At 70.4% G+C, this 52,508-nt stretch carries 66 protein-coding genes (2 of these 66 cut by a window edge); 14 read left to right on the top strand and 52 right to left on the bottom strand.

The features are described 5' to 3' along the window. A protein-coding gene (locus ACF3NH_RS08750; RefSeq protein WP_422922540.1) for a hypothetical protein crosses the window boundary here: on the bottom strand, positions 1-1,284 show its 5' portion. 327 nt of this gene lie to the left of the window's left edge; the window shows 1,284 of its 1,611 coding nt (coding positions 1-1,284); its start codon is at positions 1,282-1,284; the stop codon falls past the left edge of the window. Positions 1,285-1,500: 216 nt separating this feature from the next. Here ACF3NH_RS08750 and ACF3NH_RS08745 point away from each other — a divergent pair, with 216 nt between their 5' ends. From ACF3NH_RS08745 to ACF3NH_RS08715, 7 genes are all read left to right on the top strand, one after another. Beyond that, a complete protein-coding gene (locus ACF3NH_RS08745) occupies positions 1,501-1,857 on the top strand; it encodes an NADH:ubiquinone oxidoreductase subunit NDUFA12 (RefSeq protein ID WP_198365260.1) in 357 nt (118 codons plus the stop codon). Further along, positions 1,850-2,425: an outer membrane lipid asymmetry maintenance protein MlaD gene (gene mlaD / locus ACF3NH_RS08740; protein WP_422922539.1), complete on the top strand. Its 576-nt coding sequence runs from the start codon at positions 1,850-1,852 to the stop codon at positions 2,423-2,425. The genes ACF3NH_RS08745 and mlaD overlap by 8 nt, the downstream gene beginning before the upstream one ends. Further along, the gene (locus ACF3NH_RS08735; protein ID WP_198365259.1) at positions 2,422-2,658 is read left to right on the top strand and encodes a hypothetical protein; all 237 of its coding nucleotides are present in this window, start codon (positions 2,422-2,424) and stop codon (positions 2,656-2,658) included. Before mlaD ends, ACF3NH_RS08735 begins: the two co-directional genes overlap by 4 nt. Next, positions 2,658-3,050, top strand: coding sequence for a DUF2155 domain-containing protein (locus ACF3NH_RS08730; RefSeq protein WP_422922538.1), 393 nt, complete (start codon positions 2,658-2,660; stop codon positions 3,048-3,050). The genes ACF3NH_RS08735 and ACF3NH_RS08730 overlap by 1 nt, the downstream gene beginning before the upstream one ends. Before the next feature lie 122 nt (positions 3,051-3,172). Beyond that, complete coding sequence (gene otsB / locus ACF3NH_RS08725; protein WP_198365258.1) at positions 3,173-3,982, top strand: trehalose-phosphatase; 810 nt, start codon at positions 3,173-3,175, stop codon at positions 3,980-3,982. After that, complete coding sequence (locus ACF3NH_RS08720) at positions 3,979-5,775, top strand: glycoside hydrolase family 15 protein (protein WP_198365257.1); 1,797 nt, start codon at positions 3,979-3,981, stop codon at positions 5,773-5,775. The genes otsB and ACF3NH_RS08720 overlap by 4 nt, the downstream gene beginning before the upstream one ends. After that, positions 5,763-7,190 carry an alpha,alpha-trehalose-phosphate synthase (UDP-forming) gene (locus ACF3NH_RS08715; RefSeq protein WP_422922537.1) on the top strand — a complete coding sequence of 476 codons (1,428 nt, stop codon included), beginning with the start codon at positions 5,763-5,765 and terminating at the stop codon, positions 7,188-7,190. The genes ACF3NH_RS08720 and ACF3NH_RS08715 overlap by 13 nt, the downstream gene beginning before the upstream one ends. 24 nt (positions 7,191-7,214) lie before the next feature. On the opposite strand, the gene aat is transcribed toward ACF3NH_RS08715, so the two are convergent. The 8 genes from aat to ACF3NH_RS08675 form a co-directional block, all read right to left on the bottom strand. Further along, on the bottom strand, positions 7,215-7,874 hold the full coding sequence (gene aat, locus ACF3NH_RS08710) for a leucyl/phenylalanyl-tRNA--protein transferase (RefSeq protein WP_198365255.1): 660 nt from the start codon (positions 7,872-7,874) through the stop codon (positions 7,215-7,217). Positions 7,875-7,918: 44 nt separating this feature from the next. Then, the gene (locus tag ACF3NH_RS08705) at positions 7,919-8,647 is read right to left on the bottom strand and encodes an AcvB/VirJ family lysyl-phosphatidylglycerol hydrolase (protein WP_422922536.1); all 729 of its coding nucleotides are present in this window, start codon (positions 8,645-8,647) and stop codon (positions 7,919-7,921) included. 13 nt (positions 8,648-8,660) lie between these two features. Next, complete coding sequence (gene mprF / locus ACF3NH_RS08700; protein WP_422922535.1) at positions 8,661-11,309, bottom strand: bifunctional lysylphosphatidylglycerol flippase/synthetase MprF; 2,649 nt, start codon at positions 11,307-11,309, stop codon at positions 8,661-8,663. Between the two features lie 178 nt (positions 11,310-11,487). Further along, positions 11,488-12,831: an acetyl-CoA carboxylase biotin carboxylase subunit gene (gene accC, locus ACF3NH_RS08695; protein WP_422922534.1), complete on the bottom strand. Its 1,344-nt coding sequence runs from the start codon at positions 12,829-12,831 to the stop codon at positions 11,488-11,490. 5 nt (positions 12,832-12,836) lie between these two features. Next, positions 12,837-13,316 (bottom strand): acetyl-CoA carboxylase biotin carboxyl carrier protein, encoded by a 480-nt coding sequence (gene accB, locus ACF3NH_RS08690; RefSeq protein WP_422922533.1) that lies wholly within the window; start codon positions 13,314-13,316, stop codon positions 12,837-12,839. Positions 13,317-13,377: 61 nt separating this feature from the next. After that, positions 13,378-13,833 carry a type II 3-dehydroquinate dehydratase gene (aroQ, locus tag ACF3NH_RS08685; protein WP_198365250.1) on the bottom strand — a complete coding sequence of 152 codons (456 nt, stop codon included), beginning with the start codon at positions 13,831-13,833 and terminating at the stop codon, positions 13,378-13,380. A gap of 136 nt (positions 13,834-13,969) precedes the next feature. Continuing rightward, positions 13,970-14,302, bottom strand: a complete 333-nt coding sequence (locus tag ACF3NH_RS08680; RefSeq protein WP_198365249.1) for a four-helix bundle copper-binding protein — start codon at positions 14,300-14,302, stop codon at positions 13,970-13,972. Positions 14,303-14,402: 100 nt separating this feature from the next. Beyond that, positions 14,403-16,391, bottom strand: a complete 1,989-nt coding sequence (locus tag ACF3NH_RS08675) for a BCCT family transporter (protein WP_422922532.1) — start codon at positions 16,389-16,391, stop codon at positions 14,403-14,405. 235 nt (positions 16,392-16,626) lie between these two features. Here ACF3NH_RS08675 and ACF3NH_RS08670 point away from each other — a divergent pair, with 235 nt between their 5' ends. The 3 genes from ACF3NH_RS08670 to ACF3NH_RS08660 all read left to right on the top strand — a co-directional run bounded on the left by ACF3NH_RS08670 (position 16,627) and on the right by ACF3NH_RS08660 (position 18,506). Further along, a complete protein-coding gene (locus ACF3NH_RS08670; protein ID WP_422922531.1) occupies positions 16,627-17,406 on the top strand; it encodes a hypothetical protein in 780 nt (259 codons plus the stop codon). Positions 17,407-17,494: 88 nt separating this feature from the next. Continuing rightward, positions 17,495-17,707: a sulfur carrier protein ThiS gene (thiS, locus tag ACF3NH_RS08665; protein ID WP_198365247.1), complete on the top strand. Its 213-nt coding sequence runs from the start codon at positions 17,495-17,497 to the stop codon at positions 17,705-17,707. Positions 17,708-17,711: 4 nt separating this feature from the next. Next, on the top strand, positions 17,712-18,506 hold the full coding sequence (locus ACF3NH_RS08660; protein WP_422922530.1) for a thiazole synthase: 795 nt from the start codon (positions 17,712-17,714) through the stop codon (positions 18,504-18,506). Between the two features lie 28 nt (positions 18,507-18,534). Here the strand turns inward: ACF3NH_RS08660 and ACF3NH_RS08655 are convergent, their stop codons facing one another. Further along, the gene (locus ACF3NH_RS08655; protein WP_370591932.1) at positions 18,535-20,103 is read right to left on the bottom strand and encodes a DHA2 family efflux MFS transporter permease subunit; all 1,569 of its coding nucleotides are present in this window, start codon (positions 20,101-20,103) and stop codon (positions 18,535-18,537) included. A 7-nt stretch (positions 20,104-20,110) separates the two neighbouring features. Next, on the bottom strand, positions 20,111-21,274 hold the full coding sequence (locus ACF3NH_RS08650) for an HlyD family efflux transporter periplasmic adaptor subunit (protein WP_422922529.1): 1,164 nt from the start codon (positions 21,272-21,274) through the stop codon (positions 20,111-20,113). Between the two features lie 133 nt (positions 21,275-21,407). Here ACF3NH_RS08650 and ACF3NH_RS08645 point away from each other — a divergent pair, with 133 nt between their 5' ends. The 3 genes from ACF3NH_RS08645 (at position 21,408) to ACF3NH_RS08635 (ending at position 24,134) form a co-directional block, all read left to right on the top strand. After that, the gene (locus ACF3NH_RS08645; protein ID WP_198365244.1) at positions 21,408-22,088 is read left to right on the top strand and encodes a TetR/AcrR family transcriptional regulator; all 681 of its coding nucleotides are present in this window, start codon (positions 21,408-21,410) and stop codon (positions 22,086-22,088) included. 353 nt (positions 22,089-22,441) lie between these two features. Continuing rightward, a complete protein-coding gene (locus ACF3NH_RS08640; protein ID WP_198365243.1) occupies positions 22,442-23,572 on the top strand; it encodes a type III PLP-dependent enzyme in 1,131 nt (376 codons plus the stop codon). Positions 23,573-23,669: 97 nt separating this feature from the next. Beyond that, a complete protein-coding gene (locus ACF3NH_RS08635) occupies positions 23,670-24,134 on the top strand; it encodes an Lrp/AsnC family transcriptional regulator (protein ID WP_422922528.1) in 465 nt (154 codons plus the stop codon). Between the two features lie 53 nt (positions 24,135-24,187). Here the strand turns inward: ACF3NH_RS08635 and ACF3NH_RS08630 are convergent, their stop codons facing one another. Genes ACF3NH_RS08630 through ACF3NH_RS08600 form a run of 7 tightly spaced genes read right to left on the bottom strand, consistent with a single transcriptional unit; the run spans position 24,188 to position 30,542 of the window. Then, positions 24,188-24,610, bottom strand: coding sequence for a hypothetical protein (locus ACF3NH_RS08630; RefSeq protein WP_198365241.1), 423 nt, complete (start codon positions 24,608-24,610; stop codon positions 24,188-24,190). Further along, a complete protein-coding gene (gene arsC / locus ACF3NH_RS08625; protein WP_422922527.1) occupies positions 24,607-24,951 on the bottom strand; it encodes an arsenate reductase (glutaredoxin) in 345 nt (114 codons plus the stop codon). Before arsC ends, ACF3NH_RS08630 begins: the two co-directional genes overlap by 4 nt. A 56-nt stretch (positions 24,952-25,007) precedes the next feature. Further along, on the bottom strand, positions 25,008-26,009 hold the full coding sequence (locus tag ACF3NH_RS08620) for an ABC transporter ATP-binding protein (protein WP_198365239.1): 1,002 nt from the start codon (positions 26,007-26,009) through the stop codon (positions 25,008-25,010). Continuing rightward, positions 26,006-27,031 (bottom strand): ABC transporter ATP-binding protein, encoded by a 1,026-nt coding sequence (locus tag ACF3NH_RS08615; protein ID WP_422922526.1) that lies wholly within the window; start codon positions 27,029-27,031, stop codon positions 26,006-26,008. The genes ACF3NH_RS08620 and ACF3NH_RS08615 overlap by 4 nt, the downstream gene beginning before the upstream one ends. Positions 27,032-27,041: 10 nt before the next feature. After that, positions 27,042-27,965: an ABC transporter permease gene (locus tag ACF3NH_RS08610; RefSeq protein ID WP_422922525.1), complete on the bottom strand. Its 924-nt coding sequence runs from the start codon at positions 27,963-27,965 to the stop codon at positions 27,042-27,044. Position 27,966: 1 nt separating this feature from the next. Then, on the bottom strand, positions 27,967-28,938 hold the full coding sequence (locus tag ACF3NH_RS08605; protein WP_198365236.1) for an ABC transporter permease: 972 nt from the start codon (positions 28,936-28,938) through the stop codon (positions 27,967-27,969). A gap of 14 nt (positions 28,939-28,952) precedes the next feature. Next, positions 28,953-30,542 (bottom strand): ABC transporter substrate-binding protein, encoded by a 1,590-nt coding sequence (locus tag ACF3NH_RS08600; RefSeq protein WP_422922524.1) that lies wholly within the window; start codon positions 30,540-30,542, stop codon positions 28,953-28,955. Positions 30,543-30,663: 121 nt separating this feature from the next. Between ACF3NH_RS08600 and ACF3NH_RS08595 the strand changes: the two genes are divergently transcribed. After that, a complete protein-coding gene (locus ACF3NH_RS08595) occupies positions 30,664-32,265 on the top strand; it encodes an ABC transporter substrate-binding protein (protein WP_422922523.1) in 1,602 nt (533 codons plus the stop codon). 51 nt (positions 32,266-32,316) lie between these two features. Here the strand turns inward: ACF3NH_RS08595 and ACF3NH_RS08590 are convergent, their stop codons facing one another. From ACF3NH_RS08590 to rpoC, 34 genes are all read right to left on the bottom strand, one after another. Beyond that, positions 32,317-33,144 (bottom strand): NAD kinase, encoded by an 828-nt coding sequence (locus tag ACF3NH_RS08590; RefSeq protein ID WP_422922522.1) that lies wholly within the window; start codon positions 33,142-33,144, stop codon positions 32,317-32,319. Positions 33,145-33,154: 10 nt separating this feature from the next. Then, positions 33,155-34,000 (bottom strand): carbon-nitrogen hydrolase family protein, encoded by an 846-nt coding sequence (locus ACF3NH_RS08585; RefSeq protein WP_422922521.1) that lies wholly within the window; start codon positions 33,998-34,000, stop codon positions 33,155-33,157. Positions 34,001-34,105: 105 nt separating this feature from the next. Beyond that, on the bottom strand, positions 34,106-34,507 hold the full coding sequence (locus tag ACF3NH_RS08580; protein ID WP_422922520.1) for a hypothetical protein: 402 nt from the start codon (positions 34,505-34,507) through the stop codon (positions 34,106-34,108). A gap of 132 nt (positions 34,508-34,639) precedes the next feature. Beyond that, entirely contained in the window at positions 34,640-35,071 is a 432-nt protein-coding gene (gene rplQ, locus ACF3NH_RS08575) for a 50S ribosomal protein L17 (protein ID WP_198365230.1), read from the bottom strand. A gap of 26 nt (positions 35,072-35,097) precedes the next feature. Then, the gene (locus ACF3NH_RS08570; RefSeq protein ID WP_198365229.1) at positions 35,098-36,114 is read right to left on the bottom strand and encodes a DNA-directed RNA polymerase subunit alpha; all 1,017 of its coding nucleotides are present in this window, start codon (positions 36,112-36,114) and stop codon (positions 35,098-35,100) included. Positions 36,115-36,139: 25 nt separating this feature from the next. Then, the gene (rpsK, locus tag ACF3NH_RS08565; protein ID WP_099096438.1) at positions 36,140-36,532 is read right to left on the bottom strand and encodes a 30S ribosomal protein S11; all 393 of its coding nucleotides are present in this window, start codon (positions 36,530-36,532) and stop codon (positions 36,140-36,142) included. A 1-nt stretch (position 36,533) separates the two neighbouring features. Beyond that, complete coding sequence (gene rpsM / locus ACF3NH_RS08560; RefSeq protein WP_040613072.1) at positions 36,534-36,911, bottom strand: 30S ribosomal protein S13; 378 nt, start codon at positions 36,909-36,911, stop codon at positions 36,534-36,536. Between the two features lie 229 nt (positions 36,912-37,140). Beyond that, entirely contained in the window at positions 37,141-37,788 is a 648-nt protein-coding gene (locus ACF3NH_RS08555) for an adenylate kinase (protein ID WP_198365228.1), read from the bottom strand. Between the two features lie 80 nt (positions 37,789-37,868). Then, positions 37,869-39,233 (bottom strand): preprotein translocase subunit SecY, encoded by a 1,365-nt coding sequence (gene secY, locus ACF3NH_RS08550; RefSeq protein WP_422922519.1) that lies wholly within the window; start codon positions 39,231-39,233, stop codon positions 37,869-37,871. A 123-nt stretch (positions 39,234-39,356) separates the two neighbouring features. Next, positions 39,357-39,848, bottom strand: coding sequence for a 50S ribosomal protein L15 (gene rplO / locus ACF3NH_RS08545; RefSeq protein WP_422922518.1), 492 nt, complete (start codon positions 39,846-39,848; stop codon positions 39,357-39,359). 1 nt (position 39,849) lies between these two features. Next, the gene (gene rpmD / locus ACF3NH_RS08540) at positions 39,850-40,050 is read right to left on the bottom strand and encodes a 50S ribosomal protein L30 (RefSeq protein ID WP_198365225.1); all 201 of its coding nucleotides are present in this window, start codon (positions 40,048-40,050) and stop codon (positions 39,850-39,852) included. Beyond that, positions 40,043-40,654 carry a 30S ribosomal protein S5 gene (gene rpsE / locus ACF3NH_RS08535; protein ID WP_198365224.1) on the bottom strand — a complete coding sequence of 204 codons (612 nt, stop codon included), beginning with the start codon at positions 40,652-40,654 and terminating at the stop codon, positions 40,043-40,045. The genes rpmD and rpsE overlap by 8 nt, the downstream gene beginning before the upstream one ends. A 12-nt stretch (positions 40,655-40,666) precedes the next feature. After that, positions 40,667-41,029: a 50S ribosomal protein L18 gene (rplR, locus tag ACF3NH_RS08530; RefSeq protein ID WP_198365223.1), complete on the bottom strand. Its 363-nt coding sequence runs from the start codon at positions 41,027-41,029 to the stop codon at positions 40,667-40,669. Between the two features lies 1 nt (position 41,030). Beyond that, complete coding sequence (gene rplF, locus ACF3NH_RS08525; protein ID WP_198365222.1) at positions 41,031-41,567, bottom strand: 50S ribosomal protein L6; 537 nt, start codon at positions 41,565-41,567, stop codon at positions 41,031-41,033. A gap of 13 nt (positions 41,568-41,580) precedes the next feature. After that, positions 41,581-41,979 carry a 30S ribosomal protein S8 gene (rpsH, locus tag ACF3NH_RS08520; protein WP_198365221.1) on the bottom strand — a complete coding sequence of 133 codons (399 nt, stop codon included), beginning with the start codon at positions 41,977-41,979 and terminating at the stop codon, positions 41,581-41,583. 9 nt (positions 41,980-41,988) lie between these two features. Continuing rightward, positions 41,989-42,294: a 30S ribosomal protein S14 gene (rpsN, locus tag ACF3NH_RS08515; RefSeq protein ID WP_198365220.1), complete on the bottom strand. Its 306-nt coding sequence runs from the start codon at positions 42,292-42,294 to the stop codon at positions 41,989-41,991. Positions 42,295-42,354: 60 nt separating this feature from the next. After that, positions 42,355-42,915: a 50S ribosomal protein L5 gene (rplE, locus tag ACF3NH_RS08510; RefSeq protein ID WP_422922517.1), complete on the bottom strand. Its 561-nt coding sequence runs from the start codon at positions 42,913-42,915 to the stop codon at positions 42,355-42,357. Beyond that, on the bottom strand, positions 42,912-43,232 hold the full coding sequence (gene rplX, locus ACF3NH_RS08505) for a 50S ribosomal protein L24 (RefSeq protein ID WP_198365218.1): 321 nt from the start codon (positions 43,230-43,232) through the stop codon (positions 42,912-42,914). Before rplX ends, rplE begins: the two co-directional genes overlap by 4 nt. A 2-nt stretch (positions 43,233-43,234) precedes the next feature. Then, the gene (gene rplN, locus ACF3NH_RS08500) at positions 43,235-43,603 is read right to left on the bottom strand and encodes a 50S ribosomal protein L14 (RefSeq protein WP_007004412.1); all 369 of its coding nucleotides are present in this window, start codon (positions 43,601-43,603) and stop codon (positions 43,235-43,237) included. A 16-nt stretch (positions 43,604-43,619) separates the two neighbouring features. Next, the gene (gene rpsQ, locus ACF3NH_RS08495) at positions 43,620-43,913 is read right to left on the bottom strand and encodes a 30S ribosomal protein S17 (RefSeq protein WP_198365217.1); all 294 of its coding nucleotides are present in this window, start codon (positions 43,911-43,913) and stop codon (positions 43,620-43,622) included. A gap of 16 nt (positions 43,914-43,929) precedes the next feature. Next, on the bottom strand, positions 43,930-44,136 hold the full coding sequence (rpmC, locus tag ACF3NH_RS08490; protein WP_198365216.1) for a 50S ribosomal protein L29: 207 nt from the start codon (positions 44,134-44,136) through the stop codon (positions 43,930-43,932). 4 nt (positions 44,137-44,140) lie between these two features. Beyond that, positions 44,141-44,563, bottom strand: a complete 423-nt coding sequence (gene rplP, locus ACF3NH_RS08485; RefSeq protein ID WP_198365215.1) for a 50S ribosomal protein L16 — start codon at positions 44,561-44,563, stop codon at positions 44,141-44,143. Positions 44,564-44,575: 12 nt separating this feature from the next. Continuing rightward, complete coding sequence (gene rpsC / locus ACF3NH_RS08480; RefSeq protein WP_198365214.1) at positions 44,576-45,253, bottom strand: 30S ribosomal protein S3; 678 nt, start codon at positions 45,251-45,253, stop codon at positions 44,576-44,578. Between the two features lies 1 nt (position 45,254). Then, positions 45,255-45,659, bottom strand: coding sequence for a 50S ribosomal protein L22 (gene rplV / locus ACF3NH_RS08475; protein ID WP_198365213.1), 405 nt, complete (start codon positions 45,657-45,659; stop codon positions 45,255-45,257). Between the two features lie 4 nt (positions 45,660-45,663). After that, complete coding sequence (rpsS, locus tag ACF3NH_RS08470; protein ID WP_076958669.1) at positions 45,664-45,942, bottom strand: 30S ribosomal protein S19; 279 nt, start codon at positions 45,940-45,942, stop codon at positions 45,664-45,666. A 5-nt stretch (positions 45,943-45,947) separates the two neighbouring features. Then, the gene (gene rplB / locus ACF3NH_RS08465; protein WP_422922516.1) at positions 45,948-46,781 is read right to left on the bottom strand and encodes a 50S ribosomal protein L2; all 834 of its coding nucleotides are present in this window, start codon (positions 46,779-46,781) and stop codon (positions 45,948-45,950) included. 4 nt (positions 46,782-46,785) lie between these two features. Continuing rightward, complete coding sequence (locus tag ACF3NH_RS08460) at positions 46,786-47,082, bottom strand: 50S ribosomal protein L23 (RefSeq protein WP_422924745.1); 297 nt, start codon at positions 47,080-47,082, stop codon at positions 46,786-46,788. Positions 47,083-47,108: 26 nt separating this feature from the next. Then, positions 47,109-47,729, bottom strand: coding sequence for a 50S ribosomal protein L4 (rplD, locus tag ACF3NH_RS08455; protein ID WP_198365210.1), 621 nt, complete (start codon positions 47,727-47,729; stop codon positions 47,109-47,111). Between the two features lie 11 nt (positions 47,730-47,740). Further along, positions 47,741-48,427 carry a 50S ribosomal protein L3 gene (rplC, locus tag ACF3NH_RS08450; protein ID WP_422922515.1) on the bottom strand — a complete coding sequence of 229 codons (687 nt, stop codon included), beginning with the start codon at positions 48,425-48,427 and terminating at the stop codon, positions 47,741-47,743. Positions 48,428-48,448: 21 nt separating this feature from the next. Next, positions 48,449-48,757: a 30S ribosomal protein S10 gene (gene rpsJ, locus ACF3NH_RS08445; RefSeq protein ID WP_007004401.1), complete on the bottom strand. Its 309-nt coding sequence runs from the start codon at positions 48,755-48,757 to the stop codon at positions 48,449-48,451. A 29-nt stretch (positions 48,758-48,786) separates the two neighbouring features. Further along, a complete protein-coding gene (gene tuf / locus ACF3NH_RS08440) occupies positions 48,787-49,974 on the bottom strand; it encodes an elongation factor Tu (protein WP_198365208.1) in 1,188 nt (395 codons plus the stop codon). A gap of 24 nt (positions 49,975-49,998) precedes the next feature. Further along, the gene (rpsG, locus tag ACF3NH_RS08435) at positions 49,999-50,475 is read right to left on the bottom strand and encodes a 30S ribosomal protein S7 (RefSeq protein ID WP_198365207.1); all 477 of its coding nucleotides are present in this window, start codon (positions 50,473-50,475) and stop codon (positions 49,999-50,001) included. Positions 50,476-50,488: 13 nt separating this feature from the next. Beyond that, positions 50,489-50,860: a 30S ribosomal protein S12 gene (gene rpsL / locus ACF3NH_RS08430; RefSeq protein ID WP_099097356.1), complete on the bottom strand. Its 372-nt coding sequence runs from the start codon at positions 50,858-50,860 to the stop codon at positions 50,489-50,491. A 361-nt stretch (positions 50,861-51,221) separates the two neighbouring features. After that, on the bottom strand, positions 51,222-52,508 hold the end of the coding sequence (gene rpoC, locus ACF3NH_RS08425; protein ID WP_422922514.1) for a DNA-directed RNA polymerase subunit beta'. 2,895 nt of this gene lie beyond the right edge of the window; only the last 1,287 of its 4,182 coding nucleotides appear in the window; its start codon lies beyond the right edge, outside the window; the stop codon is at positions 51,222-51,224.

Genomic DNA, 52,508 nt, shown 5'->3' with positions numbered 1-52,508 from the left:
GATGTTCACCGCCTGCAGCAGGCCTTCCAGCAGGCCGCGCCCGCCGGCACCGTCGCGGCCGACGGACAGGGCGATGTCGGACAGGCTGCCATCGGCGGCCTCGCTGCCGCGCAGCGTCACCCGCTGGCCGCCCACGACCACCTTCCAGAGATGGCTGCGCGCCACCGCCGGGCGCGGCGGCGGCAAGGGCCGGGCCGGCTCCGGCCGGGCCAGCGGCGCCGGCGCGGCGGCATGCAGATAGGGGCGGATGGCGGCGTCCATCGCCACCCGCGCGGAATCGGGCTGCGGCGCCAGCAGGGCGAGGGCGCGGGCCTCGCCCTGCAGGGCGGCGGCGCGGCGCGCGGCCAGGGTGGGCCGCTCGGCGACGTCACCGCCGGCCTCCCGCACCAGCCGGGTGGCGCCGGGCGCCGGGGCCAGGCCGCCGGTCTCGGCGCCGAGCAGCGCCTCGGCGGCATCGGCCGGTGTCAGCATGAAGCAGCCCTGGTGGCGCAGGCCGCGCGTGGCCCCGGCCGCCTCCAGGGCGCGGCGGGCGGCGGCGGCGAGGCCGGGGACGGCGCAGCGCGAGGGCGCCGCCGGCCAGAGCAGGGCGGGCGGCTCGCGCGTGCCCAGGCGCTCAGCCAGCTGGGCGCTGGCGGATTCGGCCGCGCCGCGGGTCAGCGCGGCCAGGGCGGCGGCGACATCCCGCGCCGCGGCCGAGTCGTAGTCCAGGCCCAGCGCCGCCAGCAGACCGGCGAGGTCGGCGAAACCGAGGCGAAGGCGCAGCGCGCGGCCGCCCGTCAGCACCTCCAGCGCCTGCAGGCCGGTGGCCACGGCCGCCTGATAGCCGGGAATGTCGAAGCCGCCCGCCTCGTCGAGGAAGGCGGGCAGGTTGAGCACGAAGCGCGGCTCCGCCCGGGCCTCGCCCTTCCCGGCCGGGGCGCCCGCCCAGGTGGAGGCCCCCGCCCAGGTGGAGGCTCCGGGCGCGGCGCGGCGCGCCAGCAGCAGGCGGCGCAGGGCAGCGGCGAGTCGCGGGGCTTCCGCGGGGTCGAGCAGCGGCAGCTCCCCCCCGCCGGGCAGCGCCACGGGCTCGCGGCCGCGTTCCAGCAGGCGGTCGATCCAGGCCTCGGCCAGCCCCGGCAGGGTCACGGCGCCCTGCCCCGGCGCCAGCGCCGCCAGCGCCTCGGCCGCCGCGTCGTCCCAGCCGGCGGGCACCGCCACCGGACGCTGCGGCGCGTCCGGGTCCGCCGCCGCGCGGACGCGCCGCAGCGCGATGCCTTCCCAGGATGTGCCTGCGATCCGTGCCATGCATGCATGCTATGCGGTGGCCGCGCCGGACGAAAGTCGGCTCCGGTGGCAAATCCGCCCCGCCCCGCGCATTATAGGCGTGGCCGGCGGCCGGGATGCCGCCGCCGGACCGCGCCGCTTCCCCTCGCCCCCGTCCTATGCGAAGGAGGCCCGGCAAGCGTGTCCTCCCCCCCGCGCGCGGCCCCTGCCGTGCCAGACTATGGAACCGACCGAGACATGTCCTTCCTGCAGCGGCTGACCACTGGCCTCTCCGCCAGCAAGATCGGCACCGACCGCTTCGGCAACGCCTATTACGAGAGCCGCAAGTCCTGGCTGGGCTACGGCCGCAAGCGCCGCTTCGTCCTCTATTCCGGCGCCCCCGACCCGACCACCGTGCCACCCGAGTGGCATTGCTGGCTGCACCACGTGACCGACGCGCCCCTGCCGGAGCAGAAGCGCTTCCCGTGGCAGCAGGAGCACCAGCCGAACCTGACCGGCACGCCGCGCGCCTACCGCCCCTCGGGCCACGACTTTGCCGGTGGCCGCCGCCCCGTCTCGGCCGGCGACTATGACGCCTGGACCCCCCATGGCTGAACGTGTCATGCAGCGGCGCAGCTGGGCGGAGGTGCTGACCGGCGCGATCGTCCTCGCGGTGGCCGCGCTGTTCCTGGTCTATGCGCTTGGCCAGTCCGGGCGCAGCCTCGGCCTGGGGGCCGGCGGCATGACCCTGACCGCCCGCTTCGACCGGATCGACGGCCTGACCCCCGGCGCCGACGTCCGCATCGGCGGCGTCAAGATCGGCAGCGTGGTCGAGCAGCGCATCGACCCGCAGACCTTCCTGGCCGTGCTGCGCATGCAGATCCAGGGCGACATCCACGTCCCCGACGACAGCTCGGCCGAGATCACCTCGGACGGCCTGCTGGGCGGCAAGTACGTGGCGCTGGTGCCGGGCGGCTCGGACAGGAACCTGGCCGATGGCGGCGAGATCAAGATCACCCAGTCGGCGGTGAGCCTGGAATCCCTGCTCGGCCGCTTCATCTTCTCGGTCACCGAGCTGAACGCGAACAACCAGCGGAACCCGGAGGAGAATGCCCCGGCCAATCCCCCGGCCAATCCCCCGGCCAATCCCCCGGCCCCTGCGGCGCCGCCGGCCCGGCCATGAGCGGCGCTCCGGTCCCGCCGGCGCGCTGGCCCGGCGCCGACGGCCAGCCGGTCGCCTGCCGCGAGAAGCTGAAGGTGCTGGCCGAGAACCATGCCGAGGCGGCCACCCTGCTCGGCGAGATGCTGGAGGACGCCGTGCTGATGGGCGTGGACGAGGCGGCCATGCGCCGCATCCTGACGGATCTGGTCAATGCCCTGCCCAGCCCGCGCCGTGGCGGGGGCGCGCCTGACTGATGCGTGCGGTTCTGATGCGCATGGCCCTGGGCGCCGCCCTCGCCGCCCCGCTGGCGCTCCCCCTCCCCGCCGTCGCTCAGCAGGATGCCGGCTGGGTGCCCAAGCGGACCGCCTCGCTGCAGGCGCTGGACAAGGTCACGGCACGCATCACCATCGTGGACGCGCCGGTGAACCAGCCGGTGAGCTTCGGCACGCTGCGCGTCATCGTCCGGGCCTGCAACGCCCGTCCCCCGGAGGAGGTGCCCGACGCCGCCGCCTGGCTGCAGGTGGAGGACACGCGCAACGACAGTGGCGGCACGCCAGTCTTCCAGGGCTGGATGTTCGCCAACGCGCCCGGCATCGCCATGCTGGAGCATCCCGTCTACGACCTCCGGGTGCTGTCCTGCCGCTGAGCCGGCGGCGGCTACACGATCCCGTGACCGCGGGGTAAAGCCAACCGCGCCGTGCGGTTCCGCAGCCGGAAAGCGCTCGCCGAGGGTTTTCCATCGGCGCCACTGCGGCCATAGGAACAGGCATGCAGCAGACCGTTCCCTCCGGGAGCCCCTCCGACGGGACGCCCTGCCCCCCCAGCCCGGGGCCGCGGGCCGCCCTGTTCCTCGATCTCGACGGCACGCTGATCGAGATCGCGCCGCGTCCGGACGCCGTCGTGGTGCCGCCGCACCTGCCGGATCTCCTGGCCCGCCTCTCGGCGGGGCTGGAGGGGGCGGTGGCCATCGTCACCGGGCGCGGGCTCGATGTGGCGCGGGCGCTCGCCGCTGGGGGCCTTGCCGCCACCGGCCCGGTCCCGCCCATCGCCTTCGCGGCCGAGCACGGCACCATCATCGATGCCTCGGCCCTCGCCACCCGCTGGCCCGGCGCCACGATCCCGCCGATGCCGCCGCCGCCCTCGCCCCCGCCCGCCTGGCGTGCCGAGGCGGCCGCCTGGGCGGCGGCGCGGCCCGGCCTGTTGCTGGAGGAGAAGGCGCACGGCTTCGTGCTGCATTTCCGCGCCGCCCCGGCGCTGGGCGAGGCCGCCACCGGCTTCCTTCAGGAGCTTGTGGCGCGACCCGAGGCGGCCGGTGCCTTCCAGGTGCTGCCGGCCCATGCCGCCGCCGAGCTGCGCCCGCGGAGCGCCGACAAGGGCACCGCCGTCACCTGGCTGATGCGCCACCCCCCCTTCGCCGGCCGCGTCCCGGTCTTCATCGGCGATGACGTGACCGACGAGTACGGCATCGAGGCCTGCCGCGCCCTCGGCGGCACCGGATACCGCATCCCCCTGTCCTTCCCCGGACCGGCGGCGGTGCATGCCTGGCTCGGGCGCCTGGCCGCGGAGCTTCCCGCGTGAGCCAGCCGCTGGATCTCGCGCCGGTCGGGAACGGCATCATCGCCGGCCTGTTCGACCGGCAGGGCCGCTGCTCCTGGCTGTGCTGGCCACGCTTCGACGGCGACCCGATCTTCTGCGCCCTGCTCGGCGGCGAGGAGCCGCAGGACGGCTTCATGGATTGCGAGCTGCTGGGCGGCGGCACCCCCTCGCGCCAGCAGTACCGCCGCAACACCGCCATCCTGGAGACCGAGCTGGAGGACGAGCAGGGCAACCGGCTGCGGATCACCGACGCGGCGCCCCGCTTCCCGCTGCACGGCCGCAGCTACCGCCCGGCGATGCTGGTGCGGCGCATCGAGCCGCTCTCCGGCGCGCCGCTGATCCGCCTGCGCATCCGGCCGCGCTCGCACTGGGGCCGCGACCGGCCCGCCCGCCGCGCCGGCTCCAACCACCTCCGCTACATCACCGAGGACCAGGTGCTGCGGGTGACGACGGACGTGCCGCTGGCCCTGCTGTCGGAGGAGGCGCCCTTCCTGCTCGACCAGCCGGTGACGCTGCTGATCGGCCCGGATTCGACCATCTCCGACAATGTCGATTCGGTCGGCCAGGAGATGCTGCGCGAGACGGAGACCTACTGGCTGAACTGGACGCGCGGCCTGCACCTGCCCTTCGAGTGGCAGGAGGAGGTGATCCGCGCCGCCATCACCCTCAAGCTCTGCACCTTCGAGGAAACCGGCGCCGTGGTCGCGGCGCTGACCACCTCGATCCCCGAGGCGCCGGGCACGGAGCGCAACTGGGACTACCGCTACTGCTGGCTGCGCGACGCGCTCTTCACCGTGCAGGCGCTGAACCGCCTCGGCACCACGCGGACCATGGAGGAGTACATCCGCTACGTCACCAACGTGGTGGCGATCTCGCAGGGCGGCGTGTTGCGGCCCTGCTACCCGCTGGTGCCCTCCCTGCCCATGCCGGAACGGATCGAGGAGCAGCTTCCGGGCTTCCTCGGCATGGGGCCGGTGCGCGTCGGCAACCAGGCGGCGGAGCAGGTGCAGAACGACGTCTACGGCTCCGTCATCATGGCGGCGGCGCAGATGTTCTTCGACCAGCGGCTGCCGCGCCCGGCCGGCGAGCCGCTGTTCCGCCTGCTGGAGCGGCTGGGCGAGCAGGCCGAGGCGCGGGCGCTGACGCCGGATGCGGGCATCTGGGAATATCGCGGCCGGGAGCGCATCCACACCTTCTCCGCCGCCATGTGCTGGGCCGGCATGGCCCGACTGGCCGGCATCGCCCGCTATCTCGGCCTGCCGGACCGGGCGGAGCGCTGGGCGAAGTCGGCGCGCGAGCTGCATGCGGTGATCTGCGAGAAGGCCTGGCGCCCGGAGCTCGGCAGCTTCGTCGAGAGCTTCGAGGGCGACGGCATGGACGCCGCCCTGCTGCTGCTGCCCGAGATCGGCTTCCTGCCGGCGACCGACCCGCGCTTCCTGGGCACGCTCGACCTGATCGGGCGGCGGCTGGTGCATGACGGGCTGCTCCACCGCTACGACATGGCCGATGATTTCGGGAAACCCGAAACGGCCTTCCTCGTTTGTTCCTTCTGGTACGTCGACGCCCTCGCCGCCGCCGGACGGATGGAGGAGGCGCGCGCCATGTTTGGGAGGATCCTGTCGTGCCGGAATCACCTGGGGCTGTTGGCGGAAGACCTCGATCCGAGGCGGAACCGGCTCTGGGGGAACTTTCCGCAGACCTATTCCCATGTTGGCCTGATCCTCTCGGCGATGCGTCTGAGCCGTTCGTGGGAGCACGGTCTGTGGGGCGGCTAGTCGTCGTCTCCAACCGCGTCGCGGTGCCGCGCCGCGGCGAACCGGCGGCGGGCGGCCTCGCCGTCGCGCTCAAGGACATGCTGAAGGCGAGCGGCGGGCTCTGGTTCGGCTGGAGCGGCGAGACTCGCAAGGATGCCGGGCTGGAGCCGCGCCGCGTTCGCTCGGCCGGCATCGACTACGCGACCATCGACCTCACGGAAGCCGACCATAAGGGCTTCTACGCCGGCTATTCCAACAACACCCTCTGGCCGCTCTTCCACTTCCGGCTCGGCCTGATGGAGTACAACCGCCAGGAAGCGGAATCCTACCGCAAGGTGAACCGCGACTTCGCCCAGGCGCTGCTGCCCCTGCTGCACCCCGACGACACCATCTGGATCCACGACTACCAGCTGATCCCGATGGCGGCCGAGTTGCGCGCGCTCGGCGCCCGCCAGCGCATCGGCTTCTTCCTGCACATCCCCTTCCCGCCCTTCGCCGTGCTCTCGGCCCTGCCGGACGCCGAGCGGCTGCTGCGCGATCTGCTGGCCTATGACCTCGTCGGCGTGCAGACCCGGCGCGACCTCGGCGGGCTGATCAACTGCTTCCAGGAGGGGCTGGGCCTGACCCCCGACGCGACCGGCAGCGTGCGGGGCGAGCTGCACGGGACGCCGCGCCGCGCCCGGCTCTCCGCCCATCCCATCGGCATCGACACGCGCGGCTTCGCCACCCTGGCGCGCAAGGCGGCCTTCGGGCCGGACACCCAGCGCCTCGCCGCCAGCATGGGCGGGCGGGCGCTGATCGTCGGCGCCGAGCGGCTCGACTATACCAAGGGCCTGCCGCACCGCATGCGCGGCTTCGCGGCGCTGCTGGCCAACTACCCCGAGCACCTGAACAAGGTCACCTACCTGCAGGTCGCGGCGCGCAGCCGCAACGAGGTGGCCACCTACCGCAACCTGCGGCGCGAGCTGGATACCCTGGCCGGCCGCATCAACGGCGACTATGCCGAGTTCGACTGGACCCCGGTGCGCTATGTCGCCCGCGCCGTGGCGCGCGAGACGCTGGCGGGCTTCTACCGCGCCGCGCGCGTGGGGCTGGTGACGCCGCTGCGGGACGGCATGAACCTGGTGGCCAAGGAGTATGTCGCGGCGCAGGATCCGGAGGATCCGGGCGTGCTGGTCCTGTCGAGCTTCGCCGGCGCGGCCGAGACCATGGAGACGGCCCTGCTGGTCAATCCGCTGGACGCCGAGGCGATCGCGGAGAAGCTCGACCAGGCGCTGCGGATGCCGCTGGCCGAGAGGAAGGAGCGCTGGGAGAGCATGATGCGCGGGCTGGAGGAGCAGACCGCCACCAGCTGGGCCGAGAGCTTCCTAGCGGAGCTGGAGGAGCTGTCCCTGCCGGAAGCGGAAACCTTCAGCCCGGCGCCGACGCGGAACTGAGGGGAGAACCGGGGCGAGGCGCCGTCAGGCCGGGGCCTCGCCCATCCGGCGGATCTCCTCCGCCACGCCGGGCGGATCGGGCCGCCAGGCGTCCGGCCGGACCAGCGCCTCGGCCAGCCGCGCCTTGTAATCGGCGCGGGGGATCTCGATCGTGCCGAACTGCGTCAGATGGCCGGTGGTGAACTGCGTGTCGAGCAGGGTGAAGCCGCAGAGCCGCAGCCGCGCCACCAGATGCACCAGCGCCACCTTGGAGGCGTCCCGCGCCCGGCTGAACATGCTCTCGCCGAAGAAGGCGCCGCCGAGCGCCACGCCATAGAGCCCGCCGACGAGCGCGCCCTCCTGCCAGACCTCCACCGAATGCCCCTCCCCGCTGGCGTGCAGGGCGTTGAACAGCCGCTCGATCTCCGGGTTGATCCAGCTGTCCTCGCGCCCCGGCGCCGGCGCGGCGCAGGCGGCGATCACCGCGGGGAAGGCGGTGTCGGCGGTGACGGTGTAGGGCCCGTTGAGGGCGGTGCGGCGCAGCCGGCGCGGCAGGTGGAAGCGGTGCAACGGCAGGATGCCCCGCAACTCCGGGTCCAGCCAGTAGAGCCGGTCGCCGGCGCGGGACTCCGCCATGGGGAAAAGCCCGGCGCGATAGGCGCGGAGCAGCAGCTCTGTCGTGATTTCCACCGGACGGCGGGACATGGCGCGTATCATGGCGCGGAGAGGAGGGCCGCGCCAGACATCGCTCAGCCGCCCTCGCGGCCGGGCAGCCGCGCCAGGATGCGTCGCGCCAGGGCCTTGTAATCCTCGTCGAAATGATGGCCGCCGCTGGTGCGGATGATCTGTGCCGGCGTGCCCTGGAAGGCCTTGCAGGCGGTGTCCTCCTCCTCCTCCGCGCCGTAGGTGCACTGCACCAGGGCGGGCGGCAGGCCGGGCAGCTCGGGCGCCGTCGGCAGCTCCCCCGGCCGCGAGAGGCCGATGAAATCGCCCAGCCGGATCTCGAAGGCGGCGCTCTTGCCGAGGGCGAGGAGCGAGATCAGCACCGTTCTCGCGCGGCTCGCCTCCGTCATGCGGTTCCAGGCGAAGGGCAGCACGTCGGCGCCGAAGGAATAGCCGATCAGCGCCACCTTCGGCGCCTTCCATGCCTCGGCATAGAGGGCGATGACACGGTCCAGCTCGGCCGCCACCTCCGCCGGCGAACGCGGGGTCCAGAACCAGTTCAGGCAGTCGAAGCCGAGCACCGGGACGCCGGCGTCGCGCAGGTAGCGGCCGGCGGTGCGGTCGAGGTCGCGCCAGCCGCCGTCGCCCGAGAGAATGATGGCGAAGGTCTCCCCCCGCATCGGCCGGGCCGGCAGCTCGATCAGCCATTTCGAGGTGTCGCGCTGCGCCAGGGCCGGGCGCGCCGGCAGCGGCGCCAGGGTCGCCGCCGCGCCACCCAGGATCAGTCCCCGCCGCCCCGTGCTTCCCAGGCTCATTCGCTTCCCCGGCTCATTTGCCGATCACTCCCCGCAGCCCGCCCGATTGCAGCGCCGCGACATCCGCCAGCACCACCCAGGGGTCCAGCCCGCCCGGCGTGCAAAGGTAGCGCGGCTCCCATTCCGGCTCGAACTTTTCCTTGAAGGCCCTCAGGCCGCGGAAGTTGTAGAAGCGCTCGCCACGGCGGAAGACCAGCCCGCCCAGCCGGTACCAGACCGGCGCCAGCCGGTGCGCCGCCAGACCCGAGAGCGGCGCCATGCCGAGGTCGAACCAGGCATAGCCCTGCTCCCGCGCGCGCAGGATCAGCCGCAGGAAGAGGAAGTCCATGGTGCCGGGCGGCACGTCCGGGCGGTGGCGCATCAGGTCGATCGACATCTCGTGGCGCGGACCCGGCGTCTCCAGCAGGGTGGCGAAGGCGATCAGCCGGCCCTCCGGCCCGCGCACCAGCGCGACCCCCTGGGCGGCGACATAGGCCGGATCGAAGGCGCCGAGCGAGAAGGCCTTCTCGCGCGCCTTGTGCTGATCGAGCCAGAGGCGGGAGACCTCCGCCAGCTCGGGCAGCAGCGGCGGCACGCCGGCCGCCTCCACCACCTCGAAGCGCAGCCCCTCGCGCTCCGCCCGGTTCAGCGCGCTGCGCAGCGACTGCCGGGCGCGGCCCTTCAGGTCGAAGGCGGCGAGCCGCACCCGCGCCGCCTCGCCCAGCTTCAGCGGCTGCAGCCCGGCGTCGATGTAGAGCGGCAGGTTCTCCGGCCGCACCTGGTAGAAGGCGGCGCGGCCGCGCTGCGCGTCGGCCATCTCGACGAAGCGCCAGACCAGGTCCAGCCCCCGCTGCTTCGGCCCCACCGGATCGAACAGCGCCACCCAGGAGCGGCCACGCCGGCCGTACATGATGAAGGCATCCCCCGCCTCGGAGAACAGCAGCCCCTTGTCGCCCATGCGGACGAGATTGGCATCCGCCCGGTCCTGCGCCTCGACGATGGCGACGGCGCGCGCCATCTCCTCCGGCGTCGGCGGGTGGATGGCGCTGCGGGCCGGGCGCAGCAGCGCCCAGAGGCCGGCGGCGAACAGCGCCAGCACGCTGCCGAGCGTGGCGCGCATGCCGCGCGGCGTGCTGGCATCCAGCTCGAACTGCCACCAGAGCTGGCGCGAATAGTCGACATCGCGATGCGCGAAGAAGAGCAGCCAGGCCGCCGCCGCCACCACCGCCGCCACCGCCAGCCACCAGCCGGGCGTCAGGCTCGGCGCCAGCAGGCGGGCGCGGCGGTCGAAGCGCTGGCGCGAGACCAGCAGGGCGAGGCCCAGGAGCACCAGGAGGCCGATCTCCACCATGCCGCCGCCGCGGGCCAGCGAGAGCAGCAGCCCGCCGCCCGCCAGGGCGAGGGCCAGCCACCAGGCGCCGTCGAGCCGGTGCACCAGCCCGTGCGCCACGAAGATCAGCGCCAGCCCGCCGACGCTGGCCAGCAGATGCGACAGTTCGAAGACCGGCAGCGGCAGGGCGGGCGCCAGCAGACCCGGCGAGTCGCCCAGCGGCGGCGTGACGCCCCCCAGCAGCAGCGCCGCGCCGGCGGCGAAGGCGGTGGCGCCCAGGAAGCGCGGCATCAGCCGGGTGGCGGCGCGCACCGCCCGCGTGCCGCCGGCCAGCAGATGCGCCCGCCGGCTGGCCTCGAAGCCGGCCAGCAGCAGCAGGGCGAGGGCCAGCGGCAGGGCGAAGTAGATGGCGCGGTAGAGCACCAGCGCGGCCGCCACCTGATCCAGCGGCACCGCGGTGTTGCGGAAGGCCAGCAGCACCACCGCCTCGAAGACGCCGATGCCGCCCGGCAGGTGGCTGGCGGCGCCGATGGCGATCGCCACCGCGTAGAGCGCCATGAAGGCCGGCAGATCGACCGCCCCCGGCGGCAGCAGCAGCCAGAGCACGGCGGCGGCGGCGCCGATATCGACCAGCGAGACCAGGCCCTGGAAGGCAACCAGCCGCAGTGGCGGGGCACGCAGCACGAAGCGCCCGAGACGCCGCCCGCGCCAGATCCGCCCCGCCACCGCCGCCCCGGCCAGGGCCAGCAGCCCCACCAGCGCCAGGCCCCGCAGCAGGGGCGCCGGCAGGCCGAACCATTCGGCCATGCGGTCGGCCTCCAGCAGCAGGCCGAGGCCGGCCACCGCGAAGAGCCCGAGGACGAAGCTCGCCGTGACGAACAGGATGGCGCGGGTGATGCGCGGCGGCTCCAGTCCCGCCGCGGCATAGATCCGCCAGCGCACCGCGCCGCCGGTGAAGGTGCCGACGCCGACCGTGTTGCTCAGGGCGAAGCCGCAGAAGGCGGCCAGGGCGGCGATGCGCGGCGGCACCCGCCCCGGCGCGACATGGCGCAGCGCCGAGATGTCGTAGCCGGTCATGGCGGCATAGCTCAGCGCCGTGGCGGCCACCGCCGCCAGCAGCACCGCCGGCCGCTGCGCCGCCAGGGCGGCGGTGATGGCGTTGTAGTCGAGCTCCCGCGACAGCGCGTGCAGCGCCAGCAGGCCGAGCCCGGCCATCGCCACCGATCCGGCCAGCACCAGCCAGGGCCGCAGCAGGGCCCAGCGCCGTGCCCGCCGCGTGCCGGCGTCGAGGCCGTCGCCGCCCTCCGTCCCGCTTTCGCTCGCCGCCGGAGGGGCGGCCGTGAACCCGTTCATCACTCTTCCCGATCAACGCGCCTCCCCCACCGGCCAGGCGGCGGAGAAGGAGGGCCGCAGAGGCAAACGGCGGGACGGCCTGTCGGCTGCCCGGCCGCGCGCAGAAAAGGCGCGCGGGAGACAGGAGCGCGAAAGGATGGCGACCCTGTGGCCGTCCTGGGGCGGGCCGGAACGGCGCTCAGGTCTTCAGGCCGACGAAACGCTCGAGCCAGTGGATGGTGTAGTCGCCCGACTGGAATTCCGGATCGGCCATGATGCGCTGGTGCAGCGGCAGGGTGGTGCGGATGCCGTCCACCACCATCTCCCCCAGCGCCCGGCGCATGCGGGCGATGGCCTCGGCGCGGGTCTTGCCGTGCACCACCAGCTTGGCCACCAGGCTGTCGTAGTGCGGCGGCACGGAATAGCCGGAATAGAGCGCGCTATCGACCCGCACCCCGAGCCCGCCCGGCGCGTGATAGGTGTTCACCCGGCCCGGGCTGGGCGCGAAGCTCTCGGGGTCCTCGGCGGTGATGCGGCATTCGATGGCGTGGCCGCTGAAGGCGATCTCGGACTGGCCGTAGCCCAGCGCCTCGCCGGCGGCGACGCGCAGCTGCTCCTTCACCAGGTCGATGCCGCAGACCATCTCGGTGACGGGATGCTCGACCTGCAGCCGGGTGTTCATCTCGATGAAGGCGAACTGCCCGTCCTGCCAGAGGAACTCCAGCGTGCCGGCATTGCGGTAGCCGAGCTTGGCCAGGCCGGCCGTCACCTGCGCGCCCAGCGCGTCGCGCTCGGCGGCGGTCAGGGCGGGGGAGCCGGCCTCCTCCACGAGCTTCTGGTGGCGGCGCTGCAGCGAGCAGTCCCGCTCGCCGAAATGCACCACATGGCCATGCGCGTCGGCCAGCACCTGCAGCTCGATATGCCGCGGCCGGTCGAGGTACTTCTCCATGTAGACCGCGTCGTTGCCGAAGGCGGCCTTGGCCTCGGTGCGGGCGACGCGCCAGGCCTCCTCCAGCTCCTCGGCCGAATGGGCGACCTTCATGCCGCGCCCGCCGCCGCCGGCGGCCGCCTTGATCAGCACCGGATACCTGATCCGCTCGGCGACCTCGCGTGCCTCCTCCAGGCTGGCCAGCTCGCCATCCGATCCCGGCACCAGCGGCACGCCGAGCGAGCGCATCGCCTGCTTGGCGGCGATCTTGTCGCCCATCATGCGGATGTGGTCCGGCGAGGGGCCGATGAAGGCGAAGCCGTGCGCCTCCACCATCTCGGCGAAGCCGGCATTCTCGGAGAGGAAGCCATAGCCCGGATGGATCGCCTCCGCCCCGGTGATCGAGGCGGCGGAGAGGATGGCGGCGACGTTGAGATAGCTGTCGCGCGCGGCGGGCGGGCCGATGCAGACGCTCTCATCGGCCAACCGCACATGCATGGCGGTGGCGTCGGCGGTGGAATGCACCGCCACGGTGCGGATGCCCATCTCCTGGCAGGCGCGATGGACGCGCAGCGCGATCTCGCCGCGATTGGCGATCAGCACCTTCCTGAACATGGGGCCTACTCGATCACCACCAGCGGTTCGCCGTATTCGACCGGCGTGCCGCTCTCGACCAGGATGCGCGTGACCGTGCCGGCCTTCGGCGCCTTGATCTGGTTGAAGGTCTTCATCGCCTCGATCAGCAGCAGCGTCTGCCCCGCCGCGACCTGGGCGCCCGGGGAGATGAAGGGCGCCGCCCCCGGCTCCGGCGCCAGATAGGCGACGCCGACCATCGGCGAGGTCACGGCGCCGGGCGTCGCGGCGCTGACGGCGGCGGGCCCGGCGGCGGGCCCGGTGGCGGCCGGCGCCGCCGCGGGCGCCGGGGCGGCGGCCACGGCCGGCACCGCCACCGGGGCGGCCGGTGCCGCGGCCATGGCGATGTTGCGCGTGACGCGGAGGCGGCTTTCCCCGTCCGCCAGCTCGATCTCGGTGAGATCCGTCTCCCGCAGGATCTGGGCCAGGGCGCGGATCGCGTCCGGGCCGAAGGAAATGCCGCTCATGATGCCTTTGGCAACCTCTTTGCTACGCGCCGGTCAGGGGGCGCCGGTCCGGCCCGGTCGGTCAGTCCTGGTCCGACTGGGCCAGGATGCCGGCGATGCCCCGCAGGGCCAGGGCATAGCCGTGGGGCCCCAGCCCGCAGATCACGCCCTGCGCCGCGCGCGAGACATAGGACAGATGCCGGAAGGATTCCCGGCGGTGGATATTGCTCAGATGCACCTCGACCACCGGCAGGTCGGAGGCCAGCAGGGCGTCCATCAGCGCGATCGAGGTGTGGGAATAGCCGGCCGGGTTGATGATGATGCCGGCGGCCAGGCTGCGCGCCTCCTGCACCCAGGAGATCAGCTCGCCCTCGACATTGCTCTGACGGAAGTCGATCGCCAGGCCGAGGGAATCGGCGGTCTCGGCGCAGAGCGCCTCGACGTCGTCCAGCGTCTCGGACCCGTAGATGTCCGGCTGGCGCGTGCCCAGCAGGTTCAGGTTGGGGCCATTCAGGATGAAGATCAGCGGCGGGTTCACTGTCGGGGTTCCGTCCGGGTCCGGTCGGGCGCGGTAGCACGGGGGGTTTCCACACCGCAAGCGCCGCCGCCCCCGCGGGCCGCGGCGCGCCCCACCGCCAGGGTTTCAAGTGTCTGGAAAGCCAGGGCCCCCCGGTTCAGCCGGCCATCGCCTCGCATTGCTCCGCGCAGGCGCGGCAGGCGGCGACGCAGTCCTCCATCCCGCCCAGCCTCTCGCAATCGGCGGCGCAGTCGCGGCAGAGCGCGGCGCATTCCCGGCAGGTCCGCCGATGCTGCGGCGTGCCGAGCAGCATCATGTGGGCCGAGGTGCGGCAGAGTTCGGCGCAGGCCAGCATCAGCCGGACATGCGCCGGCTCGGCATGCTTCCCGCCCACTTCCAGGCAATGGCCCGAGGCCATGGAGAGGCAGGTGGCATAGCACTTCAGGCAGGCCTCGATGCAGGCCCGCATCTCCTCCGGCAGATGACGCATCGCTGTTCTCCCTCACTGCGGACGGAACCGGCGGGGCGGCCCGGGGTTGCCGCCGCGCCTCGCGCCGGGATCGATCGCTGCCGGCGGGCGGGGGGGGCCGTCAGACCGAGCGGATGGCGTGCAGGTACTGGAAGTGGCGGTCGTACTGGGCCAGCACGTCGCGGATCAGCTCCTCCTCGCTGAAGCCCATGACGTCGTAATCCTGGCTGCCATCCTCCAGGAAGACCTCGGCGCGGTAGTAGTGGTCGCGCTTCTCCTTCTCGGGGGCCGCCTCGAAGTAGCTGAAGCGGGGCATGGTGTATTCCCGCTGGCGGATGCCGTAGTGGAACTCCTCCGGCGCCTCCGGCATCGAGACGAGGCGCAGCCGGCCCTCCCGCTTCCGTACCTCGGCCGAGAGGCCGCGGCGCCGCAGCTCCGCCGCCACCGCCTCCAGTGCCGGCCCGGCGGTGCGCTCCAGGAAGGCCGTCACCTCCTCGCGGCGCGGATGCGACAGGATGCCATGCAGCTGCCGCTGCCAGGAGGCGGGCTGGCGCGGCGGCAGGTTCTGCGCCAGCGCGTCCTGCCGCAGCCCCTCGCGTTGCAGGGCGCGCAGCAGGCCGTAGCACATCAGGATCATCACCACGGTGAAGGGCAGCGCCCCGGCGATGGAGGCGGTCTGCAGGGCCTGCAACCCGCCCGAGGCCAGCAGCACCGAGGCCACCACGCCGGAGGAGACCGCCCAGAAGACGCGCTGCCAGAGTGGCGGGTCGGCCCGGCCGCCATCGGCGATGGTGCCCATGACCAGCGCCGCGCTGTCGGCCGAGGTGATGAAGAAGGTGACGATCAGCGCCATGGCGAACCAGGAGACGACCCGCGCCAGGGGGAACTGCTCCAGCAGCGCGAAGAGCGCCAGGCTGACGTCGCGCTGCACCGTTTCGGTGACGGCGGTGGTGGCGCCGGTCAGGTGCAGCCAGATCGCCGTGTCGCCGAACACCGTCATCCAGGCGAAGGTGAAGCCGGCCGGAACCAGCAGCACGCCCATGACGAATTCGCGGATGGTGCGCCCGCGCGAGATGCGGGCGATGAACATGCCGACGAAGGGCGACCAGGCGATCCACCAGCCCCAGTAGAACAGGGTCCAGCTGCCCAGCCACTCCTTCGGGTCATAGGCATACATGTTGAAGGTGCGCTCGGCAAAGCTGTCGATATAGCCGCCGAGGTTCTGCACGAAGGTCTGCAGCAGGAAGGTGGTCGGTCCGACCACGAAGACGAAGACCATCAGCAGGCCGGCGGTCGCCATGTTGAAGTTGGAGAGCAGGCGGATGCCACGGTCGAGGCCGGAGGCGACGGAGAGCGTGGCCAGCGCCGTGATGATGGCGATCAGCACGATCTGCACGGTGAAGTTGCTTGGCACTCCCAGCACATGGTTGAGGCCGGCATTGACCTGCAGCACGCCGAGGCCGAGCGAGGTGGCGACGCCGAACATGGTCCCGAGCACGGCGAAGATGTCCACCGCATGGCCGATCGGACCGTGGATACGCTCGCCCACCAGCGGATAGAGCGCCGAGCGGATGGTCAGCGGCAGGCCGTGGCGGTAGCTGAAATAGGCCAGGCTGAGCCCGATCACGGCATAGATCGCCCAGGCGTGCAGGCCCCAGTGGAAATAGCTGATGCGCAGCGCCTCGCGCGCCGCGGCGATGCTGGCCGGCGGCGCCTCGGGTGGCAGGATGAAGTGCGTCACCGGCTCGGCCACGCCGAAGAAGACCAGTCCGATCCCCATCCCGGCGCTGAACAGCATGGCGAACCAGCCAGGGTAGCTGTAGGCCGGCTCCGAATGGTTGGGGCCGAGACGCACCCGGCCATGGCCGCTGATGGCGAGGCCGATGACGAAGATCAGGAAGCCGGCCACCGCCATCAGGTAGAACCAGCCGAGCTCGCGCGTGATCCAGCCCTGCAGGGCGGTGAAGGTCCGGCCCGCCGCCTCCGGCGCCAGCGCCCCGAACAGGACGAAGAGCAGGGCCAGGCCGGCGGAGACGACCAGCACCACCCGGCTCGGCGGCGGCGCGGCGGGCCGGGCGGGGCCGGAGGAAGGGAGGGCGGGATCGGTCATGGCGGCCTCCTGTCTGCGCGCGGCGGATATTCCCAGTGCAGGCAACAAGGCCGGCGCGGGTCAAGAGTTCCCCAAGAAAAGCCCCGCTCCGGTTCGCCGCCCCGATCCGGCGCGGAGGCCCGGGGAGGAGGCCGGGAGATGTTCCGCATCCGGCACGAGCCCCGGCGCGGGATGACACCGCCGCGTCGCCTGCCTAGGTTGCGCCCGCGATGACCGATGAAGGAAGGACGCCGCGATGATCCGTCCCGCCGCGATCCGGGCCGGCGTGAACCGCGCCGCCGGAGTCGGGCTGCTGGCCCTGGCGCTGGCCGCCTGCAGCCCCAGCTACTCGCCCGACACCTATGCCAGCCGCGCGGTGCAGCAGGCCAACAAGGTCGAGGCCGGGGTGGTGGCCGGGCGGCGGCCGGTCGAGATCTCGGCCGATGGGACCACCGGCGCGGTGACGGGCGCCGCGGCGGGCGGCGTGGCCGGCACGCGGGCGGGCGGTGGCGACATCACCTCGGCCTTCGCCGGCATCGGCGGCGGGCTGATCGGCGGGCTGATCGGCACCGGCGTGGAGAAGGCGGTCGGCTCCTCGCCGGGCTACGAGTACATCGTCCGCAAGCCCAATGGCGAGATGGTCTCGGTGGTGCAGCGGGACGAGACGCCCCTCGCCATCGGGCAGCGCGTGCTGGTCATCGCCGGGCAGCAGGCGCGCATCGTCGCCGACTACACCGTGCCCAACGAGACGCCCCCCGCCCCGGCGCCGAAGCCGCACGAGATCGTGGACCCGGCCCGGGTGCAGGCCACGCCGCTCAACCCGCCCCCGGCCGTCGGACCGCCCCCGCCCGCCGAGGCGCCCGCGGCCGCGCCGGCGGCACCGGGCGCATCCGCCACGGGTCTTCCCACGGATCTTCCCGCGGGAGCCATCCTCCCCCCGGCCGTCCCCCCCGCTCCCGCCGCCCCGGCCCCCATGCCGGCGGCCCCGGCGGGTGGCGAGGCCGCCTCCGACGCCGCGCCGCAGCCGGCCGGCTGACCCCCCGCCCCCGGCCCGCCGCGCGCGGGGCAGGCCGGATGTCCACCCCCCCTTTCAGCGGGACGCGCCCCGCGCCACATTCCAGGCCATGGCGGACAGCATCCAGATCACCATCAACGGAGAGCCCCGGCTCATCCAGCAGCAGGCCACCGTCGCGGATCTGCTGGCGACGCTCAGCCTCGACACCCGGAAAGTGGCTGTGGAGCGCAATCTGGAGATCGTGCCGCGCTCGGCCTATGCCGCCACCGCGCTGACGGCCGGGGATACGCTCGAAATCGTGCATTTCATTGGCGGGGGCTGAAGCCATGGACGGTCATACGAGTCGCGACGACGAGGCCTGGGAGGTCGCGGGCCGCCGCTTCCGCTCGCGCCTGGTGGTCGGCACCGGGCGCTACAAGTCGCTGGAGGAGACCGCCGCCGCCATCGAGGCCAGCGGCGCCGAGATGGTCACGGTCGCGGTGCGGCGGGTGAACCTGTCGGACCGCAACGCGCCGATGCTGCAGGATTTCGTCAGCCCCGAGCGCTACACCTACCTGCCCAACACCGCCGGCTGCCACACCGCGCAGGACGCGGTCCGCACGCTGCGCCTGGCGCGCGAGGCGGGAGGCTGGAACCTGGTGAAGCTCGAGGTGCTGGGCCCGCCGCCCTTCCTCTACCCCGACATGCCGGCCACCTTCGAGGCCGCCGCGGCGCTGATCAAGGACGGCTTCGAGGTCATGGTCTACTGCGCCGACGACCCGCTGGCGGCGAAGCGGCTGGAGGAGATGGGCTGCGTCGCCGTCATGCCGCTCGGCGCGCCGATCGGCTCGGGCCTCGGCCTGACCAACCCCTTCATGCTGCATTCCATCATCCAGCAGGCCCGGGTGCCGGTGCTGGTCGATGCCGGCATCGGCACCGCGAGCGAGGCGGCGGCGGCGATGGAGCTGGGCTGCGACGCGGTGCTGCTGAACTCGGCCATCGCCCATGCGAAGGACCCGGTGCGCATGGCCCGCGCCATGAAGGCGGCCGTCGAGGCCGGGCGCGACGCCCATCTGGCGGGCCGCATGCCGCGCAACTATGCGGCCGATGCCTCCAGCCCGCTCTCCGGGCTGATCCGGTAGGGCTGGCGGCGGTGCGCGGCGTCCGGCCTCAGTGCCCGCCGCCGCCCGCCCGCGGGCGGCGCAGCAGCAGCACCAGCGGCAGGGCGAGCAGGAAGCTGCCGGCCATCACCATCAGCACGTCGTTGTAGGCCAGCACCAGCGCCTGCTGCGTCACCATGCCCTTGATCCGGGCCAGCGCCGCCAGATCGGCCGCGCCGCCCAGCCCGCCCTCCAGCGCGCCGCTCAGGGTGGACTGGTATTCCCCCACCCCCTCCCGCGCCCAGTTCAGCGCCTCCGTCAGATGCAGCCGGTGCAGGTAGGAGCGGTCGGTGACGAGGGTGTTGATGACCGCGAGGCCGACCGCGCCGCCCAGGTTGCGCATCAGGTTGTAGAGCCCCGCCGCTCCCTTGAGCTGCGCCGGCGCCATGGTGCCGAGCGCGATCTGGTTGATCGGCGCCATGCACATCATCATGGCGACGCCGCGCAGGCCGAGGGGGAAGGCCATCTCGGCGAAGGCGCTCTCGGTGGTCAGCCGCGCCGTCTCCCACATGGCGATGAAGAAGAGCAGCAGCCCGACGGCCAGGATCGGCCGCGGGTCGAAGCGCGCCAGCAGCCGGCCCACGACCGGCGCCACGCAGAACATGCAGAGGCCGGTGATGAACATCACCTCGCCGATCTGCATGGAGTTGTAGCCGCGCACCCGCCCCAGGAAGAGCGGGATCAGGTAGACCGAGCCATAGAGGCCGGTGCCCAGGATGAAGCTGAACAGGCAGCCGATGGCGAAGTTGCGGTTGCGGAAGGCGCGCAGGTCGACGATCGGCTCTGCCCGGGTCAGCGCCCGCCAGAAGAAGGCGGCGCCGCCGCCCAGGCAGACCAGGGCGAAGACCCGCACCGTGCCGTCCTGCAGCCAGTCCCAGCGCGGCCCCTCCTCCATGACGTATTCCAGGCTGCCGAGGAAGGCGGCCATGGCGAGCAGCCCCCACCAGTCGAACCTCGCCAGCAGTGCGGGGTCCGGGCGGTCGATGTCCACCGTGTTCCAGACCGTGAGCGCGATGGCTAGGCCGACCGGCACGTTGATCAGGAACAGCCAGTGCCAGGAGAAGCTCTGGGTGAGCCAGCCGCCGAGGGTCGGGCCGATGGTCGGCGCCAGCGTCGCGGTCAGGCCGATCAGCACGGTCGCCGAGGCGCGCCGGCTGGGCGGGAAGAGCATGAAGCTGGCGGCGAAGACCGTCGGGATCATGGCGCCACCGATGAAGCCCTGGGCGGCGCGGAACACCACCATGGTGCCCAGGCTGGAGGACAGCGCGCAGGCGAGCGAGAAGACGGTGAAGCCGGTGGCCGAGGCGGTGAACAGCACCCGGGTGGAGAGCAGGCGCGAGAGGAAGCCCGAGAGCGGGATCATGACGATCTCGGCGATCAGGTAGCTGGTCTGCACCCAGCTCGCCTCGTCCGGGCTGGCGGCGAGGCCGGCCTGGATCTCCGAGATCGAGGCGGCGACGATCTGGATGTCCAGGATCGCCATGAACATGCCGAAGACCATCGCCATGAAGCCGATGCGGGCCTTCAGGGGCAGGCCGGCCGCGGCGGGCGCGCCCCCGGCGGCGAGGCTGGCGCTCACGGTGCCCTCAGCGCAGGCCGAGCGTGCCGGCGGCGGCGGCCAGCACCCCGCGCGGCGCGCCCGGATCGGCGCGGGTATCGACCTCGGCCACCACCGAGAGGCCGGGGCGCAGCAGGGCGAGCGCCGCCGGGTCCTGCCCCGGCTCCAGCACCAGCTTCACCGGCACGCGCTGCACGATCTTGGTGAAGTTGCCGGTGGCGTTCTCCGGCGGCAGCAGGCTGAACTGGCTGCCGGTGCCGGGGGCGAAGCTGTCCACCCGGCCATGGAAGACGACGCCCGGAATGGCATCGACGGCGATCTCCACCGGCTGCCCCGGCCGCATGCCGGCCAGCTGCGTCTCCTTGAAGTTGGCGACCACATAGAGCCGCTCCGGCGGCGGCGCGACCGCCAGCAGCCGCTGCCCGGGGCGGACCAGCTGGCCGAGCTGCGCCGCGCGGTTGCCGGCGATGCCGTCGAAGGGCGCGCGGATCTCGGCATAGGAGGCGTTGCGGTGCGCCAGGTCGAGGGCCGCGGCGGCCTGCTCGCGCCGCGCCGCGGCCTGGTCCAGCTGCGCCTGCTGCACGGCGAGCGCGCGCTGCCGCACCGCCAGCTCCGCCTCGGCCGCCTGGCGTCCCGCCTCCGCCTTGCGCTGGTCGGCCACCGCCTGGTCGTTCGACTGGCGCGAGGACCAGCCGCCGCCGACCAGCGCGCGGGTGCGGCCGGCATCGGCGGCGGCGCGCACCTGCTCGGCCTCCGCCTGCGCCACCTGCGCGCGGGCGGCGCCGATCTGGGCGCGCAGCTGCTCCAGGGTCTCGCGCGCCGTGGCCTCCGCCGCCACCGCCTCGTCCAGGCTGGCCTCCGCCTGCCGGACCTGCAGCCGCGCGTCGCGGTCGTCGAGGCGCATCAGCAGCTCTCCCGCACGGACCGGCTGGTTGTCGCCGACGGGAATGGCCAGGACATCGGCCTCGAGGCGCGCGCTCAGCACGCTGATGTCGCCCTGCACATAGGCGTCATCGGTCTGGGCCAGGAAACGCCCCACCGTCCAGTACCAGCTTCCGCCCAGCCCCAGGGCGAGCAGCAGCACGACCGGCAGCAGGCGGAGCAGCCAGCGCCGGCGGCGGCGCGGCGGCGGGGCCGGCTGCGTCAGCCGGCTGGCCTCGACCGCAGCGGCGGGAGAGACGGGAGCGTTCATCGGGGCACCTCGGAACTGAACGGTTCAGTTCGGCTTTCCCCGCAGGTGACGGCAGGGCGGCCGCGAGTCAAGACTGAACTGGACCGTTCAGTTTAATGTTGATCCGGGCCAGACGCGGCCTTACTCCGGTGTCATGTCCGACACCCTGCCCGCCAGCGCCGCCGCGACCGACATCTCCCCCAAGCGCCGCGCCATCCTGGAGGCCGCGGCCGGGCTGTTCCTCGCCGAAGGCTTCGGCGCCGTCTCGATGGACGGCATCGCCCGCGCCGCGCAGGTCTCGAAGGCCACGCTCTACGCCCATTTCGCCGGGAAGGACGCCCTCTTCGCCGAGATCGTCGCCGGCAACTGCGCCCGGATGCGCGGCGTGCTGGAGGTCCTGTTCTCCAGCCACGAGCTGGGGCTGGAGGAGGCGCTGACCGAGCTGGGCACGCAATGGCTGCGCTTCCTGCTGCAGCCGCGGGTTCGCGCCCTGCACCGCATGGTCATCGCCGAGGCGCCGCGCTTCCCCGAGCTGGCGCGCAGCTTCTACGCCGAGGGGCCGCGCGGCATGTGCCTCTGGCTGGCCGGCTGGCTGGCCGAGGAGCAGCGGCGCGGCCAGCTGCACGCCGCCGCCTCTCCCGCCCTCGCCGCCGAGCAGTTCCTGTCGCTGCTGCGGGGGGACCTGTTCCTGCGCGCGACGCTCGGCCTGTCCGGTCCGGCCGGGGAGGAGGAGGTGGCGCTGCTGGCCCGCCAGGCGGCGCGGGCCATCGTCCGGCTGCATGGCGACGAGGGGGGCAGGGGGACGGCCAGGGCGGAAACGGACGGATTCGCCTGAAGCGGGATCGCGGCGCTGCAGGCTTCCCGCCGCCAAGCCCGCTTTCCGGGGAGTTTCCGGCCTTGCGGGGGAGATATGCGGAAAAAACCCGGCCACGCCCCCGGAAAACCCTTTGCGTCCGCCGGCGGGATCTCTATATGGCGCCGCAGACGCAGTACGCACGTGCCTCTGGCCCCCGGCCGACCCTGATCGGCCAAAGGTTTACGCAACGACGTCAAGCGTTCTGGCAACCCCGGCGAAAGGCGCGAGCCTCAGCCGGCCTCTCTTGGTCGCTGGTTCGTTCGACCGTTTCGTCAACTTGGGGCCGTGCCTCCGAACAGGGGCGGTCCTCCCTATTGGATGGAGGGTGTGCGATGACCCCGAAGGTCTCCCGCTTCCTGCGTGACGCCGCTCCGGCGACGCCGTGCCTCGTCGTCGACGTCGATCGCGTCGCCGAGAATTACGGCCGGCTGCGCGCGGCCATGCCGCTCGCCCGCATCTACTACGCCGTGAAGGCCAATCCGGCGGCTCCGATCCTGGACCGCCTGGTCGGGCTCGACTCCTGCTTCGACGCCGCCTCGCTGGAGGAGGTCGAGGCCTGCCTGGCCGCCGGCGCCCGGCCCGAGGCGATCTCCTTCGGCAACACCGTGAAGAAGGAAAGCGCGATCAAGGCCGCCTATGCCCATGGCGTGCGCATGTTCGCCTTCGATTCGGAGCCGGAGCTGCGCAAGCTCGCCCGCTCCGCCCCCGGCGCGCGGGTCTATTGCCGCATCCTGGTGGGCAATCTCGGCGCCGAATGGCCGCTGTCGAAGAAGTTCGGCTGCGAGGTCGAGATGGCGCGCGAGCTGATGATCCTGGCCCGCGACCTCGGCCTCGATCCCTATGGCATCTCCTTCCACGTCGGCAGCCAGCAGACCCGCACCGCCGCCTATGAGGCGGCCATCGCCCGCGTCGCCCTGCTCTTCACCGACCTGAAGGACGCCGGCATCCGGCTGCGGATGGCCAATCTCGGCGGCGGCTATCCGGTGCGCTATCGCCAGGAGGTGCCGGAGATCGACGATTTCGGCGCCGCCATCATGGGCGCCATGGTCGAGCATTTCGGCAATGCCCTGCCGGAGATCCTGATCGAGCCGGGCCGCTTCATCGTCGGCGATGCCGGCGTCGTCTCGACCGAGGTGGTGCTGGTCTCGCGCAAGGAGAAGGACGACCCGGTGCGCTGGGTCTATCTCGACATCGGCCGCTTCGGCGGGCTGGCCGAGACCGAGGGCGAGGCGATCAAGTACGCCTTCCGCACCCCGCATGACGGCGGCGCGGAAGGCCCCGTGACCATCGCCGGCCCGACCTGCGACAGCACCGACACGCTGTACGAGAAGTCCAACTACCGCCTGCCGCTGGCGCTCGACTGCGGCGACCGGATCGAGCTGCTCTCGACCGGCGCCTATGTCACCACCTATGCCAGCCAGGGCTTCAACGGCTTCAAGCCGCTGGCCGAGCACTACATCTGACGGCCGGGCGGGAAGGGCCATCCCCTTCCCGCCTTATCCCGCATCCATGCGCCATTTTCACGTTTCACGATCGTGAAGCGCCGGATAAAGTCGCGCCATGGATGCCATCGACCGGAACATTCTCGTCGCCCTGCAGGACAATGGCGCGGCGGGGCTCGCCGAGCTGGCCAAGGTCGCCGGCCTCTCGGTCTCGGCCACGGCCGAGCGGGTCAAGCGGCTGGAGGAACGCGGCACCATCCGCGGCTGGCGCGCCGATCTCGACCCCGGCGCCATCGGCTGCCCCCTCCTCGCCTTCGTCTTCGTCTCGCTGCGGCCGGGGCGGGAGGAGAATGCCTTCCGCATCGCCATGCGGGCGGCCGAGCCGGTGCTGGAATGCCATCATGTCACCGGCGCCTGGACCTTCCTCCTGAAGCTGCGCCTGCCCGATCTCGCCACGCTGGAACGCTTCGTCGCCGAGCAGGTGCGCGGCCAGCCGGGGGTGGAGCGGACCGAGACCATCCTGGCCATCACCTCCGCCAAGGAAACCGCCATCCTGCCCGTGGCCGAGGCGACGGAGGAGTAGGCCCAGGGCAATCAATCCGGGGCGATCAATCCGGGGCGATCAGTCCGGGGCGATCAGCCCGGCGCCTTGGGCGGGGCCGAGCGTTCCATGCCGAGGCAGCTCTTGATGATCGGCGCGCAGCGGGCTTCCGGCGCGCCGGGGGAATCATTGTCGCCGCTGAAGCCCACCCGCGTCACCATGCCGTCGATCAGTTCGAAATTGGCCCGGCAATAGCCGGCGTCGCCCATCAGGTTCAGGCCGCCGACCACGGGCAGGTTCAGGTTCAGCCCGCCTTCCTGATGGCCCTGCAGCTCGTAGCTGTAGATCTCCCGCAGCACGTCGATCCGCTCCGTCCGGCTCGGGAAGCCGGCGCAGACATAGAGATCGGCGCGCCGCAGCCCCACCATGTCCCGCCGCGCCTCGGCCACCATGCGGGCCTCCGACAGGGCGCAGCCGGCCAGCAGCAGGGAGAGGACGGGCAGCAGCCGCCCGGTCAAGCGGGAAGGATCTCCCGCACCGCCTCGGGCGGCCGGCCGAGGCGGATGCCGAGGGGGGTTTCCACGATCGGGCGCTCGATCAGGATGGGATGGGCCTGCACCGCGTCGAGCAGCGCCGCGGGCGCGAGCGCCGCATCGTCCAGCCCCAGCGCGTCATAGGGCGCGCCCTTGCGCCGCAGCATGGCGGGGCCGAGCGCGGCGAAGAGCCGCTCCAGCGTCGGGCGGTCCGGCGGGTTCTTCAGATACTCGACGATCCGGGGCGCGTGACCGGCCTGCCGGAGCATCTCCAGCACCCGGCGCGAGGTGCCGCAGGCGGGGTTGTGGTAGAGGGTGATCGACATGGCCCGAGCTTGCCGCCTCGGCCGGAGGCAAGGCAAGCCCTGGCCTGGCCCTTTTCTCAGGCGGCCTTGTCGTTCAGGTGGCAGGCGGAGCGGTGCCCCGGCGCCACCTCGCGCAGCGCCGGCCGCTCGACGCGGCAGCGGTCGAAGGCATGCGGGCAGCGCGGGTGGAAGTGGCAGCCCGGCGGCGGGTCCAGCGGCGAGGGGATCTCGCCCTTGATGCCGGCGAAGTGCTTCTTCCGGGCCTCGATGCGCGGCACCTCGTCCAGCAGCGCCTGGGTATAGGGGTGGTTGGCGCGGGCGAAGATCTCCTCCGCCCTGGCCTCCTCCACCACCCGGCCCAGATACATGATGACGACGCGGTCGGAGAGGTGCTCGACGACGCCGAGATCGTGGCTGATGAACAGGTAGGTCAGGTCGAGATCGCGCCGCAGCTCCATGAACAGGTTCAGGATCTGCGCCTGGATCGAGACGTCGAGCGCCGCCACCGCCTCGTCGCAGACGATGAACTCCGGCTGCACCGCCAGCGCGCGGGCGATGCCGATGCGCTGCCGCTGGCCGCCGGAGAACTGGTGCGGATAGCGCCGCTTCAGCGAGGGATCGAGCCCGGCCCGGCGCAGCTGGTTGTCCACGTAGGAATCATAGGTGCCGCGCGGGACCAGCCCATGCACCTTCGGCGCCTCGCCGACGATCTCCGAGACCCGCATGCGCGGGTTCAGGCTGGCATAGGGGTCCTGGAAGATCATCTGCGTCTGCAGCTTGGCGCGGCGGGCCTCGGCGCCGCTGAGGCTGGCGACCGGCTGGCCGTGCCAGAGGATCTCGCCGCCCGAGGCCGGCATGATGCCGGCCACCATGCGCCCCAGGGTGGACTTGCCGCAGCCGGATTCGCCCACCAGCCCGACCACCTCGCCCTTGTTGACGGTCAGGTCGACGCCGTCCACGGCATGCACCGTCTCGTCCTTCACGCCGCCGGTCAGCCTGCCGATCAGCTTGCCGGCGAAGTCCTGCTTCTTCGAGAAGCGCTTGGAGACGCCCTTCAACTCGATGATCGGCGTGCTCATGCGGCGGCCTCGGCGGGGGTGAGGTTGGGGAAGAAGCAGCGCGCCTCGCGGCCCGGCAGCACCTCGCCGAAGGGCGGCTCCTCGCGGCACTTGTCCTGCGCCTTGGGGCAGCGGCCCCGGAAGGCGCAGCCCGGCGGCAGGCTGAGCAGGGAGGGCGTCATGCCGGGGATCTGGCGCAGCGGCTCGCCACGCTTGTTGCGCGACGGCACGCTGCCGATCAGCCCCTCGGTATAGGGGTGCAGCGGCGCGTCCAGCACCGGGCCCACCGCGCCCTTCTCCACCACGCGGCCGGCATACATCACCGCGATGTCGTCGGCGAGGCCGGCGACGACGGAGAGGTCATGGGTGATCCAGATCATCGCCGTGCCGGTCTCGGCGCAGAGCTTCTGCACCTCGGCCAGGATCTGCGCCTGGATGGTGACGTCGAGCGCGGTGGTCGGCTCGTCGGCCACGATCAGCTCGGGCCGGTGCAGCAGGGCGATGGCGATGGCCACGCGCTGGCGCATGCCGCCCGAGAACTGGTGGGGATAGCTCTTCAGCCGCTCGTCCGGCGAGGGGATGCCGACCATGCCCAGCGCATCACGCGAGCGCTGGCGGGCCTCCTCCTTGCTGACCTTCTCATGCGCCAGGACGGTCTCGATCATCTGCGTGTCGACCCGGAGCACCGGGTTCAGCGTCATCATCGGGTCCTGGAAGATCATGGCGATGCGGTTGCCGCGCAGCTTCCGCATCTCCTCCTCCGAGAGCTTCGCCAGGTTCTGCCCGTGGAACAGGATCTCGCCGCCGGTGATGCGGCCCGGCGGATCGACCAGGCCGAGGATGGAGAATCCGGTGACGGTCTTGCCGGAGCCGGATTCCCCCACCAGCCCGAGGACCTTGCCGCGGCCGACGGTGAAGGAGACGTCGTCCACCGCCTTCACCACGCCCGCGCGGGTGAAGAAGTGGGTCCTGAGGTTGCGGACCTCGAGGGTCGGGGCCGCGACGGGGGCCGGTTGGGTGGCGGCAGCAGGGGTGACAGCCATGCCCGGTCCTTTACTTCTTGAGCCGCGGGTTGAGCACGTCGCGCAGCTGATCGCCGACCAGGTTGATCGACACGATGGTCACGAGCAGCGCGATGCCCGGATAGAAGCTGATCCAGTAGCGGCCGGAGAGCATGTACTCGTAGCCGTTGGAGATCAGCAGGCCGAGCGAGGGCTCGGTGATCGGCACGCCGAGGCCGAGGAAGGAGAGCGTCGCCTCGAGCGCGATGGCGCGGGCGATCTGCATGGTGCCGACGACGATCAGCGGCGGCATGCAGTTCGGCAGCAGGTGGCGGAAGATGACGCGCCGGGTCGGCAGGGCCAGGCACTGCGCCGCCTCGATATACTCGCGCCGCCGCTCGACCAGCGCCGTGCCGCGCACCGTGCGGGCGTAGTAGGCCCATTCCACGATGACCAGCGCGATGACGACGTTGAACACGCCCTTGCCGAGGAAGGCGAGGATCATGAGCGCCGCCAGGATGGTCGGGAAGGAGAGCTGCAGGTCGACCAGGCGCATGATGACGGTGTCGGTCCGCCCGCCGGCATAGGCGGCGAGCAGGCCGAGCGAGGCCCCGACGGCGCAGGCGATGATGGCCGAGCCGGCGCCCACCAGCAGCGAGATGCGCAGCCCGTACATGATGCCGGAGAGCATGTCGCGCCCCTGGTCATCGGTGCCGAGCCAGTAGGTGAAGGTGTCCATCCCGTTGCGCGTGCCCGGCTCCAGCCGCCCGTCCATGATGTCGAGCTGCGCCAGGTCGTAGGGGTTCTGCGGCGCCAGCCAGGGCGCGAAGATGGCGATCAGGGCGATGAGGACGAAGACGCCCAGGCCGAGGAGCGCCAGCTTGCTCTCGGCGAATTCGGCGGCGAAGCGGCGCCAGGGCGTCTCGGCCTTGGGCGCGGCCGCGGGCGTGCCGGGGGCGGCGGTGGTCGTGCTCATCTCACTTGTTCTCCAGCCGCACCCGCGGATCGAGCGCCGAATAGGCGAGGTCGACCACGAGATTGATGGTGATGAACATCAGCACGATGATCATCAGGTAGGCGACGATCACCGGGCGGTCGAGCACGTTGATGCTGTCGATGATCAGCTTGCCCATGCCCGGCCAGGCGAAGACGCTTTCCGTCACCACCGAGAAGGCGATGGTGGAGCCGAGCTCGAGCCCGACCACGGTGACGACCGGGATCAGGATGTTCTTGAACACGTGCACATAGGTGACGCGGTTGTTGGTCAGCCCCTTGGCGCGGGCGAACTTCACGTAGTCCATCAGCATGGTCTCGCGCACGCCGGCGCGGGTCAGGCGGATGACCAGGCTGATCTTGAACAGAGCGAGGTTCAGCGCCGGCATGGCGAGGTGCCTGAGGCCGTCCCAGGTCAGGAAGGACCAGCGCAGGCCGAGCACCTCGACGGTCGGGCCGCGCCCGGTGGAGGGCAGCCAGCCGAGCTGCACGGCGAAGACCATGATCAGCATCAGGCCGACCCAGAAGGTGGGCAGCGAGAAGCCGAGGATGGAGCCGGCCATGATCACCTTGGAGCCGGTCGAATTCGGCTTCAGCCCAGCGTAGAGGCCGAGCGGCAGGCCGACCAGCAGCGCCAGGAACATGGCGCCGAAGGCGAGCTCCAGCGTCGCCGGCATGCGCTGCAGGATCAGCTGCAGCGCCGGCTCGTTGAAGACGAAGCTGCGGCCGAGATCGCCGCGCAGCGCATTGGCCAGGAAGGACAGGTACTGCTGCCACAGCGGCAGGTCGAGGCCGAGCGCCTGGATGGCGCGCTCGCGCTCCATCTGATCGGCGTCGGGGCTGATCAGGATCTCGACCGGATCGCCGATGGCATAGACGCCGACGAAGACGATGACCGACATCGCCAGCATCACGAGGGCGGACTGCAACAGCCGCCGCAACAGGTAAACACTCATGGATCAGGGTGCCGTCAGTTGGAGGCCGCCGGGCGCACATCCTGCGCCCGCGTCAACTCATCCGTGCGGGAATTGTGGGTCAGGGTCGGGCGCATCGCCCAGACGTTCTTCTGAAGGTGGATCGGGATGATGCCGACATCCTCCATGGCCATGCGGGTCGCGTCGCGCAGCAGCGCCTCGCGCCGGCCGTCATCCAGCTCGCGCAGCGCCTCCTCGAGCTTGGCGTCCATCGCCGGGTTGGAATAGCGGCCGCGGTTCGAGGTGCCGAAGCCCTTGTCCCGGTCGTAGGTGGCGACCAGCGAGCGAAGCGGGTTCGAGGCCTCGCCCGAGGAGCTGCTCCAGCCGACCAGGAAGGCGCTCAGCTCGAAGCGGCCGGCGCGGGCGACGAAGGTGGTCCAGGGCTGCGCGTCCACGGTGGTGCGCACGCCGATGCGGGTCCACATCTGGCCGATCGCCTGGATGATCCGGGAATCGTTGATGTAGCGGTCGTTCGGGCCGCTCAGCGTGATGCGGAAGCCGTCGGGATAGCCGGCCTCGGCCAGCAGCTTCTTCGCCGCCTCCGCGTCGGTCGCCGGCGCCTCGAGGTCCGGGATGGCGCCGAAGGCGGAGGTCGGCAGGAACTGCCCGCTCGGCTTGGCCGTGCCTTCCATGACGCGCGCGGCGATGGCCGGACGGTCGATGGCGAGCGACAGCGCGCGGCGGACCCGCATGTCGCGCAGCGGGTTGACGCTGAGCTTGCGGCCCTGCGCGTCGGTGATGAGCGGCGAACCCTCCGGGTGCTGGTGATCGAGCGCCAGGAAGATGATGCGCAGCCCGTCCCGCTCGGCGAGGTGGACGCGGTCGCTGCGGCGCAGATTGTTGAGGTCGCTCGTCGGCACCTGGTCGATGAAGTCCACATCGCCGGCCAGCAGCGCCGCGGTGCGCGAGGCGTCATTGGCCAGGATGCGGTAGCTCACCTTCTCCCAGTGCGGCTTCTCGCCCCAGTAGTCGTCGTTGCGCTGCAGCTCCAGCCGGTCGCCCGAGCGGAAGGAGACGTAGCGGAAGGGGCCGGTGCCGATCGCCAGGGTGCCGGCGTTGAACCCCTCGGTCGTCGCGTTCTCGTGGGTCTGGCGATCCAGCATCGCGACCTGGGCCAGGTCGGTCGGCAGCAGCGGATAGGGCGCGCGCGTGTGGAAGCGCACCGTCAGCGGATCGACCAGCTCCACCCGCTCGATGGCGCGCGTGTAGATGCCGTAGGAGGAAGGGCTGTTCGGCACGTTTGGCACACGGTCGACGGTGAAGGCCACGTCCTCGGCGGCGAAGTCGTTGCCGTTGTGGAACTTCACCCCCGGTCGCAGCTTGAATTCCCAGATCGTCGGCTCGACCGGCTTCCAGCTCTCCGCCAGGCCGGGCTGCAGCCGGGCGTCCTCGTCGAGGCGGGTCAACGTGTCGAACAGCATGGTCGCCACGGCGAAGTTGGGCGACAGGGCGTGGTAGTGCGGGTCGAGGGAGGTGACCTGCGCCCCCACCGCCATGGTCAGGTTCTGCGCCCAGGCCGCGCCGGCCAGGCCTGGGGTCAGCGCCAAAACGGCAGCCACGGTGGCCGCCCGAGCTCTGCGGATCATTCTACGCCCCCAGGATATGGAGAATGGCTTGAAAGATTACAGCTTCTTTACCTCGCAGTGTAGCAGCCTGGGATCGCCCTCGCTAGGTTATGGCCGTTTTGTGTCGGGAGAGAACGAGATTATGCCCTTTTCCAAAGGTCTGCGGACCGCCCTGCTCGCCGCGCCGCTGATCGCCCCTCTTGCCCTGGCTTCTTTTGCCCTGGCTCCGGCGCAGGCCCAGACCCTGAACATCGGCATCGGCGGCGCCGTCACCTCGGCTGACCCGCACTTCTACAACGCCGCTCCGAACCACACCCTGGCCATGCACGTCTATGACTACCTGGTCGGCCGGGACGCCACGGCGCAGCCCCATCCGCAGCTCGCCGAGAGCTGGCGCACGGTGGAGCCGACGGTCTGGGAGTTCAAGCTGCGCCCCGGCGTCAAATGGCATGACGGCCGCGACTTCACCGCCGAGGACGTGGCCTTCACCATCGCCCGCGCGCCCAACGTGCCGAACAGCCCCGGCGGCATGGGCGGCTTCGTGCGCGCCATCACGCGCGTGGAGGTGGTCGATCCGCTGACGGTGCGCTTCCACACCGCCCAGCCGCATCCGCTGCTGCCGGTGGAGCTTGGCGCGATCTCGGTGATCTCCCGCCACGCGGGCGAGAATGCCTCGACCGAGGACTACAATTCCGGCAAGGCGGCGATCGGCACCGGACCCTACCGCATGCAGGCCTACCGCCCCGGCGACCGGGCCGAGCTGGTGCGCAACGATGCCTACTGGGGCGAGAAGGAGCCCTGGGAGAAGGTCAATCTGCGCTTCATCAACAATGATGGCGCGCGCAGCGCCGCCATCCTCTCGGGCGATGTCGACATCATCGACCAGGTGCCGGCCAGCGACCTGCCGCGGCTGAAGCGCGACGCGGGGATCACCCTGGCCGAGATCGAGGGCGTGCGGCTGATCTACCTGATGCCGGACTATTCCCGCACCGGCGAGGTTCCCTTCGTCGCCGACCATGAGGGCAAGCCCCTGGCCCGCAATCCGTTCCAGGATGTCCGGGTGCGGCGCGCCCTCTCCATGGCGATCCAGCGCGAGGCGCTGGCGGACCGGGTGATGGAAGGCACCGCCAAGCCCACCGGCCAGTGGCTGCCCCCCGGCACCTTCGGCTACAACCCGGCGGTCAAGCCGCTGGCCTACGACCCGAACGGCGCCAAGGCGCTGCTGGCCGAGGCCGGCTTCCCGCGGGGCCTGCGGATAACCCTGCACACGCCGAACGACCGCTACCCGAACGACGCCAAGACCGCCCAGGCGATCGCCCAGATGTGGACCCGCATCGGCGTGCAGACCCAGGTCGAGGCGCTGCCCTGGGCCAGCTTCTCCGTCCGGTCGAACCGGCAGGAATTCGGCATGCGCCTCTCCGGCTGGGGCAGCACGACCGGCGAGGCCTCCTACCTCCTGGTCAACATCATCGGCACCTTCGACCGCGACAAGCGCACCGGCGCCAGCAACAGCGGCCGCTACTCCAACCCGGAGCTGGACGCGATGACCAGCCGCGCCGCCTCCACGATCGACGACGCGAAGCGGGAGAAGCTGCTGCAGGAGGCGGTGCGATACGCCATGGACGAGCAGGCCATCCTGCCGCTGTTCCAGCTGGTCAACACCTGGGCCCTGCGGAAGGGGCTGACCTATGTCCCGCGTATGGACGAGCGCACCACAGCCATGGGGGTGCGCCGGGAGAAGTGACGCGGCGGGCGGCCGGGGGAAGCTCCCGGCCGCCCTTCAGCCGGCCGCCCTTCAGACGGTGAACTGCTCGGCGATGATCCGTTCCGACAGGCCATGATCGGGGTCGAAGAGCAGGGTCATCCGCACCGAGCGGTCCTCCCGCACCTCGACCGAGCGGATGTCGCGCACCTCGACATTGTCGGCCACGGCCGCGACGGGGCGCTTGCCGGGCTCCAGGATCTGGAACATCACCACCGCCTCCGAGGGCAGCAGCGCGCCACGCCAGCGCCGCGGGCGGAAGGCCGAGATCGGCGTCAGCGGCAACAGGTTCGCTCCCAGCGGCACGATCGGGCCATAGGCCGAGAGGTTGTAGGCGGTGCTGCCGGCCGGCGTCGCCACCAGGATGCCGTCGCAGATCAGCTCCGGCAGCCGCTCCTTGCCGTCGACCAGGATGCGGATCTTCGCCGCCTGCCGCGTCTCGCGCAGCAGCGAGACCTCGTTGATCGCCAGCGCCTCGCGCAGCCCCCCGGTGGCATCCAGCGCCCGCATCCGCAACGGGTGCAGGATGGCCGCCTGGGCGGCGGCGAGGCGCGGCAGCAGGTCGTCCTCATGGAAGGCGTTCATCAGGAAGCCGACGCTGCCGCAGTTCATGCCATAGACCGGCAGGTTGCGCCCGAGGAAGCGGTGCTGGGTCTCCAGCATGAAGCCGTCGCCGCCCAGCGCCACCACCACCGCGGCCGCGTCCGGCGCGGCATCGCCATAGAGGGCGATGAAACGGTCCCGCGCCGTCTCGGCGACATCGGTGGCGGCGGCCAGGAAGGCGATGTGCCCGCGCAGGTCGGCCGGTAGCTCCGGCGCCTCGCCGAAACTGGAGCCATGGCCCAGCAAAGCCGCGGTCATGGTGCCGGCGTCAGTACTGCGCGCGGGCGGCGGCGCGATGCTCCAGCACCGGCATGTCCCGCCGGACGCGGGCGGTCAGCGCCGGGTCGATGCGGGCCGTCGCCCAGCCCTTCCCGTCGCTCGCGCGGGCGACGACATGGCCCCAGGGATCGGCGATCAGCGAATGCCCGTAGGTCAGGCGCGGCCCGGCCTTCTCCTGGTGCTGGCCCCAGGTGGCGGGGGCGGCGAACCAGCATTGCGTCTCGATGGCCCTGGCGCGGATCAGCACCTCCCAATGGTCCTTGCCGGTCTGCAGGGTGAAGGCGGCGGGCAGCATGATCAGCTCCGCCCCTGCCCGGCGCAGGGCCAGGAAGAGCTCGGGGAAGCGGACATCGTAGCAGATGGCGCAGCCCACCCGAATCTCGCCGGCTTGGTAGGTCACCACCGTCTCGCCGCCGCCATAGGTGGCGCTCTCGCGGTAGCCGGTGCCGTCGGGCGTGGTGATGTCGAAGAGATGGATCTTGCGGTAGCGGGCCAGCTCCTGCCCCTCGGGGCCGAAGGCGAGGCTGGTGTTGTAGAGCTTCTCGCCCGCCGCCTCGCCAATGCTGCCGCCATGCACATGGACGCCGTGCCGGCGGGCCGTGTCGCGCAGGAACTCGTAGGCCTCGCCGCCCGGCGCGTGGGAACCGGCGGGCGGCAGGGCCTCGGCGGCGGCCAGCTTGGTCGGGCGGTCGCCGCCCAGGCAGGTCCACATCTCGGGCAGGACCAGCATCTGCGGCCGGTCCGCCTCGATCGCGGCCTCCATCAGGCCCCGCGCCTGGGCGATATTGGCGGCCTTGTCGTGGCCGGGATTCATCTGCACGACCGAAACACGCATGCGGGGCTTCCTTGCCGGCTCGGGGTCGGAGGGGGAGGCATCAAAGCGCCTTCCGGCCCTGTCCCGCAAGGCGGCAGGACGCGCGCCCACGCTCAGGGTCGGCGCTCAGGACCGGCGGAGGCGCGCCGTCTTGCGCGCGATCGCCGCCGGCTGCGGGGAGAATTGCCGTCCCGCCGCGCTGTCCCGGCGCTTGCGGGCCGAGGTCTCGCGGTACTCGGCCTCGCTCAGCCCCTCCCGTACCTGGCGCGGCAGGTAGCGCTCACCGGTCTCGCGCGAGGAGCGGCCGGACCGGGTGCCCCAGTCCTCCCGCGTCCAGGCCGTCAGGTGATTGGCGCTGCTCCTGGCGCCGGAATAGCCGCCGCCCGCCTTCTTGTACGCCCGCACCGCAAGCTGAGCCTTGCGGGCCGACCATTGCCCCGGCTCGCCACCCTTGTCGCCCCGCTGCACCTCCGCCTTGACCTTCTCCCACAAGACGGGATCGGTCCGGGTCGCTCGGTGGCCGGGCATGGCGGGCTCCTGGGCTGGGCAGAGCGACAACGCCGGACCGGGGCGCGGCGTTGCCCGGCGGGAGGGCGCCACGCGAAAGGGGCGGATGGTTGCCCATCCGCCCCTTCGTTCCTCCTGGCCGGAGGAGACGGCTTACGCCGCGTCCTGCTGGCCCTCGGCCTCGGCCGCGACAGGCTTCGGACCGCTGTCCTGGCCCTTGGCGGCGACGTCGCGCTCGACCAGCTCGATCACCGCCATGTCGGCGGCGTCGCCATAGCGCATGCCGGCCTTCAGGACGCGGGTGTAGCCACCCTGGCGGCCCTTGTAGCGCTCGGCGATGGTGGTGAAGAGCTTGTCCACCACCTTCGGGTCCATGATCTGCGCATAGGCCTGGCGGCGCGCATGCAGGTCGCCACGCTTGCCCAGGGTGATGATGCGCTCGACATACGGGCGCAGCTCCTTGGCCTTGGGCAGGGTCGTGGTGATCTGCTCGTGCTTGAGCAGGCTGGTCGCCATATTGCGGAGCATCGCAATACGGTGGGTGGAGGTGACGCCGAGCTTCCGGCCGGCAACCCCGTGACGCATGGTTCTATTCCTTCACGCGGCCGAAATCAGAACGGCTCTTCGATCTTCTTGGCGAGGTCCTCGATGTTCTCCGGCGGCCAGCCCGGCACGGTCATGCCCAGGCTCAGCCCCATGGAGGCGAGGACTTCCTTGATTTCGTTCAGCGACTTGCGGCCGAAGTTCGGAGTGCGGAGCATCTCCTGCTCCGTCTTCTGCACCAGGTCGCCGATGTAGACGATGTTGTCGTTCTTCAGGCAGTTCGCGCTGCGGACCGACAGCTCCAGCTCATCCACCTTGCGCAGCAGGTTGCGGTTGAAGGGCAGGTCGTCCTGCACCTCCTCCACGACGCGCTGGCGCGGCTCATCGAAGTTGATGAAGAGCTGCAGCTGGTCCTGCAGGATGCGGGCTGCCAGGGCCACGGCATCGTCCGGCGCGATCGTGCCGTCCGTCTCCACCGTCAGCACCAGCTTGTCGTAGTCGGTGCGCTGACCGACGCGGGTCGGCTGCACCTGATACGCCACGCGGCGGACCGGGGAATAGATGGCATCGACCGGGATCAGGCCGATCGGGGCGTCCTCGGGCCGGTTCTCGGAGGCGGGCACATAGCCCTTGCCGATATCGACCGTCAGCTCCATCGACAGCTTGGCGCCGTCGTCGAGGGTGCAGATGACCAGCTCCGGATTGGCGATCTCGATGTCGCCGATGGTCTGGATCTGGCCCGCCGTCACCTCGCCCGGGCCGGTCGCGGTGAGCTGGAGGCGCTTCGGCCCCTCGCCCTGCATCCGGATCGCCAGGCGCTTGATGTTGAGGACGATGTCCGTGACATCCTCGCGGACGCCCTGCAGGCTGCTGAACTCATGCAGCGCGCCATCGATGCGGATGGCGGTGACCGCCGCACCCTGGAGCGAGGAGAGCAGCACGCGCCGCAGCGCATTGCCGAGGGTCATGCCGAAGCCGCGCTCGAGCGGCTCCGCCACCACCGTCGCCGTGCGCGAAGGGTCGGCCCCGGACTCGACTTCGAGCTTCTCGGGGCGAATCAGGGAACGCCAGTTGCGCTCGAGCACGTTCGGTTTCTCCTGCAGCCTCGCCTCAGACCCGACGCCGCTTGCGCGGACGGCAGCCGTTGTGCGGGATGGGGGTCACGTCCTTGATGGCGGTGACATAGAAGCCGACGGCCTGCAGCGCGCGGAGCGCCGACTCGCGCCCCGAGCCGGGACCGGAGACCATGATCTCCAGCGTCTCCATGCCATGCTCGCGGGCCTTGCGGCCGGCATCCTCGGCGGCGACCTGCGCGGCATAGGGCGTGGACTTGCGGCTGCCCTTGAAGCCCTGGCTGCCGGCCGAGGACCAGGCGATGGCATTGCCCTGGCTGTCGGTGATGGTGACGATGGTGTTGTTGAACGAGGCAAGGACGTGCGCGACGCCGGAAGCGATATTCTTCCGTTCCTTCTTGCGCGGACGACCGGTGGGCTGACGGGCCATCTTACTTCGTCACCTTCTTCTTGCCGGCGATCGCCACGGCCTTGCCCTTGCGGGTGCGGGCGTTGGTGTGCGTGCGCTGGCCACGGACAGGCAGGCCCTTGCGATGACGCAGGCCGCGGTAGCAGGCCATGTCCATCAGGCGCTTGATGTTCATCGCGTTCTCGCGACGCAGGTCGCCCTCGACCCGGTACTCGCGGTCGATCAGCTCGCGGATCTTGAGGATCTCCTCATCCGTCAGCTGGTTGACGCGGCGATCCTCGGGGATGCCGAGCTGCTCGCAGATCACCTTCGCATTCGCCGGACCGATGCCGTAGATGTAGCGAAGGGAAATGAGAACGCGCTTGTTGGTTGGAATGTTCACGCCTGCGATGCGTGCCATTGAGTCCTGCTCCCGGGGCACGTGGCCCCTGTCCGATGACCGGCGGAAGCGCCGGCGAAGGTGATCGGCGCGCTGCGGTCACGTAATGGACCGCATGCAACCATCGTCGCGGCCGAGGAGGCCCCGACCGCGAGAGGCGCGGGTTTAACGGGGTTCGAGGCCGAGAGTCAAGGCGGAAGCCGGCTGCCGCGCGGGGCCCGGCCGGAGCTTGCCTCCGGCCGGCGAGAGCCTAGCGGGCGAGGATCGCCTCGACCTGCCGGGACACCTCGTCCATCGAGGCCATGCCGTCCACGCTCCGCAGCTTCCCCTGCGCCGCATAATAAGGCAGCAGCGGCGCCGTCTGGCGGTGATAGGCCTCCAGGCGGGCGGCCACCGTCTCGGCCTTGTCGTCGGCCCGGCGCACGAACTCCGTGCCGCCGCAGGCATCGCAGACGCCCGGCTGGGCAGTGGGCTTGAAACTGTCGTGGTAACCCGTGCCGCAGCTCGCGCAGGTGAAGCGCCCGGCGATCCGCTCGACCAGGGCGCCGTCATCCACCTTCAGCTCGATGACGTGGTCGAGCTGCATGCCCTTCTCCCGCAGCATCAGGTCGAGCGCCTCGGCCTGCGGGGTGGTGCGGGGAAAACCGTCCAGGATGAAGCCCTGGGCGGCGTCCGGCTGGGAAACCCGGTTGGCCAGCATGGCGGTGATGATGGCGTCCGGCACCAGCCCGCCGCTCTCCATGATGGCCTTGGCCTGGCGGCCGATCTCGCTGCCGCTCTTCACCTCGGCCCGCAGCATGTCGCCGGTCGAGATCTGGGCCATGCCGTGCCGCTCCTCGAGCCGCTTCGCCTGGGTGCCCTTACCGGCCCCCGGGGGCCCCAGCAGAATCAGGTTCATGAACGCTCCATCCCCGCCATGACGCGCAACATCCACTCCATTGACCACCCCCGGGAAAGTCTCCCGGGGGGGGCACCCTTCTACCGCAGGCGCGGCATGCCGCCGCGGCCGCCTCCCATCCGCGCCTTCTTGATCAGCCCCTCATACTGATGGGCGAAAAGATGCGACTGGACCTGGGCGACGGTGTCCATGGTGACCGAAACGATGATCAGAAGGGAAGTGCCGCCGAAATAGAAGGGCACGCCGTACTGGCTGATCAGGATCTCGGGCAGCAGGCAGACGACGCAGAGGTAGATGGCGCCCACCGCGGTCAGGCGGGACAGCACCCGGTCGAAATAGTCCGCCGTGGCCTGGCCGGGCCGGATGCCCGGCACGAAGCCGCCATGCTTCTTCAGGTTGTCGGCCGTCTCCGTCGGGTTGAAGACCACCGCCGTGTAGAAGAAGGCGAAGAAGATGATCAGGGCGACATAGAGGCCCATGTAGAGCGGCTGGCCATGCGCCAGGGCGGCGCCGATCCGCGCCAGGATGCCCTCGCCGGTCTGGTCGCCGGAGAAGCCGGCGAAGGTCGCGGGCAGCAGCAGCAGGGAGGAGGCGAAGATCGGCGGGATCACGCCGGCCGTGTTCAACTTCAGCGGCAGGTGGGTGTTCTCGCCGCCGAACATGCGGTTGCCGACCTGGCGCTTCGGATACTGGATCGGGATGCGCCGCTGCGCCCGCTCCATGAAGACCACGAAGGCGATGACCGCCAGCGCGATGACCAGGAAGGCCATGATGAAGACGGTCGAGAGCGCGCCGGTGCGGCCCAGCTCCAGCGTCGCCACCAGGGCATGCGGCAGGTTGGCGACGATGCCGGCGAAGATGATCAGGCTGATGCCGTTGCCGACGCCACGGGCGGTGATCTGCTCGCCCAGCCACATCAGGAACATGGTCCCGCCGACAAGCGTGACCACGCAGGAGAGGCGGAAGAAGGCGCCGTTCTCGTAGACCGCCGGCCCGGTCGGTCCCTGCATCGATTCGAGGCCGACGGCGATGCCATAGGCCTGGAAGATGGCGATGAAGACCGTCAGGTAGCGGGTGTACTGGTTCAGCTTCTTGCGGCCGGATTCACCCTCCTTCTTGAGGGCCTCCAGCGTCGGCACGGCCGCAGACATCAGCTGGATGATGATGCTGGCCGAGATATACGGCATGATGTTGAGCGCGAAGACCGTCATGCGGCCCAGCGCGCCGCCCGTGAACATGTCGAACATGCCCAGGATGCCACCGCCATGCTGGCGCAGGATCTCCGCCATCACCCCGGCATCGACGCCGGGCACGGGCACATAGGTGCCGATGCGGTAGACGATCAGCGCGGCCAGCGTGAACCAGATGCGCTTCTTGAGCTCGGTGGCCTTGGACAGCACGCCGAGATTGAGATTGGCCGCGAGCTGTTCGGCGGCGGACGCCATGGCTTCGCCCTTCATTGTCCCAAGGGCCACATGACTGCGGCGCCGGGGGCTCATCCCGCGGCGCCGCTGCCAGCCCTGTCGATGCATCACCTAGCCCCCCCGAGGCGGGGGGCGCAACAGGCGTTACGCCGCGGGCGCTTCTTCCTTGGCCGGAGCCAGCACCGTCACGGAACCGCCCGCCGCCTCGACCGCCGCGATGGCCGCCGCGGAGGCGCCGGCCACGGAGATCGTCACGGCGCGCTTGATCTCGCCGCGCGCCAGCAGGCGCACGCCGGCGATCTTGGCGCCGGTACGGACCAGGCCCGCCGCCTCCAGCGCCGCCTCATCGATCGCCTGACCGGCCGGCAGGCGGCCGGACTCGATGGCGGCGTCGATGGTGCCGATGTTGATCGGCGCGTATTCCTTGCGGAACGGATTGACGAAGCCCCGCTTCGGCAGGCGCCGGTAGATCGGGAGCTGACCGCCCTCGAAGCCGTTCAGCGACACGCCGGTGCGGGCCTTCTGACCCTTGACGCCACGGCCCGAGGTCTTGCCCTTGCCGGAGCCGATGCCGCGGCCGACGCGCTTGAACTTGTTGCGCGCGCCGTCATTGTCGCGCAGTTCGTTCAGCTTCATCTCACTTCTCCGTGGTCTCGCCCACCTGGATCAGGTGCGCGACCTTGCGGATCATGCCGCGCACGGCCGGAGTATCCTCCAGCTCCCGCGTGCGGCGGATCTTGTTGAGCCCGAGCCCGATCAGCGTCTCGCGCTGGCCGGGCTTGCGGCCGATGGGGGACGCGATCTGCGTCACCCGAACGGTCTTCTTGGTCTCAGACACTGGCAGCCTCCTGCGCCGGCTCCGCGTCCTTGCGCGGGCCCAGCAGGTCGGAGACCTTCTTGCCACGGCGCGAGGCCACAGCCCGGGGGCTGGTGCAGCGCGTCAGGGCGGCGAAGGTCGCCTTGACCATGTTGTGCGGATTCGTCGTGCCGGTGCACTTGGCGACGACATCGCCCATGCCCAGCGTCTCGAACACCGCGCGCATCGGACCGCCGGCGATGATGCCGGTGCCGGCCGGTGCCGCACGCAGGATCACGCGGCCGGCACCGAACTCGCCGATCACGTCGTGATGCAGGGTGCGGCCCTCGCGCATCGGCACCCGGACCATGGTCCGCTTGGCGCGCTCGGTCGCCTTGCGGATCGCCTCCGGAACCTCGCGCGCCTTGCCGGCGCCCCAGCCAACCCGGCCCTTCTCGTCACCGACCACGACCAGGGCGGCGAAGGAGAAGCGACGGCCACCCTTCACCACCTTGGCCACGCGGTTGATCGTGACCAGCTTGTCCTTCAGCTCATCGCCGGGCTCACGCTCGGTGTTGCGCTCCGGACCCCTGCCGCGGCCGCGATCGCGATCACCGCCGCCGCCGCTCCTCGGTTCACGTGCCATATTCAGTGCTCCTTAGAACGACAGCCCGCCCTCGCGGGCGCCGTCCGCCAGGGCTTTCACCCGGCCGTGATACAGGTAGGGCCCGCGATCGAAGACGACCTCGGTCACCCCCGCCGCGATGGCGCGCTCGGCCAGCAGCTTGCCGATGGCCGAGGCCGCGTCGCGATCCGCGCCGGTCCGCAGGCTCTCGCGCTGCGTCTTCTCCAGCGAGGAGGCGGCGGCGAGAGTGCGCCCCTCCTTGTCGTCGATGACCTGGGCGTAGATGTGCTTGCCAGAGCGGAAGACGGAAAGCCGAGGCCGACCGCCGCTCTTGAGCCGGAGCTGGAAGCGCAGACGGGCGCGACGCCGCTCCTGAAGAGAGAGCTTGTTCGACATCTTACTTCTTCTTCCCCTCCTTCCGGAGGATCACCTCGTCCGTGTACCGCACGCCCTTGCCCTTATAGGGCTCGGGACCGCGGAAGGCGCGGATCTCGGCCGCCACCTGGCCCACCACCTGCTTGTTCACGCCCTCGACCTTGATGGCGGTCGGACGCTCGGTGGTGATCTTGATGCCGTCCGGGATCGCGTAGCGGATCTCGTGGCTGTAGCCGAGGTTCAGCACCAGCTCCTTGCCCTGGACCGCGGCGCGGTAACCCGTGCCGGTGATCTCCATGGACTTGGAGAAGCCGGTGGAAACGCCGGTGACCATGCCGTTGATCAGGCTGCGGGTGGTGCCCCACAGCGTGCGCGAGCGACGGTCGGAGCCGAGCGGCTTCACCGAAACCTGGTTGTCCTCGACGTTCACCTCGACGGCATCCGTCACCAGCGGCAGGGACAGCTCGCCGAGCTTGCCCTTGGCCGAGAGGACGCCATCCTTCAGCGCGACGGTGACGCCGGCGGGAACGGAGACGGGGTACTTGCCAACGCGAGACATGCGGACCCCTCCCTCAGAACACGCGGCAGAGGACCTCGCCGCCAACATTGGCAGCGCGGGCCTCGTTGTCGCTCATCACGCCACGCGGCGTGGAGAGGATGGAAATGCCGAGCCCGTTGTAGAACTTCGGCAGCTCCTTGATCTTGGAGTAGACGCGCCGGCCAGGCTTGGAGACACGCATGATCTCCTTGATGGCGGGCTCGCCCTCGGAATACTTCAGCTCGATGTCGAGCACGCTCACGCCCGGGCGGACCTGCTCGGAGCGATAAGCGCGGATGAAGCCTTCACGCTTCAGAACCTCGAGCACATCGGCGCGGAGGCGGCTAGCGGGCGAGGTGACACGCGCCTGACGGGCACGGTGCCCGTTGCGGATGCGGGTCAGCATATCGCCCAGCGGATCGGACAGCGACATGCGGCCCCCTTACCAGCTCGCCTTGACGAGACCCGGGATCTGGCCGTTCGAGGCCAGGTCACGGAGCGCGTTACGGCTCAGCTTGAACTTGCGGTAATTGCCACGCGGGCGGCCGGTCAGCTCGCAGCGCAGGCGCACGCGAACCTTGGCGCCGTTGCGCGGCAGCTCGGCGAGCTTCAGCGTCGCTTCGAAACGCTCCTCGACCGGCAGCGCACGATCCATGATCGTGGCCTTCAGCGCGGCGCGCTTGGCGGTGTGCAGCTTCGAGAGTCGCGCGCGGCGATTGTTCTTCTCGACAGCCGATGTCTTGGCCATGCGGTCTAATCCTCCGGAACCTGCCCGGCCCCCGCCGGGGCGCAGGGCGGTTTTCCAAACTCAGTTGGCGAAGGGAAGGTCGAAGCCCTTCAGCAGGGCCTTGGCTTCCTTGTCCGTCTTCGCCGTCGTGACGAACACGATGTCCATGCCGCGAACCGCGTCCACCTTGTCATAGCTGATCTCGGGGAACACGATCTGCTCCTTCAGGCCCAGGGAGAAATTCCCCCGGCCGTCGAAGCCCTTATTGCCCGGCAGGCCGCGGAAGTCACGCATGCGCGGCAGCGCGACGGTGACCAGGCGGTCCAGGAACTCGTACATCCGGGCGCGGCGCAGCGTCACCTTGCAGCCAATGGCCTGGCCCTCGCGGATCTTGAAGCCCGCGATCGCCTTCTTGGCCTTGGTCTTGACCGGCTTCTGGCCGGCGATGACGGTCAGATCGGCCAGCGCGGCGTCCAGCTTCTTCTGGTCGCCCGCGGCCTCGCCCACGCCCATGTTGATGACGATCTTGGAGAGCTTCGGGACCTCCATCGGGTTCCCGTAGCCGAACTCCTCGACCAGTTGCTTGCGCAGCAGCTCAGCATAGCGCTGCTGCATGCGCGGCAGTTCCTTCGCCTCGCTCATGCGTCGATCACCTCGCCGGAGGCCTTGGCCACACGGACCTTCTTGCCGTCCTCAAGCACCTTGAAGCCAACGCGGGTCGGCTTGTCGGACTTCGGGTCGATCAGGGCGATGTTGGAGAGGTCGATCGACGCCTCCTTCTCGACAATGCCGCCCTGCTGCCCCATGCCCTTCGGCTTGGTATGGCGCTTCACGATGTTCAGGCCTTGCACGACGGCACGACCCTCGGCGGTCAGCACGCGCAGCACCTCGCCGCGCTTGCCCTTGTCCTTGCCCGTGAGGACCTGGACGCGATCGCCCTTCTTGATCTTCGCGGCCATGGTTACAGAACCTCCGGCGCCAGCGAGATGATCTTCATGAACTTGCGCGCGCGCAGCTCACGGACCACCGGGCCAAAGATACGGGTGCCAATCGGCTCGTTCTGCTTGTTGATCAGAACGGCGGCGTTGCGGTCGAAGCGGATGGCGGTGCCGTCCTGCCGGCGCACCGGATAGGCGGTGCGCACGATCACGGCGCGCTGCACGTCACCCTTCTTCACCTTGCCGCGCGGAATCGCTTCCTTCACGGACACCACGATGATGTCGCCGACCGAGGCGGTGCGGCGCTTGGAGCCGCCCAGCACCTTGATGCACTGCACGCGGCGCGCACCGGAATTATCGGCGACCTCGAGGTTGGACTCGACAATAATCATTGGTCAGGTACCGTCCTCAGGCCTGCGGCGCAGCCGGGGCCGTGCCCGCGGCGAAGCCCGGCGTCTCGACCGCGGCGCCATTGCGCTCGATCACCAGCCAGGTCTTCCGCTTGCTGATCGGCCGGCACTCCTCGATCGCCACGACGTCGCCTTCCTTGCACAGGTTGGCATCGTCATGCGCGGCGTACTTCTTCGAGCGCCGGATGAACTTCTTGTAGAGCGGATGCATCACGCGACGCTCGACCAAGACCGTCACGGTCTTGTCCATCTTGTCGCTGACCACCCGCCCGGTGAGGACGCGCTTCGGCATAGCCGGGGTCTCCTCGTCAGGCCTTTGCGGCCGAGCGGGACTGCTCGGCCAGGACGGTCTTAACACGGGCGATATCGCGGCGCACCACCTTGATGCGGGAAACCGCCTCAAGCTGGCCAGTCGCGCGCTGGAAGCGGAGGTTGAACTGTTCCTTCCGCAGATCCAGCAGCATCGCCTTCAGCTCGTCCGGGGTCTTGGTCCGGACATCCACGATCTTCGTCATCGACTCAGGCCTCCGCCGCGCCCAGGCGGGTCACGAGCTTGGTCTTGATCGGCAACTTCGCCGCGCCGAGGGTCAGTGCCTCGCGCGCCGTCTCCACGGAGACGCCGTCGATCTCGAACATGATGCGGCCGGGCTTGACACGGGCCGCCCAGTACTCCGGCGCGCCCTTGCCCGAACCCATGCGGACTTCCGCCGGCTTCGTGGAGACGGGAACGTCCGGGAAAATGCGGATCCACACCCGGCCCTGACGCTTCATGGCGCGGGTGATCGCGCGGCGCGCCGCCTCGATCTGCCGGGCGGTCACCCGCTCCGGCTCCAGCGCCTTCAGGCCAAAGCCGCCGAAGGACAGGGTGAACCCGCCCTTCGCCACGCCCTTGATGCGGCCCTTGTGCGCCTTACGGAACTTCGTGCGCTTCGGGGAAAGCATTGTCTCTTATCCTCAGCGCTGCGGAGCCTGCTCCGCCGCGCGCTTATCCTGCGCCAGCGGGTCATGCGCCATGATCTCGCCCTTGAAGATCCAGACCTTCACACCGCAGGTGCCATAGGTCGTCTTCGCGGTCGCCGTGCCGTAGTCGATATCGGCGCGGAGCGTGTGCAGGGGCACGCGGCCCTCGCGGTACCACTCCATGCGCGCGATCTCCGCCCCACCCAGACGGCCGCCGCAGTTGATGCGGATGCCGCCGGCGCCGAGGCGCATCGCGGACTGCACGGCGCGCTTCATCGCGCGGCGGAAGGCCACGCGGCGCTCCAGCTGCTGCGCGATGCTCTCGGCGACGAGCTGGGCCTCGATCTCGGGCTTGCGGATCTCGACGATGTTCAGCGCCACCTCGGCCCCGGCGAGCTTCGCCAGGTCCTTGCGCAGCACCTCGATGTCGGCGCCCTTCTTGCCGATCACGACGCCCGGGCGGGCGGCATGGATCGTCACGCGGGGCTTCTTCGCCGGCCGCTCGATGACCACCTTCGACACGCCGGCGCCCTTCAGGCGGGCCTTCAGCGTGTTGCGGAGCTTCAGGTCGTCATGCAGCAGGCGCGAGTAGTCGGCATCGGCGAACCAGCGGGAATCCCAGGTCCGGTTGATGCCGAGCCGCAGCCCGATCGGATTGACTTTATGACCCATGTTACGCGGCCTCCTGCTGCGCCGGCGCGGCGTCCGGCTGCTTCTCGGCAACCACGATCGAGAGATGGCTGAACCACTTCTCGACCCGCGCCGCCTTGCCGCGGCCACGCGCATGGAAGCGCTTCATGACCACCGCGCGGCCCACCTCCACCTTCGAGACGACCAGACGGTCGACATCGAGCTGGTGGTTGTTCTCCGCGTTGGCGATCGCGCTCTCCAGCGTCACCTTCACCGTCTGGGCGATGCGGCGCTTGGAGAAGGTCAGGGTCGCCACGGCGTCCTGGGCCTTGCGGCCGCGGATCAGCCCGGCCACCAGGTTCAGCTTGTAGGGCGAGACCCGGATGTTGCGGGTCACGGCCTTCGCCTCGGTCTCGGCCAGCAGGCGGGGATGCTTCGGCTTGCTCATCGCCTTAGCCCCTCTTCGCCTTCTTGTCCGAAGAATGCCCGGTGAAGGTCCGCGTCGGCGAGAACTCGCCGAACTTGTGACCCACCATGTTCTCCGAAACCTGAACCGGAATGAACTTCTTGCCGTTGTAGACACCGAAGGTCAGACCGACGAACTGCGGCAGGATCGTGCTCCGACGCGACCAGATCTTGATGACCTCGTTGCGCGTGGAGGCACGGGCCGCTTCCGCCTTGTTCAGCAGGTAGCCGTCGACGAACGGCCCCTTCCAGACACTGCGCGACATCGCGGTCAGCCCTTCGTCACGTTGCGGCGACGGACGATCAGCTTGTCCGTGCGCTTGTTGGTGCGGGTCTTGTAACCCTTGGTCGGCTTGCCCCACGGCGTGACCGGGTGGCGGCCGCCCGAGGTCCGGCCCTCACCACCGCCATGCGGGTGGTCGACCGGGTTCATGACGACACCGCGGTTGTGCGGCTTGCGGCCCAGCCAGCGGGAGCGGCCGGCCTTGCCCAGATGCTGGTTCTGGTTGTCCGGGTTGGACACCGCGCCGATCGAGGCGATGCACTCGCCGCGCACCAGGCGCAGCTCGCCGGACATCAGCTTGATCTGCGCATAGCCGGCGTCCTTGCCGACCAGCTGGGCATAGGTGCCCGCCGAACGCGCGATCTTGCCACCCGCACCGGGCTTCATCTCGATGTTGTGGACGATGGTGCCCACCGGAATCGAGCCCAGCGGCATCGCATTGCCCGGCTTGATGTCCACGCGCTCGCCGGCCACGACCGTGTCGCCGACCTTCAGGCGCTGCGGCGCGAGGATATAGGCGAGCTCGCCATCCTCGTACTTCACCAGCGCGATGAAGGCCGTGCGGTTGGGATCGTATTCCAGCCGCTCGACCGTCGCGGGCACGTCGAACTTGCGCCGCTTGAAGTCGATCACGCGGTAGGTCTGCTTGTGCCCACCCCCGCGGAACCGGACCGTGATGCGGCCGTGATTGTTGCGGCCGCCGGAGTGGTTCTTCCCCTCCGTCAGCTGCTTGACCGGCTTGCCCTTGAACAGCTCGGAACGGTTGATGAGAACCGTCCCGCGCGAGCTCGGGGTGACCGGGTTAAAGTGCTTCAGCGCCATGGCTTTAAGCGAGCCCCGTGGTGAGATCGATGCTCTGGCCCTCGGCCAGGCGCACGATCGCCTTCTTCCAGTCGGAGCGCTGGCCCTCGCGGCCACGCACCCGCTTGGTCTTGCCCTTGGTCAGGATCGTGTTGACGGACAGAACCGTCACACCGAACAGACCCTCGACAGAGGCCTTGATCTCCGGCTTGGTCGCGGAGAGCGGCACCTTGAAGGTGACCTGATGCTGCTCCGCGAGGCCGGTGGCCTTCTCCGTCACGACCGGCGCGAGGATGGTCAGATACATCTTCTCGCGCGAGATCACGGGCTTCTTGGTCGCGGTCTCGCTCATGCCAGCCGCTCCTTCAGAGCCTCGACGGCCTGGCGGGTCACCGCCAGAACGTCGTGATTGAGGATGTCGTAGACGTTCGCGCCCATGGAGGGCAGGACGTTCACGTGCGGAAGGTTGCGGACCGCGCGGCCGAAGCCGTCCTCGACCGCCGCATCCACGACCAGCGCGCTCTTCCAGCCCAGCGCCTTGACCTTGGCGGCCATGGCGGAGGTCTTCGCGGCATCGCCCAGCGACGCGGCGTCGAGCACGATCAGCTTGCCCTCGGCGGCCTTCTGGCTCAGCGCGCTGATCAGGCCCAGACGACGGACCTTCTTGTTCAGCGCATAGCCATGGTCGCGGACCACAGGCCCGTGCACCACACCACCGGTGCGGAACTGCGGCGCACGCAGCGAGCCCTGGCGGGCGTTGCCCGTGCCCTTCTGACGGTAGGGCTTCTTGGTGGTGCCGGAGACCTCGCCCATGCCCTTCACCTTGTGGGTGCCGGCACGGCGCTTGGCGAGCTGCCAATGCACCACGCGCGCCATGATGTCGGCGCGGGGAGAAGCCGCGAACAGCGCCTCGGGGAGCTCGATCTCGCCCGCCGTGGCATTGTCCAGCGTGATGACAGGAACCTGCATCGTCCTTACCCTCAGGCCACGGCCGCGGGGAACGGCGCGTCGGCGTGGCGCGCGGTCTTCACCGCATCCCGCACCAGCACATAACCGCCCTTCGCGCCAGGCACCGCGCCCTTGACCAGCAGCAGGCCCTTGTCGAGGTCGAAACCGGCGACCTCGAGGTTCTGCGTGGTCACGCGCTCAACACCCAGATGGCCAGCCATCTTCTTGTTCTTGAAGGTCTTGCCCGGATCCTGACGGTTACCCGTCGAACCGTGGCTGCGGTGCGAGATCGAGACGCCGTGCGTCGCCTCGAGGCCAGCGAAGTTCCAGCGCTTCATGGCGCCGGCAAATCCCTTGCCCTTCGAGGTGCCCGTCACGTCGACGATCTGGCCCTTCACGAAATGATTCGCGGAGAGCTTGGCACCGGGGTCCAGCAGGGCGTCAGCCGCCACACGGAACTCCACAACCTTCTTCGGAGCCTCGACACCCGCCTTGGCGAAGTGACCCTTGTTGGGCTTCGAGACGTTCTTCGGCTTGGCCAGGCCGAAGCCCAGCTGCACCGCATCGTACCCGTCCTTCTCCGCCGTGCGGGTGGCCACCACGCGCACCTGGTCCAGGTGCAGCACGGTGACGGGCACGGTGGAGCCGTCGTCGTTGAACAGCCGGGTCATGCCCAGCTTCTTCGCGATCAGGCCGGTACGGCCATTCTTCGCGGCCATGGCAGATTGCTCCCCCGGGCCTTAGAGCTTGATCTCGACATCCACGCCGGCAGCGAGGTCGAGCTTCATCAGCGCGTCCACGGTCTGCGGGGTGGGGTCGACGATATCAAGCAGACGCCGATGAGTCCGGATCTCGAACTGCTCACGGCTCTTCTTGTCGACATGCGGGGAGCGGTTCACGGTGAACCGCTCGATCTCTGTCGGCAACGGAATCGGCCCGCGCACGCGCGCGCCGGTCCGCTTCGCGGTGTTGACGATCTCCCGCGTGCTGCCATCCAGCACGCGGTGATCGAACGCCTTGAGGCGGATGCGGATGTTCTGGCTGTCCATCGTCTGGCGCCTATCTCTGCCCGCGTCCGTTACGCGCTGATCTTGGCGACGACGCCGGCGCCGACGGTGCGGCCGCCCTCGCGGATGGCGAAGCGCAGGCCCTCGTCCATGGCGATCGGCGCGATCAGCTCGACGTCCATCGACACGTTGTCGCCCGGCATCACCATCTCGACGCCTTCCGGCAGCGTCACCACGCCCGTCACGTCCGTCGTGCGGAAGTAGAACTGCGGACGATAGTTGGTGAAGAACGGCGTGTGACGGCCACCCTCCTCCTTCGTCAGCACATAGGCCTCCGCCTTGAACTTCGAGTGCGGCTTGATCGAGCCCGGCGCCGCCAGAACCTGGCCGCGCTCCACGTCCTCGCGCTTCGTGCCGCGCAGCAGCGCGCCGATGTTGTCGCCCGCCTCGCCGCTGTCCAGCAGCTTGCGGAACATCTCGACGCCCGTCACCGTCGTCTTCGTCGTGTCCTTCAGACCGACGATCTCGACTTCCTCGCCGACCTTGATGATGCCGCGCTCCACGCGCCCGGTCACCACCGTGCCGCGGCCCGAGATCGAGAACACGTCCTCGATCGGCATCAGGAACGGACGGTCCTTCGGGCGCTCCGGCTGCGGAATGTAGGCGTCCACCGCCTCCATCAGCTTCAGCACCGCCTGCTCGCCCAGCTCCGGGTTCTTGTCCTCCAGCGCCATCAGCGCCGAGCCCTGGATCACCGGAATGTCGTCGCCCGGGAACTGGTAGGAGGACAGCAGCTCGCGCACCTCCATCTCCACCAGCTCCAGCAGGTCGGGGTCCGCCATGTCGCACTTGTTCAGGAACACCACCAGCGCCGGAACGCCAACCTGGCGCGCCAGCAGGATGTGCTCCCGCGTCTGCGGCATCGGGCCGTCGGCCGCCGACACCACCAGGATCGCGCCGTCCATCTGCGCCGCGCCCGTGATCATGTTCTTCACGTAGTCGGCGTGGCCCGGGCAATCCACATGCGCGTAGTGACGGTTCGCCGTCTCGTACTCGACATGCGCCGTCGAGATCGTGATGCCGCGAGCCCGCTCCTCCGGCGCCTTGTCGATCTGGTCATACGCCGTGAACGACGCACCGCCCGACTTCGCCAGAACCTTGGTGATCGCCGCCGTCAGCGACGTCTTGCCATGATCCACATGCCCGATCGTGCCAATGTTGCAGTGCGGCTTCGTCCGCTCAAACTTAGCTTTCGCCATTGTCTTCGTTCCCGATCGGGTCTGTTACCAGCGGTAGTGGCTGAAGGCCTTGTTGGCCTCTGCCATCCGGTGCGTGTCTTCGCGCTTCTTCACGGCGGTGCCGCGGTTGTTGGCCGCGTCCATCAGCTCGGAGGAAAGCCGCTCTTCCATGGTGTGCTCGCCACGCTTGCGCGCGGATTCGATCAACCAGCGGATCGCCAGGGCCTGGCGCCGCTCCGGGCGGACCTCGACCGGCACCTGATAGGTGGCGCCACCGACGCGGCGCGAACGCACCTCGACGGCCGGCTTCACATTGTCCATCGCCTCATGGAACAGGCGCAGCGGATCGCTGTTGGGACCGCCCCGCTTCTTCAGCGTGTCCATGGCGGCATAGACGATCCGCTCGGCGGTGCTCTTCTTGCCGTCGTACATCAGCACGTTCATGAAACGGCTGAGCACGAGGTCACCGAACTTCGGATCGGGGAGAACTTCGCGCTTCTCGGCGCTGTGGCGACGCGACATCGCTCTTGATCCCTTACTTCGGCCGCTTCGCGCCGTAGAGCGAGCGCCGCTTGCGCCGCTTGGCGATGCCCTGCGTGTCCAGAACGCCGCGCAGGATGTGGTAGCGCACGCCCGGAAGGTCCTTCACGCGACCGCCGCGGATCAGCACCACGGAGTGCTCCTGCAGGTTGTGCCCCTCGCCCGGGATATAGGAGACGACCTCGTGGCCGTTCACCAGGCGGACCTTCGCCACCTTACGGAGAGCCGAGTTCGGCTTCTTCGGCGTGGTCGTGTAAACGCGGGTGCAAACGCCACGCTTCTGCGGGCAGCCCTGCAGCGCCGGAACCTTGTTGCGGCTCGGCTTGGGCTCACGCCCCGTGGCGATGAGCTGATTGATCGTCGGCATGACGCCCCTTCGTGACCTTCTTCGAACGCCCAGGCCCCTTGCCAAGCAAGATCGCCCGAGGAAGCAGCGCTTTCGCGCCACCCTTCGGGCTTGTCCCGCCTCCGGCCTCAGCCCGAAAAGGGCGGCGCCGGCTGCTCAGAACCTGTCGTCCAGAACTCCGCAGGCCATGTCCCTATGGCGGACAAGACCCCGTCGAGGGCGCGGAACCTACGCGCCGACCCCCAATGAGTCAAGCACGCCGCGCCCCTGAACACATGAATCCGGGCCCCGACGGGGCCCGGCTCCCATGCGGCCAGCGCAGACCGCGCCGGCCACCTCAAGCCTGGCCGGCGGAGGGAGAACTCCCCCCGCCGGGCCTGTCCTACTCCGCGGCCTGGCTGCCGGGCTTGGGCAGAGCGCCCTGGCCCGAGGGCAGCCGCTGCCCGTCACGCTGGGCGGCCAGCGCGCGCAGACGGTTCATCACCGAGCCCGTGCCGGCCGGGATCAGGCGCCCGACGATCACGTTCTCCTTCAGCCCCGCCAGGTGGTCGACCTTGCCGGCCACCGCCGCTTCGGTCAGCACCCGGGTCGTCTCCTGGAAGGAGGCGGCCGAGATGAAGCTGGTCGTCTGCAGCGAGGCCTTGGTGATGCCCTGCAGCACCGGCTCGGCCCGCGCCGGACGCTCCTTGGCGGCGATGCGCTTCTCGTTCTCGATCTCGAACTCGATGCGCTCCACCGTCTCGCCCACCAGGAAGGTGGTGTCGCCCGGCTCCAGGATCTCCACCTTCTGCAGCATCTGGCGGACGATCACCTCGATATGCTTATCGTTGATCTTCACGCCCTGCAGTCGATAGACGTCCTGGATCTCGTTCACCAGATAGTTGGCCAGCGCCTCGACGCCCAGCACGCGCAGGATGTCGTGCGGCACGCGGGGGCCGTCGACCAGCGGGTCGCCGGCCTTCACGTAGTCGCCTTCCTGCACCGAGACGTGCTTGCCCTTCGGCACCAGGTACTCGCGCGGCACGGGGGGCTCGTCACCCACCTGCTCCGGCACCACCAGGACGCGACGCTTCGCCTTGTAGTCCTTGCCGAACTCGACGCGCCCGTCGACCTCGCTGATGATCGCGTGGTCCTTCGGCCGGCGCGCCTCGAAGAGCTCGGCCACACGCGGCAGACCACCGGTGATGTCGCGGGTCTTGGAGGATTCGCGCGGCAGGCGGGCCACCACGTCGCCGGCCTGCACCTGGGCGCCGTTCTCGACCGAGAGGATCGAATCCGGCGACAGGAAGTAGCGGGCCTCGGCGCCGTTCGGCAGCTTGACGATATGGCCCTTCTCGTCCTTCAGGATGATGCGCGGCCGCAGGTCGGCACCCTTGGCCGCCTGCTTGTAGTCCACCACCACCTTGGAGGAGAGGCCGGTCACCTCGTCCTGCCGCTCGACCAGGGTCACGCCCTCGATCAGGTCGGCATATTCGACGATACCCGCCTTCTCGGTGATGATCGGCAGGGTGAAGGGGTCCCACTCCGCCAGCTTCTGGCCGCGCGTGACCTCGGCGCCATCCTCCAGCACCAGCAGGCGCGCGCCGTAGGGCACGCGGTAGCGGGCACGCTCGCGGCCATTGGCATCCGTCAGCACGATCTCGCAGTTGCGCGACATCACGATGGGAAC

Origin of the sequence: Pseudoroseomonas sp. WGS1072 (genome assembly GCF_049340465.1) — a bacterium.
Taxonomy (GTDB): domain Bacteria; phylum Pseudomonadota; class Alphaproteobacteria; order Acetobacterales; family Acetobacteraceae; genus Pseudoroseomonas.
This window is presented reverse-complemented; position numbering and strand designations above follow the sequence as displayed.

Bases quoted from the DNA above. Each gene is read 5' to 3' on its own strand.
- ACF3NH_RS08705 (WP_422922536.1), bottom strand. From the start codon at position 8,647: ATGAGCCTGGGAAGCACGGGGCGGCGGGGACTGATCCTGGGTGGCGCG.
- rpsS (WP_076958669.1), bottom strand. From the start codon at position 45,942: ATGTCGCGCAGTGTCTGGAAGGGGCCGTTCGTCGACGGCTACCTGCTG.
- ACF3NH_RS08735 (WP_198365259.1), top strand. From the start codon at position 2,422: ATGAGCGGCGCTCCGGTCCCGCCGGCGCGCTGGCCCGGCGCCGACGGC.
- rpmC (WP_198365216.1), bottom strand. From the start codon at position 44,136: ATGACGAAGATCGTGGATGTCCGGACCAAGACCCCGGACGAGCTGAAG.
- mprF (WP_422922535.1), bottom strand. From the start codon at position 11,309: ATGAACGGGTTCACGGCCGCCCCTCCGGCGGCGAGCGAAAGCGGGACG.
- ACF3NH_RS08640 (WP_198365243.1), top strand. From the start codon at position 22,442: ATGACCCCGAAGGTCTCCCGCTTCCTGCGTGACGCCGCTCCGGCGACG.
- rplP (WP_198365215.1), bottom strand. From the start codon at position 44,563: ATGCTTTCCCCGAAGCGCACGAAGTTCCGTAAGGCGCACAAGGGCCGC.
- tuf (WP_198365208.1), bottom strand. From the start codon at position 49,974: ATGGCGAAAGCTAAGTTTGAGCGGACGAAGCCGCACTGCAACATTGGC.
- thiS (WP_198365247.1), top strand. From the start codon at position 17,495: ATGGCGGACAGCATCCAGATCACCATCAACGGAGAGCCCCGGCTCATC.
- rpsG (WP_198365207.1), bottom strand. From the start codon at position 50,475: ATGTCGCGTCGCCACAGCGCCGAGAAGCGCGAAGTTCTCCCCGATCCG.
- ACF3NH_RS08620 (WP_198365239.1), bottom strand. From the start codon at position 26,009: ATGAGCACGCCGATCATCGAGTTGAAGGGCGTCTCCAAGCGCTTCTCG.
- rplX (WP_198365218.1), bottom strand. From the start codon at position 43,232: ATGGCCGCGAAGATCAAGAAGGGCGATCGCGTCCAGGTCCTCACGGGC.
- rpsH (WP_198365221.1), bottom strand. From the start codon at position 41,979: ATGTCGCTGTCCGATCCGCTGGGCGATATGCTGACCCGCATCCGCAAC.
- rplB (WP_422922516.1), bottom strand. From the start codon at position 46,781: ATGGCGCTGAAGCACTTTAACCCGGTCACCCCGAGCTCGCGCGGGACG.
- rpsN (WP_198365220.1), bottom strand. From the start codon at position 42,294: ATGGCCAAGACATCGGCTGTCGAGAAGAACAATCGCCGCGCGCGACTC.
- ACF3NH_RS08555 (WP_198365228.1), bottom strand. From the start codon at position 37,788: ATGAACCTGATTCTGCTGGGGCCCCCGGGGGCCGGTAAGGGCACCCAG.
- ACF3NH_RS08585 (WP_422922521.1), bottom strand. From the start codon at position 34,000: ATGCGTGTTTCGGTCGTGCAGATGAATCCCGGCCACGACAAGGCCGCC.
- aat (WP_198365255.1), bottom strand. From the start codon at position 7,874: ATGTCCCGCCGTCCGGTGGAAATCACGACAGAGCTGCTGCTCCGCGCC.
- secY (WP_422922519.1), bottom strand. From the start codon at position 39,233: ATGGCGTCCGCCGCCGAACAGCTCGCGGCCAATCTCAATCTCGGCGTG.
- rplE (WP_422922517.1), bottom strand. From the start codon at position 42,915: ATGAGCGAGGCGAAGGAACTGCCGCGCATGCAGCAGCGCTATGCTGAG.
- ACF3NH_RS08605 (WP_198365236.1), bottom strand. From the start codon at position 28,938: ATGAGTGTTTACCTGTTGCGGCGGCTGTTGCAGTCCGCCCTCGTGATG.
- rplO (WP_422922518.1), bottom strand. From the start codon at position 39,848: ATGAAGCTGAACGAACTGCGCGACAATGACGGCGCGCGCAACAAGTTC.
- rplD (WP_198365210.1), bottom strand. From the start codon at position 47,729: ATGCAGGTTCCTGTCATCACGCTGGACAATGCCACGGCGGGCGAGATC.
- ACF3NH_RS08645 (WP_198365244.1), top strand. From the start codon at position 21,408: ATGTCCGACACCCTGCCCGCCAGCGCCGCCGCGACCGACATCTCCCCC.
- ACF3NH_RS08670 (WP_422922531.1), top strand. From the start codon at position 16,627: ATGATCCGTCCCGCCGCGATCCGGGCCGGCGTGAACCGCGCCGCCGGA.
- ACF3NH_RS08610 (WP_422922525.1), bottom strand. From the start codon at position 27,965: ATGAGCACGACCACCGCCGCCCCCGGCACGCCCGCGGCCGCGCCCAAG.
- rpsQ (WP_198365217.1), bottom strand. From the start codon at position 43,913: ATGCCGAAGCGCGTCCTCACCGGGCGGGTGGTCAGCGACAAGATGGAC.
- rplC (WP_422922515.1), bottom strand. From the start codon at position 48,427: ATGGCCGCGAAGAATGGCCGTACCGGCCTGATCGCGAAGAAGCTGGGC.
- rpsJ (WP_007004401.1), bottom strand. From the start codon at position 48,757: ATGGACAGCCAGAACATCCGCATCCGCCTCAAGGCGTTCGATCACCGC.
- ACF3NH_RS08745 (WP_198365260.1), top strand. From the start codon at position 1,501: ATGTCCTTCCTGCAGCGGCTGACCACTGGCCTCTCCGCCAGCAAGATC.
- ACF3NH_RS08650 (WP_422922529.1), bottom strand. From the start codon at position 21,274: ATGAACGCTCCCGTCTCTCCCGCCGCTGCGGTCGAGGCCAGCCGGCTG.
- rplQ (WP_198365230.1), bottom strand. From the start codon at position 35,071: ATGCGTCACGGGGTTGCCGGCCGGAAGCTCGGCGTCACCTCCACCCAC.
- ACF3NH_RS08635 (WP_422922528.1), top strand. From the start codon at position 23,670: ATGGATGCCATCGACCGGAACATTCTCGTCGCCCTGCAGGACAATGGC.
- rplV (WP_198365213.1), bottom strand. From the start codon at position 45,659: ATGAGCAAGCCGAAGCATCCCCGCCTGCTGGCCGAGACCGAGGCGAAG.
- rplR (WP_198365223.1), bottom strand. From the start codon at position 41,029: ATGTCGAACAAGCTCTCTCTTCAGGAGCGGCGTCGCGCCCGTCTGCGC.
- rpsC (WP_198365214.1), bottom strand. From the start codon at position 45,253: ATGGGTCATAAAGTCAATCCGATCGGGCTGCGGCTCGGCATCAACCGG.
- arsC (WP_422922527.1), bottom strand. From the start codon at position 24,951: ATGTCGATCACCCTCTACCACAACCCCGCCTGCGGCACCTCGCGCCGG.
- ACF3NH_RS08680 (WP_198365249.1), bottom strand. From the start codon at position 14,302: ATGCGTCATCTGCCGGAGGAGATGCGGGCCTGCATCGAGGCCTGCCTG.
- ACF3NH_RS08660 (WP_422922530.1), top strand. From the start codon at position 17,712: ATGGACGGTCATACGAGTCGCGACGACGAGGCCTGGGAGGTCGCGGGC.
- mlaD (WP_422922539.1), top strand. From the start codon at position 1,850: ATGGCTGAACGTGTCATGCAGCGGCGCAGCTGGGCGGAGGTGCTGACC.
- otsB (WP_198365258.1), top strand. From the start codon at position 3,173: ATGCAGCAGACCGTTCCCTCCGGGAGCCCCTCCGACGGGACGCCCTGC.
- rpsM (WP_040613072.1), bottom strand. From the start codon at position 36,911: ATGGCACGCATCGCAGGCGTGAACATTCCAACCAACAAGCGCGTTCTC.
- rplF (WP_198365222.1), bottom strand. From the start codon at position 41,567: ATGTCTCGCGTTGGCAAGTACCCCGTCTCCGTTCCCGCCGGCGTCACC.
- ACF3NH_RS08615 (WP_422922526.1), bottom strand. From the start codon at position 27,031: ATGGCTGTCACCCCTGCTGCCGCCACCCAACCGGCCCCCGTCGCGGCC.
- ACF3NH_RS08580 (WP_422922520.1), bottom strand. From the start codon at position 34,507: ATGCCCGGCCACCGAGCGACCCGGACCGATCCCGTCTTGTGGGAGAAG.
- ACF3NH_RS08590 (WP_422922522.1), bottom strand. From the start codon at position 33,144: ATGACCGCGGCTTTGCTGGGCCATGGCTCCAGTTTCGGCGAGGCGCCG.
- rplN (WP_007004412.1), bottom strand. From the start codon at position 43,603: ATGATTATTGTCGAGTCCAACCTCGAGGTCGCCGATAATTCCGGTGCG.
- rpsL (WP_099097356.1), bottom strand. From the start codon at position 50,860: ATGCCGACGATCAATCAGCTCATCGCCACGGGGCGTGAGCCCAAGCCG.
- rpsE (WP_198365224.1), bottom strand. From the start codon at position 40,654: ATGGCACGTGAACCGAGGAGCGGCGGCGGCGGTGATCGCGATCGCGGC.
- ACF3NH_RS08730 (WP_422922538.1), top strand. From the start codon at position 2,658: ATGCGTGCGGTTCTGATGCGCATGGCCCTGGGCGCCGCCCTCGCCGCC.
- ACF3NH_RS08600 (WP_422922524.1), bottom strand. From the start codon at position 30,542: ATGATCCGCAGAGCTCGGGCGGCCACCGTGGCTGCCGTTTTGGCGCTG.
- accC (WP_422922534.1), bottom strand. From the start codon at position 12,831: ATGTTCAGGAAGGTGCTGATCGCCAATCGCGGCGAGATCGCGCTGCGC.
- accB (WP_422922533.1), bottom strand. From the start codon at position 13,316: ATGAGCGGCATTTCCTTCGGCCCGGACGCGATCCGCGCCCTGGCCCAG.
- ACF3NH_RS08675 (WP_422922532.1), bottom strand. From the start codon at position 16,391: ATGACCGATCCCGCCCTCCCTTCCTCCGGCCCCGCCCGGCCCGCCGCG.
- ACF3NH_RS08595 (WP_422922523.1), top strand. From the start codon at position 30,664: ATGCCCTTTTCCAAAGGTCTGCGGACCGCCCTGCTCGCCGCGCCGCTG.
- rpsK (WP_099096438.1), bottom strand. From the start codon at position 36,532: ATGGCCCGTCAGCCCACCGGTCGTCCGCGCAAGAAGGAACGGAAGAAT.